The organism is Pseudoalteromonas ardens (genome assembly GCF_030125445.1).
Classification (GTDB): domain Bacteria; phylum Pseudomonadota; class Gammaproteobacteria; order Enterobacterales; family Alteromonadaceae; genus Pseudoalteromonas; species Pseudoalteromonas ardens.
Map to the genome: position 1 here is coordinate 1 of NZ_JASJUV010000009.1, position 57,671 is coordinate 57,671.

The following is a 57,671-nucleotide window of genomic DNA, read 5'->3' on the forward strand; positions in this document are numbered from 1 at the left end:
TTTCTTTGATACCTACGATTTCAACTTCGTCGTTCACGTTGATGATACCAGCTTCAACACGGCCAGTTACAACAGTACCACGACCCTGGATTGAGAATACGTCTTCGATAGGCATGATGAACGGCTTATCGATGTCACGCTCTGGCTCTGGGATGTAAGAATCTAGTGCTTCTGCAAGCTCAACGATCTTGTCTTCCCACTCTTTCTCGCCTTCTAGCGCTTTAAGAGCTGAACCCTGGATTAGAGGCAGGTCATCACCTGGGAAGTCGTACTCAGAAAGAAGTTCACGAACTTCCATCTCTACTAGCTCTAGTAGCTCTTCGTCGTCAACCATGTCACATTTGTTCATGAATACGATGATGTAAGGTACACCAACCTGACGAGAAAGTAGGATGTGCTCACGTGTTTGAGGCATAGGACCGTCAGTTGCAGCAACTACCAGGATCGCGCCGTCCATCTGAGCAGCACCAGTGATCATGTTTTTAACGTAGTCAGCGTGTCCAGGACAGTCAACGTGCGCGTAGTGGCGAGTTGGAGTGTCATACTCAACGTGTGAAGTTGAGATTGTGATACCACGCTCACGCTCTTCTGGAGCGTTATCGATTGATGCGAAGTCTTTCGCTTCACCACCGTATACTTTTGCAAGTACGTTAGTGATTGCTGCAGTTAGGGTAGTTTTACCGTGGTCAACGTGGCCGATAGTACCAACGTTAACGTGCGGTTTCGAACGTTCAAACTTTTCTTTTGCCATGACGGAACCTATAAGTTTTGTGTATCTAGATTACATATAAAAATAATCCACACGCCACAGCGGCGGCAGATTAGAATTATTCAGTACAATTATAAATGTTTTTATGACAAATCAAAGGAAGTATTTAGGAAGATCCGAAGACTGGTGCTGATAGGCAGATTTGAACTGCCGACCTCACCCTTACCAAGGGTGCGCTCTACCAACTGAGCTATATCAGCACACCAGAAAACTGGAGCGGGCAGCGGGAATCGAACCCGCATCATCAGCTTGGAAGGCTGAGGTAATAGCCATTATACGATGCCCGCTTTAGGAACCTGTTCTTAACTACCTCTAACCGTCAAGAATAAAGTGGTGGAGGGGGCTGGATTCGAACCAGCGAAGGCAGTGCCGTCAGATTTACAGTCTGATCCCTTTGGCCGCTCGGGAACCCCTCCACGTCAAAAAATTCTTGTCTAAAGCGTTGCTATTTAAAAACTGGTGCCGACTATCCGAGTCGAACGGATGACCTACTGATTACAAGTCAGTTGCTCTACCAACTGAGCTAAGTCGGCACTGCTTTAGTACGGGGCGAGATATTAGAGGAATGGCCGGGACTATGCAACACCCAAATCAAAAAAAATCACAGATAATTGTTTAAATGGTCACATTTACAGCAAAAACCTGTATTGCAGGCAAATTATTATGCAAACTGCTGATATTTACGCCAGTACATCAGACCTTGCAGGACCAAAATATCGTTATATGTACTGGGACGGGTCAAGTGTTGTTGCATTAATTCGCCGTATCCACCGGCGCATACAATCACAAAATCCTCATTCGCCTTGCTCAGGTAAAACTCCAAAGCGCCGAGCGTTGCAACCAAGGCCCCATTTTTTACCGCATTCGGTGTATTAGTGCCAAGCTCCGGCAAAAATAAACTGGTATCATCACTGAATACTTTCTGAGTGTTTGCAACCAAACTACTGAGCATCATATCCAGGCCCGGTAAAATCCAACCACCGAGGTGTTGTCCTTCACTATTTAGCACATCAATTTTACTGGCGGTCCCGCAATCCAGTATCACGCAGCTTTGTTGTGGATAAAGGTGATAGCAAGCCACCACGGTCAGCCATCTATCTATACCCAGATTTTCAAATTGCGGATAGGCGCATTGCAGTTTACCCAATGTCGCGCTCACAGCTGCATGGTAATACGGGATCGCCCGTTGCTGCGCACGTGCAATCAACGGCGCCACCAGCTCGCCTTTACCAACCTGAGCGATCAGCACTTCTTCTATTTCTGACCAGGGAATATCCGCCTCATTTACCACGGCAATCGTCTCACCTGTCAGGGTCGCAGTTTTCAGTGCCGTGTTACCCACATCAACTAACAGCTTCATGACGGCTCCTTACGCACTGAAATTTCTCCTCCATAATAGGTCTTCAGCTCGCCATCCTGACGCAACACCAGCCCACCTTGCTGATCGATGCCCTCACAAATACCCCGCCATTGTTTCTGTCCGGTGGTCAACGTCACTGCCTGCTGGCGATATACGTTCAACCCATTCCACTGCTCGCTCATTACACTCAGCCCATGACGCTGATAAACCTCCAGGCGCTTTTGCAAACACAATGTCAGCACAGCCACCAACTGGTTCTTATTCACCGCACTGACGTGCTGGCTCAGATCGGTCCAGGCCTGATCTATCGCCCCGGCAGCACTCTCTGGCATCGCCACATTGAGACCAATACCAATCACCAGATGACAGGGGCCTTCAACCTGACCGTCTAGCTCGACCAAAATGCCCGCCAATTTCTGTTCATTCAGATAGACATCATTCGGCCACTTCAATTGTACATCCAGATCGAATAACGCTTTGAGCGCATCATGTACCGCCAGACCGACGGCTATCGACAACCCCATAGCGGCCTGCATGCCCTCTTCCAGCTGCCAATAGCAACTATAATAGAGGTTCGCACCAAATGGAGACTGCCATTGACGCCCTCGTCTGCCGCGCCCTGCCTGCTGCATTTCCGCAACCAGCACTTGGCCACGTGGAATTGGCTGATTGGCCTGGATACGGCGCATCAGCTCGCTATTGGTTGAGTCAATAATTGAATGCACTTCTATCTGGCATGGGGTGTCGCTGAGCTGTTCCCAGCTCTGACGGATCTCGGCTTCCTCTAATAAAGGCAGGCTGTTATTGAGCCGATAGCCTTTACCCGTCACCTTGAAGATATCAATGCCCATTTGCTGCAGAGACTTAATATGCTTAGACACCGCCGCGCGGCTGATCCCCAGCTGCTCACCCAGTGCCTGTCCGGAGACAAACTCACCGCACTTCAGGGCATGTAAAATGGCCAGTTTGTTGCCATCTGGTGCTTTAACCATAGTGCGCTTCCTGTATTGTAATTTCACCCTGTGGGCCTATCAGCCTGACTTCATGCTCCAACACAATGCCAAACTTGTTGAATATCGTCTGTTGAATATGGCCGATCACCGCTCTGAGATCCTCACCTTCGCTATGCCCATCATTAACCAGTACCAATGCCTGGCGCTCAAAGACCCGAACGCCGCCCTGTTGATAGCCTTTTAACCCGGCGTGTTCAATCAGCCAGCCAGCGGCCAGTTTGCATTGCTTTGCATCTACCGGATAAAGTGGTAAGTCAGGGTAGCTCTGCGCCAGGGTCTGAGCTTGCGTTTTGTCGACCACCGGGTTTTTAAAAAAGCTCCCGGCGTTTGCCAGCGCCTGCGGGTCGGGCAATTTACTGCGCCGAATTGCCATCACTTGCTTTGCCACTATCTCAGGCGTCACCGTCTCATTGCGTAATGCTTGTAACGGCCCATAGTGCAACACAGGTTGCCATGGCTTGGGTAAATGCAAAGTCACTTCGGTGACTATAAAACGATCTTTCAGGGCGTGTTTAAAGACAGAGTCACGATAGCCAAGCTGACATGCTGCTTTATCCAGTGTTTTTAAAGTCCGACTGGCAATATCAAATCCGCGTACCTGATATAATATATCAGCCAGTTCCACCCCATAAGCACCAATATTCTGGATCGGTGCTGCTCCCACGGTACCCGGGATCAGCGCTAAGTTCTCCAGTCCACCAATATTGCGTGCCAGTAAATGCATCACCAGTGCATGCCAGGATTCGCCAGCGGCCGCACGCACAACATAGTGTTCAGCCTGCTCGACAATCTCCACACCCAAATTTGCCATCTGGATCACGGTGCCTTCATAATCAGCAAGAAACACGCTGTTGCTGCCCTCACCCAAAATATAAAACGGTGCACTAAAATCATGGTCGTAAAGCTGCGCCGGATTGGTGATACGCAGCAATGTGCGGCAAGATGCCGGTAATGAAAATGTGTGTAATGACTGCAAAGACGGCACGCCCGACCTCAGTAACAAATGCAAAATTGCCGCTAGTGTAGCCTATCCGAAGCTCCGACGCATCAAGGTGTCATTTTGGCACTTAAGTGGTATAACAACGGCTCTACTCACATCATGAGCAAGGATAATAATGAAACTTTCTGCCCTAACCTTTGGCCTTGCCTTAGCAGGCCTGTCACATACAGCACTGAGCGCTCAGACGGTTGATCAGCATACTTATGCCAACCTCAACGACGTAGTCAGTACACACCTTCACCTCGATCTGGATGTCGATTTTACTGACAAACAACTGGAAGGTTTTGTTGAACACACACTGGCATGGCAAAACAAGCAAGCCAGAACCCTGGTGCTGGACACGCGTGACCTTGAAATTGATAAAGTGATGTATCAGGGCAGCAACGGCAAATGGTACCCAGCCTCTTTCACGCTTGCGAAGCGCGATGATGTGAAAGGATCTAAGCTGACCATTCGCTTCAAACAGCAAGCAAAAAAAGCCCGTATTTACTATAACAGCCTACCGCAGGCATCCGGTTTACAGTGGCTGACACCAGAGCAAACCGCCAGCAAGTCCCACCCTTTTATGTACAGCCAGTCTCAGGCTATTCATGCACGTAGCTGGATCCCCGTCCAGGATACACCGGCGATGCGCGTTACCTATTCTGCCCGTGTTAACACCCCTGAAGACGTTCGTGCGGTTATGAGTGCCGACAACAGCGGTGCGTTAATTAAAGACGGTGACTATTGGTTTGATATGCCACAAGCCATTCCACCTTATCTGATAGCGATTGGCGCTGGTAACCTTGAATACAAAGAGATGTCGCACCAAACCGCTATCTTCGCCGAGCCGCAGATCCTCTATGCATCCGTCGCTGAATTTAACGATACCCAGGCCATGATCGACAAAACCAACGTCATGTATGGGGAATATGCCTGGGGGCGCTATGACTTATTGATGCTTCCACCCAGTTTTCCGTTTGGTGGCATGGAAAACCCACGTTTATCCTTTATTACCCCGACCGTCGTCGCTGGTGATAAAAGCCTGGTTAATCTCATCGCCCATGAATTGGCGCACTCCTGGTCAGGCAACCTGGTTACTAACGCCACCTGGGAAGATTTATGGCTGAATGAGGGTTTTACCTCTTATGTCGAAAACCGCATTATGGAAGAAGTCTTTGGTCGCGAGCGTGCCGTCATGGAGCAGGCATTGGATTCCGCCCGGTTGCGCGCTGTCGTTAAAGAATTATCGGCACCTGACACTCGCCTAAATCTGCGCCTCAATGGTCGCGATCCGGACGACGCATTCAGCTCTATTCCGTACACCAAAGGGCAGCTCTTCCTTATCTATTTAGAAGAAAAGTTTGGCCGTAAAGTGTTCGATGCCTTTGTGAAAGGGTATTTTGATGCGTATGCGTTCAAATCGCTGACCACAGCCGAGTTTGTTCAATATATAGAGAAACACCTCATCAACAAACACCCAGGCATTGTCAGCATGGATAAGGTCAATGAGTGGATCCACGCGCCAGGCCTACCCGCAGATGCACCTAACCCCACTTCTGATGCGTTTGACAAAGTCGATGCTGCTACTGCTGCCTGGTTGGCGGGCAACCGTACATTAGACAGCATACCCACCGCGAGCTGGACAGTGCATGAGTGGCTGCACTTTATCAATAATCTGCCACGCGATCTGGCCGAGGATAAAATGGTCGCGCTGGACCAGGCGTTTGGGTTAACAGACTCAACCAACGCAGAATTGGCATTTGCCTGGTTCATGCTGGCTGTTGGCAACGGCTATGAGGCCATCTACCCGGCGCTCGACAAGCACCTCAGCGGTATTGGCCGTCGCAAGCTGATTGTTCGTCTATACAAGTCACTCGTTGCCAATGGTAAGCGTGACTGGGCCTATCAGGTGTATCAGAAAGCCCGCCCGGGTTACCACCCATTAGCCCAGGGCACCATCGATGCTATCTTTGCGAACTAATTCATACCAAGATTGGTATCGCAACCAGTAAAAGTGCAGCCTCATCGGGGCTGTACTTTTTCTAAAAACGCCGCACGCTGCGCCGGGCTGGCCTGTTGCCACCAAAAGTCCAGCATTGCTGCAGCATCAGGCTTTCCAGCCTGAGGGGCCACGGGCGGCTCTACCGGCAAGGAGTCTGAGAATTGCGGTTTCACTGGTGGCGCCTCTGGCATAGGTTCAGTGGGTGGTACGGCCCGCACCCGAAGTTGATGTGCAAGCGCCTTTATCGGTGTACGGGTACCATCAGGGGCCTTCAACCAGAGTCTGGGCTGCTTTGCAAACTGCTTAGCTGCTTTTAGTGTGTCGGCCCGATCAAACCCAACCTGATAGCCGCCCTGAGCCGCGACCTCAACACTCACCCAAAATGGCTTTGATTCAATCACTTCATGATCGTCATACCCAATCTCGTACAAGTCCGTATACTTGACCTTCACCTGGTGCGTGCCCGCGGCGAGCGTCAGATCCCGCACTTTATTAAAGAAGGAATGCTCAATTTCCTGTTGCCCCACCTGAAGTGGTAATAGCTCTTCCGGAAAAGATAATTGCGCTGCCACTGCTCGACCACTCAGCAGGCTGAGTAGCAGAAAGTAAAAAATGCGTTTTTTCTTCATAATTCCTCTTTATTTTGTTGTTAATGTGGCTGACACTTAGCTTTGAACCCAAAATAGCCACAAAGAATTCAAGCGCTCAGTTGAGGCCAACATACCCGTTCCACTGGTATGGGTATTCGGTTTTCAGGTGACCAAACTCTGAACAACATTTTTCGCTTGTATCTTACTCTTTGCACGCTATGCTGATCAGCTAAACTATCGTCTACAAGGAAAAATAATGAGCCAAGAAACAATTTTTACCAAGATAATTAATCGGGAAATTCCCGCCGATATCCTGTTTGAAGATGATCTGGCCCTGGCATTTAAGGACATTAACCCACAAGCGCCCTTTCATGTACTGGTGATCCCAAAAACCCCCATCGCCACCATGAATGACATTAATGAAGAAAATGCACACCTGGTTGGGCACTTATATCTGGTAGCAGCTAAACTTGCTAAAGAGCATGGTTTTGCAGAAAACGGATATCGCGCAGTCATGAATTGCAACAACGATGGCGGTCAGACCGTTTACCACATTCATTTACACGTGCTTGCCGGGAAAGAAATGGGCTGGCCCCCATACCAGGATAAGAAAAAAGTACTAGGCTAAATTATTCTTTGTTAATGAATGTAATTTACTAACATATTAGCAATTAAAAAATTAAAATTATAAATTTCATAGCCTTAGTTATTTCACTAAGGCTTTAATTCGACAACAAGATCAGAAATGCCACAATATATAGCAGAACAATCTATTTATTGATGAGATTTCTAATACAAAAGGCCTGAATCACGTGATAGCATTGCGTAATCAGACAGAATGAGAGTGTTTTCCACATGAGCAGTACTGCATTTTTATTGCTAGACAAAGAGCCTATTAACACCATAGGCGTCAATGTATTACAACCATTGCTGAAAACTCAGGGGTTGGACGTAATCACTGGGACCGATATTTCAGATGTACCAGAGAACACTCGTTTGCTCTTCATCGAAACAGCCGTCAACGACGCCTGGGGTCAATTGAAAGAACAGCTGGTCAACCTGAAAGTCAGTTGTGACATTGTCCTTTTTAACCTGGATGAGAACCCTGAGCTGGCCAATCGCGCATTGCTCAGCGGTATCCGTGGTGTCTTCTACACCACAGATAATGCGGATGTCCTGATGAAAGGTATTCGCCTGCTGATGGAAGATCAGCTCTGGTATCGTCGCGAAATTATGTGTAATGCATTAAACCGTATGTTGCAGTTTAATAAAGATGCGCTACACAAACTGACTGAAGGGGATATTGAGCCGGTTAAACTCACAAAACGTGAAAAAGCCATTATTACCCTGATGAGTAAAGGGTCAAAGAACAAAGAGATTGCCGAAGATCTGAACATCAGCCCACATACGGTGAAGACGCATTTGTATAGTGCATTCAGAAAAACGAAATGCCGGAATCGAATTGAATTATTGTCCTGGGCGCAACAAAATATCCCGGACGAGATCCGCTAACCGCCTTCTCTACTGTAACAGTGTCGGGTTAACCCCGGCACTGTCTACCGCTTTACTGACATCACACTTCCTTTTATGCTAGCACAGTCGATTGATTGCTAGGGCACACCATGCTGGATCCCAAAACTCTGTATGTCACCAGCGTCGTCATGACGGCGATGATGACCCTTCTAAATTATCTAACATGGCGGGCCAATAAAGACACCCCCGGCACTGTGTTATACATTTTTTACCCTATGGTACTGTTTGCCGGCATTATCGGCTTTGCGCTGCACAGCCACTTCCAGCAGTGGCAGACCATAGGCATTGCAAACGGCTTGTTATTTGCAGCATCCGTGCTGCATTGCTGGGCGATCAGCCAGTTTCTCGGGGTCCGCGACAAAGCCTTTCAGTTCTATCTGATAGTCACAGGGGTTTTATTCTGTGCCCTGGTCTATTTCAGTGCAGTAGCACCGGGCCTCAGACAGCGTATTCTCATCTCCGATCTTCAGCATATCGCCGAAGCCCTGTTGTTGCTGTACTATTTTATCCGCCATGCCCATCCTCTGTATCCCAACGGCAGTATTGTTTACCTCATCGTGCTGAGCTTTATTTTGTGTGTGTTTACCGGGCGCACCTTACTCATGGGGGAAATCCACCATGGCAACCTGCTGGACAGTCCCTGGTTCACCATTACACTCTTTTTCAACGGTGTATTGGCACCCATTTTCTATGCCACAGGCATGGCCATTTTATGTAATGAGCGACGCGAGCATAACCTCAACCGGTTGACCGAAAAAGCACAGCAGGACCTTGAGATCCGGGGTCTGTTTTTGTCCACCGTTAGCCATGAGATCCGTACCCCACTCAACGGCATACTGGGCAGTGCGCAACTGGTACTGAACCGCATTGGGGATCAGGCCAGCAAAGCCTATTGCGAAGCCATTATTAACTCCGCAGAATCACTCAACCTGCTGATCGATAAAGTGCTCGACTATGCCAGTCTGGAACAAAGTGACGAAGTGCTGGCCGCCGAGGACATTGAATTCAAGAGCTGGCTGAACAACCTATGCCTGCTGATGACACCCATGGCTGAGCAACGCGGGCTGACCTTTACCCTGGTGTACGACATGCCCGAGCAGGTTTGCTACTACTGTGACCAGCAAAAGCTGCGTCAGATCCTGCTGAACCTGGTTGGCAACGCCATTAAATTTACCGATCAAGGCGAGGTAAAGATCTGTGTCGAGCTGATCAAAGAGGGCAATATGGAACACCGGGTACGTTTCAGCGTGATAGACACCGGTCCAGGCATTGAAGAAGAGGACATCGAAAAACTGACCGAGCCCTATGTCCAGAGCAGCGCCGGTAAAACCAAAGGCGGCACCGGACTTGGATTAGCTATCACAGCACGCCTGCTGGATAAAATGGGCAGTCAGCTCGAGATCATCAGTGAACTGGATAAGGGCAGTTCTTTCAGCTTTGATCTCACCTTAACCGTCGGCGAGCTCAGTCTGGTTGAAAAGCGTCATCACAATGTCGACTATGCGACCGGCCTGGATGTTCTCTTGGTGGAAGATCTCGACCTGAACCGCAAAATAGCCATCGAATTTATGGCCATTGATGAGCACCGAATTAAGCTGGCCAACGATGGCCAAAGTGCCATAGAACAACTTACGGAGCATGCCTTTGATGTTGTTCTGCTGGATATGAACTTGCCAGACTTAACGGGTCAGGAGGTGCTCAAACGGCTTAAGAACATTGAGCATAAAAATCGCCGCACCCCATTTTTAGCCTTTACCGCCAGCCTGAGCCCCGAGGAGGTTAAAGAGTACCTGGCACTGGGGATCCGTGACGTTGTGGGCAAACCGATTAAACAAGATAAACTGCGTCAGGCCATTAGCAACTCGCAAAAGGCGCAAACCCCTGACATCAGCGTCGAGCTCAGCGACACCCTGTACGACGAAAGTGCGGTGGGCTCCCTGAGCGGCTTCAGTGAAGACGAAGTGTCTTCCATTTACAATGAATTTGTTTTGTCCGCCCGCACGAAACTGCGCCACATTCAGCAATTACTGGATGAGGACGATCAACAATGCATTAAACTCCTGCACCGTCAGGCCAGCACAGCACTGCAACTGGGTTTTAATCGCTATGGGCTGACACTCAAGAAAATTGAACGCAGGCTGCTGGATAAAAAGCGCTGTGACGAGGAACTGGCCGATGCCATGGTCTTATGGCAACAGAGCCTGGAAGCCTATTTACAGTACGTTCGGCATCAAACGCTCAGCTGAGGTGAAGCGCCGAAAGCCAAACGCACAAAGCGGTACTTTTATCGCCGCAATGTCGACTTTATTGGAAAATTTAGTCATCCTAACTGACACAGGGCAGCTAACTGCCCAGATAACAAGAAATCTGAAGGAAATTTTTAAATGACACTACATAAATCATCGCTGGCCATTGCCATCGGTGCGGCCATGATTGGCCTTAGTACGCCCAGCGTGGCGGCCACCACAGATCAGGCACAAGCGGCGAGCAGTAAAGAGTGGAATGTGCTTAATCCACCGGGTGACAAGCAAACCATTACCATAGACACCAATGAAACCACCTGGAGTAACCTGGACGTCAGCCCCGATGGTAAATCCATTATCTTTGATATGCTAGGTGACATTTATGTCATGCCTATTAATGGCGGTAAAGCAACGGCCATTACCAGCGACAGAGCCTGGAACTTCCAGCCTAAGTTCTCTCCGGACGGCAGCAAAATCGCCTTTATTTCGGACCGCGAGGGCGCTGAAAACCTGTGGGTGATGGACGTCAACGGCGACAACATGCGTAAAGTCTCTGATGAGTCTCATAATTTGCTGCATAACCCAGCCTGGTCGCCTGACGGTCAGTACATTGCTGTCAAACAAGGCCAGGTGACCGGTCGTACGATCCCGGGCGGTTCGATCCGCATGTACCACATTTCAGGCGGTAAAGGCGTTATCGTACGAGATCGTTTGCATGGCGCAAAATCACAAAAGAATATCGCCGAGCCCGCTTTCTCAACCGATGGCAAGAAGCTCTATTACTCCCTTGATGCCACACCTGGCGTAACCTGGCAATATAACAAAAATGCTCTGGGCTCCGTGTTCGAGATCCGCTCCTGGGATCTGGCCACCGGTGAAGAAGAAACCGTGATCCGTGGCTCCGGCGGTGCAATTCGTCCAACACCAAGCCCAGATGGTAAATCTCTGGCGTTCGTGAAACGTATTGAGAATGGCGAGGTGATGCAAAGCGCCTTGTATATCAAAGACCTGAAATCAGGTATCGAAACAGAGATCTTCTCAGGACTGGATCGTGACCTGCAAGAAGCCAATGGTGCTCAGGGTAACACCCCGGCATTCGCTTACACGCCAGATGGCAAAGCACTGGTTTTCTGGGCCGCTGGCGTCTTCCATAAAGTGGATATTGCAAGCAAACAAGCCAATGTGATCCCGACCCGAGTGGTTGCTGAAAAAGAGATTACCCCGGCACTGAAATTTGCCGTTGATGTGGCACCGGATGCATTCAAGGTCAAGCTGGCACGTTGGTCACAAATTTCACCAGACGGTAAAACCGCGCTGTTCCAGGCGCTGGGCCACCTGTACACCAAAGACATCGCTTCAGGTAAGGTACGTCGCGTTACCAAACAGAACGATCATTTTGAATTCTATCCAAGCTTCTCACGCGATGGTAAGTACATCGTATACACCAGCTGGGACGATCAGGACTTAGGCGCCGTACGTATTGTGTCAGCCAGTGGCGGTAAAGGCCGGGTGATCACTCAGGATCCAGGTCACTACATTAACCCAAGTTTCTCGCCAGACGGTAAACACGTACTGTATCGCAAAGTGACCGGGGGCTACCTGCTCAGCGGAGATTGGTCAATGGAACCGGGTATTTACCTGACCAGCACCAAAGGTGGTGAAGCCAAGCGCATCATTAAGCGTGGTGACAACCCACACTTCGGTGCAGAAAAAGACCGCATCTATTTCAGTGTGATGAGTGATGAAACCCATCGCGAACTGAAATCAGTCGACCTCAGCGGTGAAAAAGAGCGTTCACACTTCAAAGGCGACTACATTTTTGATTATCGCGTCTCTCCGGACGGCAACTATGTTGCTTTCATCGAGAACTTCAACACCTTCGTTGCGCCCTTTACCAGCACAGGTAAAACCCTGTCTATCAACAAGGGCACTAAATCATTCCCGGTACAACAGGTCTCTAAATACTCTGGCGACTTCCTGAACTGGAAAGCAGACAGCAGCGCACTGACCTGGGCCTTTGGTCCAACCCTGTACCAGCGTAAACTGACCGACACCTTTGCGTTTTTGAAAGGGGCCGTAGCCGAGGCTGCACCTTTAACTGCCGAAGGCATCGACCTGAGCTTTGAGAAAAAGGCCGACAAGCCTGAAGGTATCCTGGCCCTCGTTGGCGGTAAAGTCGTCACGATGCGCAACGCGGATGAACAGCAAGAGATCATCGAAGACGGGGTGGTACTGATTGAAGAAAATCGCATTATCGCAGTGGGTACCCGTGCTGACATCGAGATCCCAAGCAAAGCCAAAGTGATGGACATCACGGGCAAAACGGTGATCCCGGGTCTGGTCGATGCGCACGCTCACGGCAGCTATGGCAGCTACAATCTGCAACCGGAACAAAACTGGAACCAGCTGTCTAATGTCAGCTTTGGTGTTACGACCATTCACGATCCATCGAATGACTCCAACGAAGTCTTCTCTATGGCTGAATTACAACGTGCCGGCCTGACTGTTGCACCGCGTATTTACTCGGTCGGCCGGATCCTCTATGCCGGTAATGCGCCAGGCTATAAAACCCCTATCAGCAATCTCGAAGACGCTCAGTTCCACGTTAAACGTCTGAAAGACGCTGGTGCGATCACGGTCAAGAGCTACAACCACCCGCGTCGTGATACCCGCCAGCAAGTACTGGAAGCTGCAAAGCAGATGGAGATCATGGTGGTGCCAGAAGGCGGTTCTAAATTCCAGCAGAACATGAATATGATCATTGATGGACACACTGGCCTGGAACACGCCCTGCCAATCCCGAACATTTATTCAGACGTCACTCAAATGTGGAGTCAGACTGAAGCAGGCTTTACACCTACCTTTAACGTCGCCTACGGCGGTATCAAAGGGGAAGACTATTTCTATGACACCACAGATGTGTGGAAGAATGAACGTTTGGCAAGCTTTGTTCCGGACTACATCCTGAATCCACGCTCTGTACGTCGTGAAAAAGCGCCTGAGCACCACTACAACCACATCAATGCCGCAAAATCTGCCAAGCAATTGCGCGACAAAGGCGTAACCGTGCACATTGGCGCACACGGCCAGCGTGAAGGTCTGGGTGCACACTGGGAGCTGTGGTCAATGGCACAGGGTGGCTTTACACCTTGGGAAGCGCTACGCAGTGGTACCATCGACGGTGCGAAATACCTGGCAATGGACCATGATATCGGCACCATTGAAAAAGGTAAGCTTGCCGACTTAGTGATCATCGACGGTGACGTCCTGAATGACATTCGTGAATCAGAAAAAGTTGCCTATACAGTACTGAATGGTCGTATCTATGATGCCGCGACCATGAATGAAACCGGCAACTATAATGTGCAGCGCCAGCCGCTGTTCTTCGAAAATGGCACCAAGACGCCAATGCATCCGGCGACGGAAGCCTATATGGAAGAGAAAGCACATAAATATCACTGGAAACACTAATACCTGGTCATTTCATTCATAAAGCAGCCGAAAGGCTGCTTTTTTTTCATTAAATGCCTAATTTGAGCATTTATCTTCTGGCAACAAGGCCTTACATACGCCCATTTGTCCCGAACCGCTTGCTGGATATTGTCGAGAACTGTTCTAAACTGTGTCACTGAATAGGATACTCTGTCGTCAGGCTCATGCTATGATGACTGCTTAACGAGGCCGTCATCCTAAGTTTTTTCGATCAGCCTCACGGGTATATCAGCGAATACAAGGAGCAGGGAGCATGTCTGATCTCAGCCACTTTTTTAAGTCACTTAACCTGACGCAAAAATTGATCTCGGCCTTTCTACTGGTCGCCCTGATCCCCACCGCCATCATTATCGCCATGGCGCTGATACAATCATCCGATGCAATGAGCCGGCAAGTCTATGCCCAACTGGGCGCGGTAGGCGAAATTAAAGAAAGCGCCATTGAGCGCCATTTCAATGGCGTCCAGGACAAGCTGGTATCGCTGGCTGTCAATCCCTATGTCCAACAGGCGGCTACAGATTTTATGGGCGCCTATGGCGAAGTTGAGGATGCAGTTGCCACCCCCACCAGCCTGACACGCTTCTACCGTGAGCAGTTTGCGGCCCAATTTAAATCACTCAACGAGCAGGCTGCGCCCCCCGCAATATTGCTCTCGGAATTATCACCTCAGGGGATCACTTTACAGACTCGCTACCTGGCCGAGAACCCTCACCCTCTGGGCGAAAAAGTCAACCTGACCAGCAGCGGTGTTGATGATGCGTATGATGAAATACATAGCCAGTACCACGCATTTTTCACAAAAATTGCCGATGTTTACGAGTTCTACGATATTTTTATCGTCGATAACCTGAATGGCAATGTGATCTATTCGGTTTACAAAGAGAGCGATTTTGCCACTTCGTTACTGTACGGCCCCTATGCACAAAGTAACCTTGCCAAGGCATTTCTGGCAGCCCGCGCGCTCACCAAAGAAGGAGAAATGGCCTTTGTTGATTACGAGCAATACCTGCCTTCTTACAATGCCCCGGCCAGTTTTGTTGCCGCGCCTTTGGTCATCGATGGTCAGGTATCAGCCACACTAATCTTTCAACTCTCCATTGACGCCCTGAATACCATCATGACTGAACGTCAGGGGTTGGGTGAGAGCGGCGAGACCTACCTGGTTGGCCCGGAAGGCCTGATGCGCTCAGATTCTTATCTGGACCCGGTTCATCACTCTGTGACCGCCTCATTCCGTCACCCTGAAAAAGGCACAGTGAATACCGAAGCATTTAAGCTGGCCATGCAGGGGCAACAAGGGCAAAAAGTGGTGCTGGACTACAATGGCAATCCTGTGTTGTCAGCATACACATCTGTAGACGTATTTAATGTACGCTGGGCCTTGCTGGCTGAAATTGATGAGGCCGAGGCCTTCGCCCCCATTAATACTTTGCGTACTCAGCTGCTTATCGTGCTGGCGGCCTGTGTGCTGATGATCATTCTGGCCGCATTCTGGTTTGCCCGAACCTTGACCCGTCCGGTTCATGCGCTGGTCAATACCATGCGTCAGGTAGAAAAAGAAGGCGACTTTGCACTACGCACCAAGATTGACACCAAAGATGAAATTGGCCGCTGTGGACAAGCATTCAACTCACTACTGGACGCACTGCAATTGTCTATTTCGGAAACAAACCGAGTTATGGACCGCATGGCGGCCGGTCGCTTTGATGACCGGATCAGTGCTCCCTGTAAAGGCGAGCTGGATACCCTTAAACGCGCCACCAATGATTGTGCCCAGAGCCTGCAAAGTGCACTGAGCGACATCGGCCAGGTGATCCACGCCATGTCGGAAGGTCAGTTTGATAAACAGTTGCAGTCAGACATGTGTGGCGACCTGGCAACCCTGAAGCAGCACATCAACAGCTCAATGCATTCAATCAATACTACCATGACGGAAATTGTTTCCGTGATGTCGGACATGGAGCAAGGCCACTTTAGGGGACAAGTACAGGTAGAAGCACAAGGTAGCCTGCAGCAACTCAAAGTCAGCGTCAACAATTCCGTGAGCAGCGTCGCCAGCGCCATAGATGGACTGGCAGCGATGATGAGCGCACTGCGCCAGGGCGATTTTAGTAAGCGTCTCGAATTGCCGCTGCGTGGTCAACTGGAAGAGCTCAAAGAAGACACGAATTCCAGTGTCGAAAACCTTGCCGCCATTATCGAAGACATTGGCCATACCATGGCTGCGGTCAGCGAAGGGGACTTTAAACAGGAAGTATCAACACCAGCTCAGGGGCAGCTTGGTGATTTGAAAGAGCACATAAACGTGTCGGTCAGCAGTGTTGATGAAGCCATCAGTGAGATTTCATCTGTGATGATGGCAATCAGCCGTGGCCGCTTTGATCGCACCATCAACTCACCCATGCGGGGCCAGCTGGACACCCTCAAAGGCGATATCAACCACTCGGTCAATAACCTCAGCCGTGTTATTGAAGAACTGGCCAGCGTGATGTCAGCCATGAGCCAGGGTGATTTTACCATCCAGATAGAATCCGACTTGCAGGGTCAGTTACTGCAACTTAAAGAAGACGTGAATACCTCAACAACCACAGTCTCTGATGCCATCAATGAAGTCACCCGGGTACTCGGGGCACTGGCTAAAGGACAGTTAAACGAGCAGATCAACGGTCACTATGAAGGTGTGTTTGAAACCCTGCAGCGTGACGTGAATGCCACTATTGCCAAGTTGACTGAAGTGATTGAAGGGATCCAGTATGCGGCCGGCCAGGTCACGCAGAGTGCTGGCGAGATAGCCGCCAGTAACACCGAGATCAGCCAGCGCACTGAGGAACAAGCTGCCAACCTGGAAGAGGCCAGCGCAAGCACAGGTCATATGCTGGAAGAACTGACTCAGGTTGCACAACAATCCGGTACGGCTGTGGAGTTGGCCAGTAATGCAGAGACCATCGCCAAAGAAGGTGGCTCTTTATCGCAGGACACAGTTGATGCCATAGGAGAAGTGAATCGGGCCAGCAAAGACATCAATGAAATCGTATCGGTGATCGACGCGCTGGCATTCCAGACCAACTTGCTGGCCCTTAATGCTGCGGTGGAGGCAGCCCGCGCTGGCGAAAATGGCCGGGGTTTTGCAGTGGTTGCCAATGAAGTGCGTGAATTGGCGGGCCGCAGTGCCGCGTCTGCAAAGCAAATTAAAGAGATCATCGCTAACAGCAACGAAAAAGTGGAACAAGGCACTCAACTGGCGAATAACTCGGGCGATAAGCTGCACCAGATAGTGCAGGCCGTTGCCGATGTCAGTCAGAATATAGTGAAAATCAATCAGTCGACGACCACGCAGCAACAGTCCATCAAAGAGGTAGACATTGTGGTGCAGCGACTGACTGATTTAATTCAGGAAAACTCAGCCATTACAGAAGAGACCATGGCTGCGGCCAGGCAAATGGCGGATCAGGCGAATGCCATGCGTGAGTTGCTTGGCTATTTTTCGATTGCCTCGCAACAGCAAGCAACACTGGCTCCCCCTGAGCAGGAGCTGCTCATCCACAGCTACAACGCATCTTAGGTCGTATCGGCAGGTATGCCAGATTTAACTTAGCGCGACGAACTCATTCGTCGCGCGGTCCTTTTTCCAATGCGGGTAACACGAAGTCATCGGCATCAAGGTGGGCAGGAAACCCTTGTTTAAAGGTGTCCAATGGCGCCTTTTCCAGACTAACTACGAGTACATCGGCAGCGTCATCCGGGGCACCGGCCAATAATGCGCCTGTAAAGTCATAAGCGGCGGTGCCACCGCTGTGCGCCGTTCCATAGCCATCGTCACCAATACGATTGCAGCCCAGCACATAACACTGATTTTCAATTGCTCTGGCTTGCAATAAGGTATCCCAGATCCGACGTCGCGCAGCAGGCCAGTTAGCCACATTGATCATCACATCATAATCATTGCGGTTACGCTGGAACACCGGAAAACGCAGGTCATAGCACACCTGAGGTAAGATCCGAAATCCCTTTACCTCAACAACGACTCGCTCCTGTCCGGCATGCACATAATCCCCTTCTTTACCCAGACAGAATAAATGTCGCTTGTCATAATAGCGCACGGTGCCATCCGGCCAGCACCAGTAAAAACGGTTGGCTTTCTTTTCGCCCAGATCCACCAACACGCTGCCCGCCACGACGGCCTGCCAGCGCTGTGCCAGCTGGTGTAAAAAAGCCAGCGCTTCTCCCTGTTCAGGCGACTCTGCACACGCTTCAGCCAATGCAAAACCGGTTGCAAAGGTTTCCGGCAAAATGATCAGATCGCAACCACTGAGTTGCGCCTGCTGTGCGCCCAACTGCCTTTCCAGCTGAGCAAAATTGTTCTGCGGTGCCAGCCACTCGATGGCCTGCTGAACCAGAGCTACTGTTAAAGCTGACATAAACGCTTCGCCGCCTCCACTAAGGTGTTGTCTTCTTTGGCAAAACACAGACGGATCACTTTATCTGTACTGCCATCGGCATAAAATACGCTAAGCGGAATTGCGGCCACCCCGACTTCTTCCACCAGATAATCACAAAAGCGCACATCATCCAGAGACGAGATAGCACTGTAATCCAGTAGCAAGAAGTAGCTCCCCTCACTGGGCAAAATAGTAAATCGTCCGGGTTTAAGTGCCTCAATGAGCAGATCACGTTTGTGCTGATAAAAATCGGCCAACGCATCCACGTGTTCCGGCTCTTCGTTAAGCATATCTGCCAGTGCCAGCTGCGCCGGCGTAAAACAGGAGAAGGTCACATACTGATGGATCTTTCGAAACTCCTTGCTCAGTGCCTCCGGTGCGATGCAATACCCCAGCTTCCAGCCAGTGCAATGGAAGGTTTTCCCAAAGCTGGCCACCACCATAGCACGCGCTGCCAGCGCCGGGTCGCGCAATGCACTCAAATGTGGCTGCGCATCAAAGGTAATGTGCTCGTAAACTTCGTCGCTGATCACATACAGGTCATGTTCAATCACCAGTGCCTTAAGCGCTGCCATATCTGCTGCTTTGAGTGTTTTCGCACTCGGGTTATGTGGCGTATTAACAATAATAGCGCGAGTTTGAGGTGTGATGGCTGCCGCAACCTGCTGCCAGTCAACCTGGTAATCAGGTGCCTGCAAGGCAATGTGCACACTGGTGCCGCCTGCCAGCTCTATCGCCGGATGGTAAGAATCATAAGCCGGGTCAAACACGATCACTTCATCACCCGGGCGCACCAGAGTCTGAATGGCAACAAACAAGGCTTCTGTGGCGCCGGCAGTGACGGTGACCTGCGCCTCGGCGTGGATCTGCGCACCATATTTGCGCTCTGCCAGGGCCGCTATCTGCTGCTGTAGCACCGGTACCCCGGGTGATGGCGCGTACTGGTTCATCCCCGCTTGTACATGCTGAGTCAACCGCAGTTTAAGGCGCTCTGGCGCATCAAATTCAGGAAAACCCTGAGACAAGTTCAGTGCACCGTGCTGATTGGCCAGCGCGGTCATCTTTGAAAAAATACTAGTGCCTACATGAGGTAATTTACTTTCCACTGCCAAGTCCTCGTTTGTGTGTGGTGTAACGGCCCGAGCGATGCTATCATTGCTGCAAATAGAAGTATAGCCGTCTAAAATTATCCACGATGTTATTCGTGAGAGGTGAGCGTATGCAATCAGCACAAGCAAAACATGCCCTGATAGACGCCGGACGTTGGCTCAGTGAGCAAGGCTGGGTACCGGCAACCGGGGGCAACTTTTCCATTAAAACAGAGCAAGGCTTTGTTGTCACGGCCAGTGGTCATGACAAAGGGGCGTTGCAACCCGAGCATTTTCTTGAGTTCAATATCGAAGGCACACATACCGGCGGAACCGGTAAACCGTCAGCCGAAACCGAGCTGCACCTTGCCCTGTATGCACTCAGCGCGCGCACACACTGCATCTTGCATACCCACTCCGTTGCGGCAACAGTGCTGTCTCGGCTAACAACAGAGCACAGCCTGAACATTCAGGGGTACGAAATGCAAAAAGCCCTGCATGGTTTCACCAGTCACCTGGAAACCCTGGCCATTCCGGTCTTTGACAACGATCAAGATATTCCAGCCCTGGCACGTCGGGTGGCTGAATACCATGCCCATACGCCAGTGCGGCACGGGGTGCTGATCCGCGGCCATGGACTTTACGCAATGGGGGCAGACATCAGTGAAACGCGTCGTCATATCGAGGCACTGGAGTTTTTGTTTAACTGCGAACTGACGCGCAGACAACTGGAAAAAAACGCATGATCAAAGCAATTCTGACCGACATCGAAGGCACCATTACCCGTATCTCTTTCGTCAAAGAGATCCTGTTCCCCTATGCCGCAGACAAGCTGCCCGATTTCGTGCGTCAACATGCACACACCACGGAAGTGGCAGCACAACTGGATGCGGTACGTGCTGAACTGAACGCACCACAAGCCTCACTGGATCAGGTTATCCAGGCACTGCTCAGCTGGATCGCTGAAGATAAGAAAGTCACGCCTCTGAAACAATTACAGGGCATGATCTGGCAACACGGCTATCAAAATGGCGATTTTACGGGTCATATTTACCCAGATGCACATCAGTTTTTGTCTGCCGAGCATGCTGCGGGCACTGCACTCTACGTCTATTCGTCTGGTTCAGTACAGGCCCAGCAACTGCTGTTTGCGCATTCGGACTATGGAGATATGCGCCCACTGTTCAGTGGTTATTTTGATACCCGGGTGGGTGCCAAACAGCAACCCGAGGCCTATCAGGCCATCGCCAGTCAACTATCCTTTGCGGCGCATGAGGTGCTCTTTCTGAGCGATGTGGTGGCCGAGCTGGATGCAGCAAAAACAGCGGGCATGCAAACCCTGCAATTGTGGCGTGACGGACAGCCGCGGACGCAGGCACATCCCTTTATTGAAGATTTCAGCCAATATGATGCACAGGAGTCACGATGAGCCAATTGACCATTTACCATGATCAGCACCCGGATAACATTGAATTCCATAGTGAAACACACGACCAGATAGCCGCTCAGCTTGCTCAGGTAGGTGTCCGCTTCGAGCAATGGCAGGCTGCATATGAGATTAACCAGACGACATCACACGATGACATTCTTGAAGCATATGAGCAGGACATTGCTCGCCTGAAAGCACAGGATGGCTATCAGACTGTGGACGTGATCTCTTTGCCAAAAGGACATCCCGACGCGCCCGTTATGCGCCAGAAGTTTCTGTTTGAGCACACCCATAGCGAAGATGAAGTACGCTTTTTTGTTCAGGGCCAGGGGCTATTTTGCCTGCATATCGGAGAGCGGGTTTATCAGGTTCTGTGCCAGCAGGGCGATTTGATTTCAGTACCCGCAACGACACCTCACTGGTTTGATATGGGCAGCGATCCCCAATTTACCGCAATCCGGCTGTTCAACAATGAGCAGGGCTGGGTGGCACAAAGTACTGACAGCCCCATCGCCGGGCGCTTTCCGTTACTGGATTAAAGCGCTCGCCCGGCACGGTGTCGTCATACCGTGCCTAAAACACCCGCCGCCACGTCCTGCGGATAATACACGCCCGTATCCAGTACCCAGGCCGTGATCAGCTCAGCCGGTGTGACATCAAAAGCCGGGTTATACACCTGTGCCTGTGCGGGTGCCCACTGACAGTGACCAAAACTGCCACTCACCCCGGTAACCTCGCTCTCAGCGCGCTGTTCAATTGGGATCTCTGCGCCTGAAGCACAGCCAATGTCCAGGGTTGTAACCGGTGCAACCACATAGAAAGGGATCTGATGATAGTGGGCCAGCACAGCCAGATTATAAGTGCCCACTTTATTCGCAAAGTCACCGTTCGCAGCAATGCGATCAGCGCCGACAAAAATCTTATCAACCTTGCCCGCAGCCATCAGGCTGGCCGCCATATTATCGCAAATCAAAGTGTAAGGGATCTGCCACTGTGCCAGCTCATACGCAGTCAGCCTGCCCCCTTGCAATAATGGCCGAGTCTCATCAACCCAGATATGAATGTCCGCATGCTGCCGGGCTGCATGATGGATCACACCCAATGCGGTGCCCACCCCGGCAGTGGCCAGCGCGCCAGTATTACAATGTGTCAGAATGTTGTCTGAGGGTTCGACCAGTTGTGCCCCCAGTGTCGCCATTCTGTCGCACAGTGCACAATCTTCTTCAAACAGGCGCTCAGCTTCTGCCACCACAGCCTGCGCATAGTTTTGTTGTTGCAAGGCAGTGCGCAGTCTCGCCATGCAGTGCATCAGATTCACCGCCGTCGGGCGGGTGGCTTCCAGCTCGTCAATTGCCGTATTTAGCTGAGCTTTACTGTGGCCTTGCTCTGCCAGATAAGCGACCAGCAGGCTTGCCGCTAAACCAATTAAAGGGGCACCACGTACTTTCAGCGTCAGGATCAGCGACGTCATTTGCGCCACACTGGTGCAATGATGCCATGTTTCCTCATGTGGCAGTAAATACTGATCCAGCACCTGAACCGTCCCAGCCTGATACTTCAAACTCCGCGCAACTAACTCTTTCACCGTTGTTTACTCCGATTTGCTCCTGGCGAATACCCATTCACATCAACGAACAGGCTGCATTTTGGCACTGACCATGCCGATATGACCCTCAGTGTCATCTGTCGCCAACGAAATGACTTCATCTGAACAGTGCCTGATTGAAAAAAGACAACTCCATTCTACATCAAGATCTAAAGATGTATAGACTTCTAAACGTTTGCAGGTATAGAATGCTGATCTAATTTTATGCTATCTGGATGATCCGAATGAGTGCTTATCAGGCGTTTGACAATGACAAGGCCATTGAATACATCAATAATCTGGGGGGAATGTTCCCACCAGACGCACAGCTGAACTGTTATGAGTTTGGCGATGGCAACCTGAACCTGGTTTTTCGGGTCACTGATCAACATAACCACAGCGTGATCCTTAAGCAGGCCTTACCCTACGCGCGCTGCGTAGGAGAAAGCTGGCCCCTGACACTCGATCGGGCTCGCATCGAAGCCAGCGCCTTACGTCGTCATGGCGAGGTTTGTCCGGCCCATACCGTCAGGGTACTGCATCACAACAGTGAGCAGGCTGTGACGATACTCGAAGACCTGGGTCATCTGAATATCTTACGCAGTGAACTCAACGCCGGGCGTACTTTTGCCAACCTGGGCCGGGATGTGGCTCACTACCTGGCCACAACCAGCTTTTATCACAGCGATTTCTATCTTACGCCTGCAAACAAAAAAGCGCTGATCCAGTCTTTTACCAACCCGGAGCTGTGTGCCATCACTGAAGAGTTGTTCTTTGACGACCCCTACCAGGATAACGAGCGTAACCACTATCCGGATGCGCTGCGCAAAGAGGTTGACAAGCTGCGCCACAATACAGGGTTAAAACTGGCCATTGCCCAGCTGAAGCAGCGCTTTTTGTCTGCTCCACAAGCGTTACTCCACGGTGATGCACACAGTGGTAGCCTGTTTGTCGATGACACAACGACCAAGTTTATCGATCCAGAATTTGCCTTTTTTGGTCCCATTGGTTTCGATCTGGGCTCTTTTATTGGCAATTTGCTACTCAACTTCTGTGCTCAGCATGGCCGTATCTGTGAAGCATCAAAACGTCGTGATATACATACTTACTTGTTGCGCACCATAGATATCTGCCTGAGTGAATTTGACTATCAATGGCAGACGTTGTGCGAACAACATGGCACAGACAATACATTGCAGGCGCCAGGCTACGCCGCATTGTTTCTGCGTGACGTATTGCAAGACGCCATTGGGTATTGTGGCAGTGAGATGATCCGCCGCACCATCGGGCTTGCCCATGTCAGCGATTTGGATGAAATTGAAGATGAGCAGGCACGCCTGCGTGCGCAGCGCCTGGCACTGGAGGTCGGTGAACAACTGATCCTGAACGCCCGCAGTTGTCACAACAAAGACGCCTGCTATCAGTTGATCATCAGCGTGTTACAGTAAACGCTCCGATACGTGGATCAACTCAGGCTAAGCTCAGAGTTGATCCATTCGCTCATTACAGTGTCTGGCTGGTGTTTTGCACAGACGCAATATACTTGTCGATCTGCGTTTCCAGCACATTTAACGGTACGGAGCCATGACGTAGGATCTGATGGTGGAACTCACGAATATCAAAGGCATCCCCTAACGCCGCCTCGGTTTTCGCACGCAAACGTTTAATTGTCAACTCACCCACCTTGTATGACAGTGCCTGACCTGGCCAGGATATGTAGCGGTCGGTTTCTGTCTTCACATTGTGCAGCGACAAAGCCGTATTATCACGCATAAAGTTCATCGCCCGCTCCCGGCTCCAGCCAAACATATGCATTCCGGTGTCCACAACCAGTCTTGCTGCCCGCCACATTTCGTAAGTCAGGCGGCCAAAATTACTGTACGGATCCTGATAAAAGCCCGCTTCCAGACCCAGGTATTCAGCATATAAGCCCCAGCCCTCACCAAACGCAGAAATATAAGAATCACGACGATAATCTGGCAAGTAGTCTAACTCCTGATTCAATGAGATTTGCAGGTGGTGTCCCGGCACGGCTTCGTGCAGGGTCAGGGCCTCAAGCACATATAAAGGGCGCTTGTCTAAGGCATAGGTATTGACCCAGTAGTAACCCGCTTCTGTGTCCTTGTTTGCGCCCGCATACCGCCCAGTGGTGTATTTAGGTGCAATGGCATCCGGTACCGGCGCAACCCCATAAGGGCGGCGCGGCAGTGTATGGAACAGCTTAGGAAGCTGTGCGTCCATTTTTTTCGCAATATAAGCGGCTTCTTTCAATAACTCTTCTGCACTACTGGCATAAAATTGCGGATCAGTTCTCAAAAATTGTACAAACTCAGCAAAGCTACCTTCAAATTCAGTTTGCTTAATGATCTCCATCATCTCGCCCTTGATCCTGGCAACCTCTTTCAGGCCCAGCTCATGGATCTCTTTCGGAGTCATTTCGGTGGTGGTGAAATGCGCCGTACGGTTGCGGTAAAACTCAACGCCATTAGGTGTGCTGGAAATACCAATGTCATTACGGGCACCGGGGCGATACTGCTCGACGAAAAACGTCAGATAGTCACGATACGCCGGGATCACCTGCTCTGCCAGCACCGCTTTTGCCCGTGTCTGGATAGCTGCAAACTCAGACGCAGGCAAATTATGCTGATTCTTTGCAAAAGGCCTGAAAAACTGCGACTGCGTCACATCATCGACAATAAATGCCGTGATAGACTCTTCATAGCCTGCCAGCACTGCCTTTGGCTGGGTTAGCCCAATGGCCAAGCCTTCACGCATCCAGGCCATATTTTGCGCAAAATAACGCGGTACCTGAGCGAGTTTTTGCAGATACAGGTCATAACCCGCAGGCGTGCTCAGGTCCACACCACTGAATAGCCAGGGAAGACTGCTATGAAAACCGCTTTCCGACTTAAGCGGCATATAATGGGCTTTGAAGCGGTAGCGGTCGACCTGATCCTGGATCTGGGCACGCAAAATAGTCAGGTTAATACGATTCTCTTCACTCAATTTTGCTTTATCCAGCGCGTCTAAACGTTGTAAAAACGCTACGCGCTCTGCATTTTTCGCGGCCAAATTTTCTGCACTTAGGTCCGGTAAATGGGCTTGCATGCGCGTCTCATTGTCGCCGCGAAAGGTCATCACCTGCTGTACCACAGTAGTAAATTGTTGATCAGCACTGACTTGAGTCAGTTCGCATCCTGCCAGACCCAGGGCCAGCGTCACTGCGCACAAAGAGCGGGATAAAGTCGTTTTAAGTGAAGTGCTCACGAGGGAGTTCCTTTAACAATATTGTGAAATTTGCGCAACACATAAACACGCTCGAGATGGGCTTGCAACTTAATACGACCAGTGGCTGCTCTAGGCCATCAACGTCTCTGCAAAGCTCCTTTAAGAAGGCAAGAAAAAAGTGATTACTAATTCAACAACCCCCATAAAAAGCAATAAATTTGTCTCATTACGCGGATTTTTGCTTTTCAAAACTCAACTGAGCGATTAATGTAGCCGCAGCGAAGCCAGATATCTCATAGGGACCGTTTCGAGTATTTCTGCCAGGTATTTAACAGCAACTGATTATTGTGGTAAGTAAAATGATGTTCCATGATCCCATGGCAATAGCACAAGAAAAAATGACCAAAGTTTGTCAGTTTCTGGAGCAGAATCAGCTGCCGCCTACGCCCCTCAATTACCACATTGGCTATGTCTATATCAGCCAGACCCATCGCGAGCTCAATGAACAGCTGGATCGTGATATCCGCAACCGCACCAACATCGACAGTATTTACATTGAGCAGCTCTACTACGAACACCTGCAAAAAGAGCATCAGACCGAGGCAACGCTGATCCAACAAGTTGGCGGCATGATCGATCACCTCAGTGACTCAGCGCACCAATCTCAGCAAAGCCTGATTGGTTTTGCCAAACAGATCAGCCACTGTATCCACAACCTCGATGAACACAATGTCGTCAAAACGCGGGCGGCCTTAAGTGACTTTAGTGTCCACACAGAGCAACTGCTCAAACAGCATCAGCAGTTTAAAAACGCCCTGCGCAAAGCCCGAGAGCTACACGAAAAACAGCAACAACAGCTACTTACGCTGCGCAAACAGCGCATTTTAGACCCACAAACGGGCTTGTATAAACGCCACTACCTGGGTCATAAAACCCAACTATGGCTGACCCAGGATAAGCCCGTGTTTGCCATTTCTGTGTTAATCGAAAACCTCGATGACTTCAGCCAGGGGTTTGGCGAGCTGATCGGCGAAACCGTATTACAGCGGGTCGCAAAAAGGATCAAAAAATACGTGCTTCACAGCGGCCTGCCAGGACGTACAGGCAGACAAGAGTTTACCATTGTGCTGGCAGACTGTGACGCCGATACGGCCCAGGTCGTCGCGCAAAAAATTCGTCGTGGCGTGAGTCGCCTGAAATTTGTCAGTGCCAAAGGCGATGTCTCGTTTCCCGATATCGATTTGGCCATTGGCATTGCACAGCATCAACCTGAGCACGATTTCAACACCCTCGCCCAGCGTGCCGCCTATGCTGCCAAAAAAGCTCAGTCGCTCGGCCAGCACTACTATGTGTCTGCCGCCACTTAACCTTACCCAAGCTCAGCCGACATTCCGTATCCGTGCTGCGGCCTGTTGATTAATCGGCTTAAATTGCTGACACCGATTGCGCTCACTGAGTGCTATCAAGTACACTATTGACACCCAGATCCGGCACAAATAACACACATGAAAGAAGCAAACCGCGACACCACACACTTTGGCTATCAAACAGTAGCAACACAGGAAAAGGCCTCAATGGTGGCCGACGTTTTCCACTCCGTGGCTGCAAAATATGATGTGATGAATGACCTGATGTCATTCGGGATCCATCGCCTATGGAAACGCCAGACCATTGCGTGCTCTGGTGTCCGACAGGGCCACAAAGTTCTGGATCTGGCCGGTGGTACCGGTGATCTGACTGCCAAATTCAGTGAATTAGTCGGTGAAACAGGTCAGGTGATCCTGGGCGACATCAACGACTCAATGCTACGCGTTGGTCGCGATAAACTGCGCGACTTGGGCCGGGTCGGGAATATCGAATATGTGCAAATGAATGCCGAAGCACTACCCTTCCCGGACAATAGCCTGGATGTGATCACCATCGCCTTTGGACTGCGCAACGTCACGGACAAAGACAAGGCACTGCGTTCCATGTACCGAGTATTAAAGCCAGGTGGTCGTCTGTTGGTACTGGAGTTCTCAAAAACAGACAACGAAGCACTGTCGAAGCTATACGATTTCTACTCATTCAATATCCTGCCAACCATGGGGAAATTGGTTGCCAATGACAGCGAGTCCTATCGCTACCTGGCAGAGTCTATCCGTATGCACCCGGACCAGGAAACACTGAAGACAATGATGGAAGAAGCAGGCTTTGAACAAGCGAGCTACCAGAACCTGACGGGCGGTATTGTGGCGCTTCATCGAGGCTTTAAATTTTAATTTCGAAGAAGCAAGGAACCTGTATGTGGATCACGCTGCTCACCGCAGTTGCCGAAAGCGCATTGGATCAGCTGCTGGATAAAGAACCTGCCGTAGCAATGCGGCTGGCTCCCACACAGCACAAAACGCTGGCGATCACCTTAACGGATCTCGGCCTGTGCTGTGCCCTGCACTATGTGGGTGAACAGCAAGGTAAACCGCACTGTTTTGTCTATGGTCACTACCAGGACAAGGCCGACTGCCACATTACAACCACCTTATCGACTTTGGGTGAAATCTCAGACCCCAGCCAGCTGACGCGCCTCATCCGTGAGGAAAAACTGGATCTCGAAGGCGACTTACAATTGGCACAAAGTTACAGTAAAGCGTTTTCCGGCCTCAGGATCGACTGGGCAGAGCACCTTTCGCGTCACCTTGGCGATGCCCCGGCGCAACTGTTGGTCGAACGCTGCAAGACAGCCACACAACGCGGCGGTAGTCACCTCAAAACCCTACAACGGACCTTTACACAGTTGTGTCAGGACGAACTGAAAGTTGCCGTTCACCCACTGGAAGTCCGCCAATTTAAATCCCATACGCGACAGCTAGCTCAACAACTGGCGGCACTGGAACAACGTATCAACGCGTTAAGCGAATTATAAGGAGCTGGGTTTGTCCATCGCTCGTCTGTATCAAATCGGTAAAACTTTTCTTAATTATGGCCTGGACGACCTGCTTCCGAGGCACAAGCAACCCTGGTATGCCCGGGCGATTAGACGTAGTTTATTCTGGCTACCCAATCAACACAGCGACAAACCCGTCGGTGCGCGTCTCAGGCTGGCATTACAAACTTTGGGGCCGGTATGGGTTAAATTTGGCCAGATGCTGTCCACACGCCGCGACTTGCTGCCACCGGACATTGCCGAAGAACTCGCCCTGCTGCAGGACAAAGTTGCCCCCTTTCCTGGCGATCAGGCACAGGCACTGATCGAAAGTGCCCTGGGTCTCGACAGTATCCACGATGGTTTTGTCGAATTTGAACAAACCCCGCTGGCCTCGGCTTCCATCGCGCAGGTGCATTGCGCCAAACTGGTGGTTGGGGAAGAATTAAAAGAAGTGGTGGTCAAAGTTATCCGCCCGAATATTGAAAAACAAATCCTCGCTGACCTGTCTTTGATGGAGCGTTTTGCTCACCTGCTGGCCAGCCTTATCAGTGCCGGTCGCCGCCTGCGTCCGGTCGAAGTGGTCAGGGAATACCGAAAAACCCTACTTGATGAGCTCGACCTGATGCGTGAAGCCGCTAATGCCATTCAGCTCAGACGTAACTTTGAAGGCTCGGCTTCGCTTTATATTCCAGAAGTGTACAGCGATTATTCAAGACGCAATGTACTGGTGATGGAACGCATTTACGGTATCCCCGTCTCGGATACCGAAGCACTGCTGGCCCAGGGCACCAATATGAAAGTGCTGGCTGAGCGCGGTGTCGAAGTGTTTTTTACCCAGGTTTTCCGCGACAGCTTTTTCCATGCCGACATGCACCCGGGTAACATCTTTGTGTCACGCGAAGATCCGCATAACCCGAAATATATCGGCATTGATTGCGGTATTGTGGGCACATTAAATCGTGAAGATAAACGCTATCTGGCAGAGAACTTCATTGCCTTTTTCAACCGCGATTATCGTCAGGTTGCACAGTTGCACGTCGACTCAGGATGGGTACCGCCCGACACCTGTGTGGAGGAATTCGAGTTTGCCATTCGCACTGTGTGCGAGCCGATCTTTAACAAGCCTCTGGCCGAGATTTCGTTCGGACATGTACTGGTTAATCTGTTCAACACCGCTCGGCGATTTAATATGGAAGTGCAGCCCCAACTCGTACTGCTGCAAAAAACCCTCTTGTACGTTGAGGGTCTGGGCCGCCAGCTCTATCCACAACTGGATTTATGGAAAACAGCTAAACCCTTTTTAGAAAAGTGGGTGCAGGATCAGGTGGGGCCGCTGGCAGTGGCCAAAAAGCTCTACACCAATTTGCCTTTTTGGGCTGAAAAAATGCCTGAGTTGCCCGATCTTATCTATCAGAACCTAAAGCGTAGCCAGCGCCAAAGTGCACCCATTGTGCAACAGAGACACACAGACACTCGTGCATTGCTACTCGGCATTGCCGCGGCAGCGCTCACCATTGTGGCTGGTTTGTGCTTTGTTGACGAGCGTCAGCTCGCAAGCGGTCTTTGTGCCACACTGGCAATTGCAATATTTATTAAAGCATGGCGCAAAACAGGGTGATATTTTACACACTCGGCGTATAATCTTTCTTAATTCAATAACACATTAAATGGAGTAGACATGGGTTTTGGTGGTATCAGTATTTGGCAGTTGCTTATCATTCTGGCCATTATCGTGCTTTTGTTTGGGACGAAAAAACTACGTGGCATTGGTAGTGACTTAGGCAATGCGGTAAAAGGCTTTAAAAATGCAGTGTCTGAAGACGAAGAAGAAAAAAAGTCAGAAAAAGCGGATAGCAAAGAACAGCTGACCGATCAGGCTGCACAGGCTAAAACGACCAGCGAAAAAGAAAAAGACAAGGTGTGATCTGACATGGGGATGTGGGAACTCGTCGTGGTGCTGATCGTTGGCCTGGTTGTGCTCGGGCCAGAACGCCTGCCTGTTGCGATCAGAACGGTCAGCCGCTGGATCAACACGGTCAAATCTGTTGCCAATTCCGTCAAGGCGGAAGTAAGCGAAGAGCTGAGAGTACACGAGTTGCATAGCAACCTGAAAAAAGCCGAAGAGCAGGGCCTGGACAATATTTCCCCAGGTCTCAAACAATCGGTTGAGGAGTTGCAGCGAGCGGCAGAATCAGTGCGCCACAGCTACAGCAAGTCTCCAGATCCGTCGAAAAACGACAAAGATCCGTCCTCTCAAAACTAACCGTTTACGAGTTTTTGCATGTCAGATATGACAAACAGTGGCTTTATTGGCCACCTTATTGAGCTTAGAAACCGTCTAATTAAGGCGTTACTGAGCATCCTGATTATCTTTATTTCTTTGGTTTATTTTGCCAACGATATATATGCGTTTGTGGCAGCCCCATTGGTTGAGAGCCTGCCCGCAAACAGCACTATGATAGCCACGGATGTCACGGCCCCTTTCTTTGCGCCCTTTAAACTAACCCTGTTTGTATCGCTGTTTCTGGCAGTACCTATGATACTGCATCAAATCTGGGGGTTTCTGGCACCTGGCCTGTATCAGCATGAAAAACGCATGCTGATGCCCATTCTGCTGTCCAGTATCCTGCTGTTTTACGCCGGTATTGCATTTTGTTATTATGTCGTGATGCCCATTATTCTCGGCTTCTTTACCGCCGTGGGTCCCGACATGATGACACTCTCTCCGGATATCAGCAGCTATCTTGGCTTCATTTTAAAGCTGTTCTTTGCATTCGGCGTCGCATTTGAAATACCCGTGGCCATTATGCTGTTGTGCTGGAGTGGCGTCACAACCACGCAAAGCCTGGCACAAAAACGACCCTATATCATAGTCGGTGTATTTGTCGTCGCAATGTTTTTAACGCCCCCAGATGTGTTATCGCAAACACTACTCGCCGTACCTATGGCACTGCTGTTTGAATTAGGATTGCTGTTAGCCAGACTGTACAGCAAGAAGCCCATCGCTGAGGAAGAAAGCCATGAATAACATCACCTTGTTGCTGATTGGTGCAGTGGTATTTACCAGTGTGCTTGGCATGCAGCCAGCTCATGCTAAAGGTAAACTGCCGCATAAATTACAAAAATGCAGCCAGCTGCAATCCGACGACAAGCGCTTAGCCTGTTACGATCGACTGGCCGCAGACTATGCCAATAAGTCACATCCGGTTCGTTCTCAGCCACCCGCAACGGATACCAAGTCGTTTGGCCTGGAACACAAACAGGACAGCGAGCAGGTCATCAGCGCAACCATATTAGAACTAAGCAAATCCGCCAATGGATTACGCCGCTTTACGCTCGATAACCAGCAACGCTGGCAACAGATTGGCACACAAGCCTTCTTTGCGAAAGAAGGGGACACAGTGACCATTCGTCGTGGCTCTTTCAATTCTTTCATCATGCAAAAAGAAGGCTCTAACCGCTCAGTAAAAGTGAGAAGGGTAGATTAGATGGCGACCTTTATTGACGCTGGCGTCAACCTGACCAGTACGCAATTTGATACCGATCGCGCAGCCATCCTGACCCGTGCGGCCGACCAGGGCGTGGCGTCTATGTTGCTGATTGGATGTGACTTACTCACCAGTGAACAAAGTCTCGCACTGGCGCAAGAATACAATCAGTATGCAACTGCAGGTGTGCACCCTCATGACGCCAAAGATGTGCCGGACGATTTCATCGCCCAATTGCGCCACCTGGCTGCACAAGATCACGTGGTTGCGATTGGCGAGTGCGGACTCGACTTCAATCGTGACTACTCACCGCGTCCGGTGCAGCAACTGATCTGCGGTGTGCAACTAGAGCTGGCCCAGACACTCGACATGCCGGTGTATCTGCATGAGCGCGAGGCATTTGATACGCTCAGTGGCATGCTGGACGAATTTTCCCTACGCGGTGTACTACATTGCTTTACTGGTGATAAGCACGCTTTGCGCCATTACCTGGATTATGGCCTGATGATTGGCCTGACTGGCTGGCTGTGCGATGAGCGCCGGGGTGAAACCTTACGGGAGTTAGTGCGTTATATTCCCCAAGATCGGATCCTGCTGGAAACAGATGCGCCCTTCTTACTTCCCAGAACACTCAAACCGAAACCTAAATCCCGTCGTAATGAGCCAGCTTACCTGCCAGAGATTGCACATCATGTTGCTGCGCTCAAAGACATCCCCCTGGCACAACTGGCCCGGCAAACCACGGAAAATTTCAACACCTTGTTCCAGATATCAGGGAATAATGCCTGATGTTGTGGCGCTGGCTGCTACTTTGGCTGTGCTTATCCGGTGCTGTTCAGGCACTGGAAGTGTCTGCTGAGTTTAAGCAACACCAGGCACTGTCCTATCAGTATACTTTCAGCCAGGCCGACACCATTCAGACATTACTGGCCAGTGATCCAAACTGGCAATCAGGCCAGCGCCAGCCGTTAAAGCCGCCCGCAAATACCCAAGCCTGGATCCGCGTGTCTTTACACAACCCGGGGCCCATTGAGGTGCCGCTACTATTGAGCATAGATAACAACTTACTGGATAAAATCACCGCCTACATCCGCCACGACGATGCCTCTTTTCTGACTCTGGCATTGGGTGACGCGCTGCCACTGATGCAGCGCCCCATTAAGCATGAAGCTCAGCTCATTCCACTCGAACTGCCGGCACAGAGCCACAGTCAGGTCTATTTACAACTCAGCCATCATGGTACGTTGAATATCCCGCTGAGCCTCTGGCATCCAATAGAATACCTCAAGTACAAGAGCAAGTTTAATCTGGTCTATGGGATTCTGGCCGGGTTTATACTGGCCATGATCGCAATTAACTTTACCCTGTATAGTTTTACTCGTCGGCGTTATTTTTTACATGGCACACTTATTATCGGCCTCTTCTGGTTGCTCATAGTGCACTTATACGGGTTTGGTTACCGTTACCTGTATGGTTCAAGCGTCTGGTTGCAGCAATATGGCCAAAGCCTACTGGTAATGTTCTCCACTCTGGCCCTGATCCCCATTCAGCGCAGCAAAGCCCTGCCTAACCTGCTGCCAATAAAACATGACCGCAAACTCACGCACCTGCTGGTACTGGGCCTGATCTTAACCTTATTGAGCCAGCTCCTGCCGCTGACGCAAGCGACCTTTGCAGCCTATGGCATGGCACTCACCCTGGTTTTGGGGTACATCGTCTGCACCTTGCGTAGCCGTTACCGTCGCACGACCAAAATCACCGCCCTCCTGATCTACCTCATTTTGTTGCTCACCCTCAGCTACCAGTTTGGCTTTGAGTTGGGTCTATTTGGTGGCGCTCAGCTCGACCGCCCGGTGACTTATATCTGCTACTTGATCCTGAGCCTCTATATCAGCTTTGTACTGACCCGGCAGTTCATACTTGAACGGGAAAAGCACATCAAAACACAGCAGCACAAGCTTGCCCGCACTCAGGCGGAAGACGCCCTGCTCAAAGAAAAACTCAAACTGCAGGAGCAGGCACAAGAGGAGCTGGAAAACAGCATTGATGAACGTACCTTTGAACTTCAGGTGACGCTCAGGGAGCTGGAAGAGAAAAACCATGAGCTGGAAAAGCTCAACATGGAAGACCCCATGACCAAAGTGAAGAACCGTCGTTACTTTGATAAGCGTTTAATGATGGAAGTGCGCCGTTCACGCAGGGAACAAACAACACTGAGTCTGATCATTTTGGATATCGACTTCTTCAAGAAAGTAAACGATAACTACGGGCACCTCGCCGGGGATCACACCATTTGTGCCTTCGCACGGCTGATAGAAAAACACCTGAAAAGACCCCATGATGAAGTATTTCGCTATGGCGGCGAAGAGTTTGTGATCCTGCTGCCTAACACCTCACAGGAAGGCGCACTGGAGCTGGCCGAGCAGATCCGCCAGGCCACTGAAGCCCATGAGCTGAAAGTTGCCGGTCATCATATTAAATTTACCACCAGTGCCGGGGTTTACAGCGCCATCGCACAGAACACCAACAACCCCACACTATTTACCGATTTGGCTGATAAAGGCCTGTACATGGCCAAACAACAAGGCCGCAATCGGATCTGTATTTACCAACCCAAGCAGGAGACTTAACGTGGCTCAGTCAGGACTGGATCTTTTTCCCTATACGCGTATGCGCCGTATGCGCAAAGACGACTTTTCCCGCCGTATGATGTGTGAGAACACGCTCACGGTAAACGATCTGATCTATCCAGTGTTCGTCCTGGAAGGCAAGAACCGCAAAGAAGCTATTCCGTCTATGCCGGGCATTGAACGCCTGTCAATCGACCTCTTAGTAGAAGAAGCCAAAGAACTGGTGGCACTGGGCGTACCTGCTGTTGCCATTTTTCCGGTTACCCCTGGCGACAAAAAATCCTTGCATGCGGAAGAAGCTTACAGCCCGGAAGGACTGGCACAACGCACTGTCCGCGCACTTAAGAGCGAGTGTCCGGAGCTGGGTGTGATCACCGATGTGGCGCTGGACCCATTCACTACACATGGTCAGGACGGCATCATAGACGAAGCAGGTTACGTGATAAACGATATCACCACAGAGGTACTCGTCAAACAAGCACTGTCTCATGCAGAGGCTGGCGCTGATATTGTCGCCCCCTCAGATATGATGGATGGTCGTATTGGTGCTATCCGTGATGCTCTTGAGGAAGCCGGGCACATTCATACCCGCATTATGGCCTATTCTGCCAAGTATGCATCCAGCTATTACGGCCCGTTCCGTGATGCAGTCGGCTCAGCAGGCAACCTTAAAGGGGCTGATAAGAAGACCTATCAGATGGATCCGGCTAACTCAGATGAAGCGTTACGTGAAGTCGCATTAGACCTTCAGGAAGGCGCGGATATGGTGATGGTTAAACCAGGCATGCCATACCTGGATGTGGTACGCAGAGTGAAAGATGAATTCGGTGTGCCCACCTTTGCTTATCAGGTGAGCGGCGAATATGCGATGCACAAAGCGGCGATAGACAATGGCTGGCTGGCAGAAAAACCAACCGTTATGGAGTCATTGCTCGCTTTTAAACGTGCCGGTGCCGATGGCATATTGACCTATTTTGCAAAGCAAGCCGCTATCTGGTTGAATGATAAATAAATAATAGGTAATTATTAAAAAAGGAGCAATAAATTGCTCCTTTTTTGCATTTTTACGATTAACATTGTGTCATTTTTGTGTAACATACCCCCCGTAAGCTTATGTACCCATTTGGGTTTAAACTACACACGGGAAAAAACATGATAAAAACAAAATTCACTCCACTGGCACTCCTTGTGGCCGCAGCAACTGCCCCTGTGCAGGCTCAGGTCATCATGTCAGAGTACATTGAAGGTAGCTCATACAACAAAGCCATTGAGCTATTTAATACTTCAGACAGCCCCATTTCACTGAGCGGCTACACGCTCAGCTTCTATAACAATGGTGGTACCGATGCGTCTAACACTATTGAGTTAAATGGTGAGATCGCAGCAGGTAAAACCTACGTAATCGCATACAATCGAGCGAGTGAAACGGTCCTTGATGCAGCTCAGTTAATCGACAGCGGCAGCTGGCACAATGGCGACGACGCGATTGTATTACGCAATGGCGAGACAGTGCTGGACAGCTTTGGCCAGGTCGGTGTTGATCCGGGCAGCAACTGGGAAGGCAATGGAGTTGTCACTAAAGACAAAACACTGCGTCGCAACATCGACATTACAACCGGTCGTACAACATTTGATGCTACCTTTGATCCAAGTGCCGAGTGGACACAATTCGATAAAGATGATTTCTCAGGTCTGGGAAGCCACGGTAGTGACACCGGTGGGGATGATGGCGATGACGGTGGCGATGACACACCAGCACCGCTAGTGTGCGGAGATGCCGCCACAGCCATCAATGCGATTCAGGGTAATGCAGACGAAAGCCCGCTAAAAGATCAGGTTGTGACTATTGAAGCCGTTGTAACTGCTGACCTTCAGGAAGACAACCAACTTAAAGGTTTCTTTGTTCAGTCACTGGCCAATGACATGGACGACGACAGCATGACCTCAGAAGGTCTGTTTGTCTATTACAAAGACGTCGACGTTAACGTTGGCGATCAGGTACGTGTTCAGGGTACCGTTCAAGAATTTTACAATGCCACCCAGCTAGGCAATGTCACTCAACTGGAAATCTGTGGTAGCGCAGAGGTTCAGGCGCAGATGCTGACACTGCCCGTCTCTGAAGTCAGCGATCTGGAAGCCGTAGAAGGCATGTTGGTTAGCCTGTCACATGACATGGTTGTAGCTGACACCTATAACCTGGGCCGTTATGGTGAGGTTGGCCTGGCAACAGAACGCCTTTATCAGGGTACACAATTGGCCATGCCTGGTGATGACGCCAATGCACTGGAAGCAGAGAACAAGAAAAAATTCCTGCTGATGGATGATGGTTCAACGGTTCAGAACCCAGAAGTCATCCCTTACCCAAGTACTGGCCTGGATGCATACAAAACCATCCGTCTGGGTGACACAGTGTCTAATCTGGAAGGCGTTATTGCTTACAGCTTTGGTCAGTACCGTCTAAACCCGACGACAGCCCCGACTTTCAATAACACCAATGAGCGTGCAGAAGCACCAGAGCTTGCAGGTGAAGGTGACCTGCGTATCGCAAGCTTTAACGTTCTGAATTACTTCAATGGCGACGGCCAGGGCGCAGGATTCCCGACACCTCGTGGCGCAGACACAGCAGAAGAGCTGGTCCGTCAGGAAGCAAAACTGGTATCCGCTATCACCGCACTGGATGCCGATGTTATTGGCCTGATGGAGATAGAAAATGACGGCTTTGGTGAGCACAGTGCTATCGCTGATTTGGTGAAAGCAATCAATGCCGAGTCTGAGTACACGTATGCATACGTCGACTTCAACACCGACATGATTGGTGGCGACGATATCACAACCGGTATTATCTACCGCACCGACACAGTAGAAGAAGCCGGTACTGCCAGCTTCACAACCGCAGTGCCGTTTGATTACAGTAACCGCCCACCAACAGCACAGAGCTTCCGCAAGCTAGACAATAACGAAGAGTTTACCGTTGCCGTTGCGCACCTCAAGTCGAAAGGCTGTGGCAGCGCAGACGGTGATAATGCCGATCAGGGCGATGGTCAGGGCTGTTGGAATGTCATCCGTACTGAAGGCGCAAACGCGTTTGCAGACTGGCTGGCAACCAACCCGACCGGTAATGACGACGAAGACGTTATCCTGGTGGGTGATATGAACGCCTATGCAATGGAAGACCCAATGCGTGCCTTCGCAGATAAAGGTCTGAGCAATGTTATGACACATGTGGACGGCGACACACAGAGCTACTCATATACCTTCTCTGGACGCCTGGGCAGCCTTGACCATGCTGTGGCATCGCCTTCACTGTTAGCGAAGATCACAGATGCGACAGACTGGCACATCAATGCTGATGAGCCGCGTATGCTGGACTACAACACTGAATATAGAACGGATGCACAAATTGCAGAGCTATACGCGCCGCATGCCTACCGTGCATCTGACCACGATCCTGTGATTGTGGAGATTAAAACAGAAGCCGCGGAGCCGCCAGTTGATCCACGTCCGGTGATTGAAGCAGGTCAAAGCTTTGATGTCGCAGAAAACACAGCGATAAACACTGCGATTGGCATGCTTAAATTCTCCGATGCCGATGCAGACGAGACGCCGGTCGAACGTTTTATTGTGACTGGTACAAGCGCTATTTCAGTCAATGAAGTTGGCCAGATTGTTGTAGCCGGCGAACTGGACTATGAATTCGACAACCGTATCGAGTTCATGGTACAGGCACAAGACAGCGCAGGTAACCTGTCAGAGCAAGTACAGGTTGTTGTTAACGTTATCGATGTCAAACAAGGTGATGACAATGACGACGACGATGACTCAGGCAGCCTGGGCTGGTTAGCTCTGTTTGCTGCACCACTGGCATTGCTGCGTCGCCGTACAAAGTAAGATGCTGATGTGATGGCCTGAGCATACAAACTTGCTTAGGCTACACACGCTAAAAAGAAGATAAAAAAATGCGCCTTGCGGCGCATTTTTGTTTGCTCTCAGTTTTTAATCAATTCACTTGGTGAAGCAAAGTGAATTAATAGGTCATCAAGTTCTTACTTGATATTTTTACCTAATATCGGCACAGACAATACCTGAGCTGCTTTTTGCAATTCATCATCATCTATGGACCAATAAGGAAAAGACACTCTTCGGTTGTTATGTAGGACAACCTTTAAGCATTGCAATGGACCCAGCTTTTGTAGCTCCAGTGACGCTATTTCGTCTGCGTGCACATATCGTGTTTTCACCCATGTGCGATAACAAATTCCTGCTTTGTCGATATGTACAAAGCGCTTGTCGGTCAGTGTCATCAGCACAATTAAAGCGACACCCGACAATGATACAACCACCAGTGACGATGCTACGCCGTGAAGCGCTACCAAATTCATCATCACATAACACAGCGAAATACCACACACTGTGGCTAAAATTGCAAACCAGCTGATATCCAAATCTATGGTTCTCATGAGTACCTCCCAATTTTACTCAATCACATACAGAATCGACTGACTCTGGACCCTAATGATAAAGTTGCAAAGTCCCTAAATCAAGTCCGTTTATGTGATTTTTAGCAATAGTTAGGCGACGCTGACTGGTGAAAAAAACTGGTATGATTTTATTTATATTTTTGTTCAGCAAGATGAATGAACTACCGAATTGTGCAACACAGCAGAAAACTCAGACATTAAAAAAGGCCGCGAATGCGGCCTTTTTCAGAAATCAGTCAACTAATTACTTAGCTGCTTTTTTCTCTTTCTCAGCTGCGATTACTGCGTCAGCAACGTTTGCCGGGCAAGGTGCATAGTGAGAGAACTCCATTGAGAACTGACCACGACCAGACGTGATAGTACGCAGGTGACCAATGTATCCGAACATTTCAGATAGTGGTACTTCACCCTTGATACGTACGCCAGTTGCGCCAGCTTCTTGGTCTTTGATCATACCACGACGACGGTTAAGGTCACCGATTACGTCACCTACGTTGTCTTCTGGTGTGAACACGTCAACCTTCATCACAGGCTCAAGAAGTTGAGGACCCGCTTTAGGGATTGACTGACGGAATGCGCCTTTCGCTGCGATTTCGAAAGCGATAGCTGATGAGTCAACTGCGTGGAAACCACCGTCGAACAGTTCAACTTCAACGTCTAGTACTGGGAAGCCAGCTAGAACACCTTCGTCCATCATCATCTTGAAGCCTTTCTCAACGGCTGGCCAGAATTCCTTAGGAACGTTACCACCAACAACTGAAGATGAGAAAGTGTAGCCAGAGTTAGGCTCACCAGGCTTGATGCGGTAGTCGATCTTACCGAACTGACCAGAACCACCAGACTGTTTCTTGTGCGTGTAGCTATCTTCAACTTCTTGCGTGATAGTTTCACGGTAAGCAACCTGAGGCTGACCAACAACAAGTTCAACACCGTAAGTACGCTTAAGGATATCAACTTTGATGTCAAGGTGAAGTTCACCCATACCTTTAAGGATGGTTTCACCTGAATCTTCGTCAGTTTCAACCTGGAATGAAGGATCTTCTGCAACCATCTTACCGATCGCGATACCCATCTTCTCGTTACCACCTTTATCTTTAGGTGCTACCGCGATAGAGATTACCGGCTCAGGGAAGATCATCGCTTCAAGTGTACATTCGTGCTTAGGATCACATAGTGTGTGACCAGTCTGAACGTTCTTCATACCAACAACCGCGATGATGTCACCCGCTTGTGCTTCAGTCAGTTCGTTACGCTCGTCTGCTTGCATCTCAACCATGCGGCCGATACGCTCTGTTTTACCAGTTGCAGAGTTAAGTACTGTGTCACCTTTCTTCATGCGACCAGAGTAGATACGGATAAAGGTCAGGGCACCGAAACGGTCGTCCATGATCTTAAACGCAAGCGCTTTAAGCGGCTGCTCAGCGTCTACAGTTGCAACTTCACCAGTAGGCTCACCAGTGTCTTTGTCTGTAAGCGGCTGAGGATCAACTTCTGTTGGTGCAGGTAGGTAATCTACAACTGCATCTAGTACTAGTTGCATACCTTTGTTTTTGAATGCAGAACCACAGTAAGTTGGGAAGAACGCCAGATCACGTGTACCTTTACGGATACATGCTTTGATTTGCTCAAGAGAAGGCATTTCACCTTCCATGTACGCTTCCATCAGGTCGTCGTCTTGCTCAACCGCAGTTTCGATCAGCATTTCATGGTATTCTTCAACTTTGTCAACCATGTCTGCAGGAACGTCTTGGATCTCGTAGTTTTCAGGAAGACCTGTCTCATCCCAAACGTACGCTTTCTTCTCAAGTACGTCTACAACACCACAGAACTCGTCTTCGATACCGATAGGCAGTGTCATAACAAGTGGGTTAGCAGCAAGTACGTTTTGAACCTGATCTACTACGCGGTAGAAATCAGCACCCATACGGTCAAGCTTGTTTACGAAGATACAACGTGCAACTTCTGATTCGTTCGCGTAACGCCAGTTAGTTTCTGACTGAGGCTCAACACCGCCAGATCCACAGAATACACCGATACCACCGTCAAGTACTTTCAGTGAACGATATACTTCAACTGTGAAGTCAACGTGTCCAGGAGTGTCGATAACGTTTAAGCGGTGGCCTTTCCACTCACAAGTTACCGCAGCTGACTGGATTGTAATACCACGCTCAGCTTCCTGCTCCATGAAGTCAGTTGTAGACTCACCGTCGTGTACTTCACCGGTTTTATGAATTTTACCAGTAAGCTTTAGTATACGCTCAGTGGTGGTAGTTTTACCCGCATCAACGTGCGCGAAAATACCAATGTTTCTGTACTTTGATAAATCTGCCATTGTTTTGCTCTATTTAAAGTAGAAAAATTATTCGGCGGGAGTATATCACCTCTTTAGGCGAACATCATCCTTCAAGTCGTCTAAAATGCAATCAATTTGAGAAAAAAGTGGTTTCTACTGGAATGTATTTTGCTTAGATGGCTTTTATGCGTTCGAAAACGCCGTCAGATAAAGGCTGTCCCCATTTTATCTAGTAGCCAAAGTGTGATGAACGAGCCTAATCAGCGACCATTTTAATCGCCTAAATAACCGCTGATTGCTGCCCGGGCTTACCTAAAATAGGGGCTTTGACGATGATCTCGCCCCTGAGCATAGCGTCTGCTTTGAGGGCGCTAAAACCAGATAAACAAGCCCAGGATCAGCCCAACCCCCAACAAAGGCACCAAGACAGTCAACACCGCCAATGGCCAGTACGCATCCTGATGCTTCTCGCCACAGATCGCCCGCACTGTGGTCACGACATAGCCATTGTGCGGCAAAGTGTCGAGTGCACCTGAGCTGATCGCCACCACCCGGTGAAGCTGACTGGCATCCACGCCTAAGTCGAGATAATGAGGCGCAACCAAGGGCAAAGCAATGGCCTGTCCACCCGATGCCGACCCTGTCAGTGCGGCGATCACGCTGACCGCAATCGCGGCACCGAGCAGTTCGTTGCCGGGAATACTGGTCATCAGGGCAACGGCCTCATTGAAGGCCGGCGTGCCTTTGGCAACCGCACCGAACCCGACCACCGCAGCCGTGTTGCCGATCGCCACCAAAGCCCCTGTGGTGCCTAAGTTCACCGCCTGAGATAAATTATGAAAATGCCTGAAGTTAATCGCTAATATCGTCAGCACTCCCCCCAGTAATGCGACGATCAGCGCGTTTTGCTGGAGTGTGCTATGCAGAGTAAATGACAAAATCAACACGACCAGCAAGGGCAATAAACCCGTGATCGGGTGCGGTAAGTTGCGCTGGATCTGTTCAGGGTCATTATCCCGGGCCACAAAACATTCGCCATTGGCCACCGCCCGGCGGATCATCCAGCTCAATAACACATACCCTAATCCCGCCATAAAAATAGCCACCACCAGACTTTCCTGCCAGGCAGCATAGGGCGAAGTCCCCAGGTATTTGATTGGGATCCAGTTCTGAATTTCGGGCGACCCCGCAGAGGTCATGGTAAAGGTCACGGAACCAAATGCCAGCACCGCCGGGATAAAGCGCCGGGGCAAGTTAGCATCTTTGAACAGACTGAGCGCCATCGGGTAGACAGAAAAGGCAACAATGAACACGCTGACGCCGCCATAGGTCAGCAAAGCACAGGCCAGCACCACAGCTAACACCGCGTATTTCATGCCGATTTTGCCAATCACATAATGGGCAATGGCATCCGCGGCCCCGCTGTCTTCCATAAACTTGCCAAACAGGGAGCCCAGCAAGAACATTAAAAACCAGGCTTGCAAAAACCCGGCAAATCCGGCCATATAGAGAGACACAAAGGGTTGACCAGCGGTGGCATTAAAAATAGCAATGTCACTGGTCAGCGCCACGATTAATGCGCACAGAGGCGCAGCGATAAACAAGTTGACCCCTCGCAGGGTCAGGCCAATCAGTAACGCCAGTGCGCCGATTAAGCCAAGTAAACTCAGCATACATGTCCTGTTGATTTTTTGTTATTTAAGGTTAGTTATACGGCAATTTGGCACCGGGATCGAGCACCCAAGCAGATCCTTACTGAGGGGGTTCACCGACTATCGAACAACTATAAAGGGAACAAAACATGGCTATAAGCAACACTTCTCTGGGAACACTCTTGGCACTGGCGCTGACCACCAGTGCCTGTGCACAAGCGACAGAACGCGCAACCTGGCTGTGGAAAAAAGGCGGAGATCCGCTGGGGGCATCCGCTATGATCACCAGCCAGTCGACGCAGCAGACACTGATCGATTTGCTGCAACAACAACATATCACTGCTGTTTACGGCTCCTACGGACAATATACACAAACACAGTCTCAGGCCGTTGCACAGTGGAATCAAACACTGGCTGCGCATGGTATTCAGTCACATTACCTGATGGCGCAAAATACCTGGGTTTTCGCGCAAAATCACAGCAAAATGCTCAACAAATTACAAACCCGCCTTATTGATTATCAGCGCAATGCAGCGCCTGATGCTGAATTTACTGCACTGCATCTGGATATTGAGCCTCATGCACTGGCTGAATGGAAGCAAGGCACACCCCAGTCTCGTCAGGCGTTGTTGTGGCAGCTCATAGATACATTCAAAGCCATCAGGGCTTTGCTGGATGATCAGGGTATGGCGCAGTTAAGGTTGTACGCCGATATTCCCACCTGGTATGACAGCTCGGCAAAAATTGGCTGGGCCGATCAGGGGAAGGCCTTTTTAGCCGCACTTGAAGAAGTGCTGGATGGGATTTCAATTATGGCTTACGAGCGGGATAACAGCGCCTCCATTTTGAATGCCACCGCTGATGAACGGGCATTGGCTTCCCCCACCTTTTCGGTGAGGCTGAGCGTAGATGTCAGCAATACCTGGCAAAGCCCTGCCCATTTACACCAGGTCATTGGTGAGCTGGAAGCGGCGCAACAGCGCGTCGATATTCACGATGCCACCGACTACTATTACTGGCTGCAAGCACACTAAGCCCGCGCCTTTACTCACCCTGATGCTCGCATGTCAGTGTTACCCGCACATGCGACGCCAGGGTGTGTGCCTGCTCTTTGCAATGATAACCTTGTCTTTGAGTAAAGCGGTGGAGCTCCTGCTCATCATCGCGCTGATCCGCATCATTCCAGTTCGCCTCATAGGTTACCGAAAATGACGTTGGGCTGAGCGTGGTAAACTGAAAGTTATCGTTCACCATACAAAGACCCGGTCGCGCCTCACGAGTGCAGGCCTGTGTAGGGATCACCGAGCCGGATTCTGGGGTCATAGAAATGATTAACAAATCAAAAATGTTCAGGTCAAATGAAGTCAACTCCTGAGATGTCACATCCGTTTCCAGCAGCATACGAGTTGAATTCAAACTCGGCCAGCACCCCTCAAGCACATTTTGACAGGGCAGAACATCCGCTTTGTCTGACACGCCGATCGCCTCTCGTGGCATCGCCCATTCCAGATCACGGACCATCTGTCGTACAAAGCGCGGGTCATCGCATTGCTGACCCTTGCATTGCGCCCAAAAGCGCAGACGTATCAGTTGCCCTGAATGTGGTACAGGCGATGTCTCCAGATAAATTGTATGGCCTTGAGAGGCAAAAGAAAGTAACTGGGTGTTGATATCAAAAGAGTCCAGGGCATATGCAGGCAGGCTGAATGCGGCTACGGCTGCAACTGGCAAAAAACAAGTGGCCATTATAAATTCCTTTTAGCTATTCAAGCAAAGCCAGACTAACAGCTTACTTGTTTACAGTATAGATACACGTCATGCATAAATTCATAAAATAGATCCACAATACCACACACAGCTCACCTCAAAATATAAATGAGAATTACTTTCAAAAAGCAATTGACAGGCACAAAGATCTAATTGATAATCAATCTCAACAAAGTGACTTGACGGTTCATTTTGTTACTCTAATTGTTTCTCGACCCTGAAACGCGTGTCGCGCACGATAACAGCACTGGTTGTTAATGAGTTACATTGACGCCCCTTGGTGTAACTCAACAACCATTTTATATTTTACTTGCTACATTGCTCATATCGGTGACGGTAGATATGATCCCAAAAAGCCCTCCTCAGGGCTTTTTTCATTTCTAAATGAAGACAGGCTCCCTTTCGTATTCTCCCTGACAACTCAGTTCCAGCCACATTATCAACAACGCCTGTGTAATGCCCTGCACAACATCAACGGATACAACTGCAAGCAGGAAGAAACAAACTAAATGAGAATTATTTTCAAAAATTATTGACAGGCACAAAGATCTAATTGATAATCAATCTCAACAAAGCGAGATTGACGGCTCACTTTGTCGAAGTACGTAATTTGTTTCTCGACCCTGAAACACGTGATGCGCACGTAAACAGCGCAGGTTGCAGGTGTTAAGTATTAACGCCCCTTAATGCAGGATGCTTGCAACCAACTTACTATTTTACTTGCTACATTGCTCATATCGGTGACGGTAGATATGAACATAAAAAGCCCTGCTCAGGGCTTTTTTTATGCCTGAAATTTACTGCCTGATGATCTAATTACAAAAACGCAAATGAGAATTAATTTCAAATAGGTGTTGACATTCGCACAAATCTAATTGATAATCATTATCAACAAGGCGAGGCTGACGGCTCAATTTGTTGATGTTTTAACTTGTTTTCGACCCAGAATAAGTACGTGTTGCTCACGCAAAAAAGCTTAGGTTGCAGGTGTAAAGCACTGACGCCCCTCGGTGCAGCTCACAGGCAACCCACTATATTACTTGCTACATTGCTCATATCGGTGACGGTAGATATGAAATCGAAAAGCCCTGCTCAGGGCTTTTTTTATGCCTGAAATTTACGGCCTGATGATCAAACCACAAAACGTAAATGAGAATTAATTTCAAATAGGTGTTGACACCCGCAAAGATCTAACTGATAATCATTATCAACAAAGCGAGATTGACGGCTCACTTTGTTGTAGTACTCAGTTTGTTTCTCGACTCAGAAGTACGTGTTGCTTACGCAAAAAGCTCTGGTTGCAGGTGAAAAACATTAACGCCCCTTGATGTGGCTCACAGGCAACCAACTCACATTTTACTTGCTACATTGCTCATATCGGTGACGGTAGATATGAAATAAAAAAGCCCTGCCCCGGGCTTTTTTTATGCCTGATTTTTACTCCAACCCCACAGATTAACGGCGGTTTTTACGCGCGCGCGCGCGGCGCTGACGCTTTTCTTCTTCTTTGGCTGCTTTCTTGGCCTCTGCCGCCAGACGCAACTGAGCCACCATCTCTTCTTCCTCATCCCGCATTTGTGGTGTTTCCATGGTGATACGGCCAATGACGGCATCGCGCAGTTCGTTGATCAGGATCTCCGACATTTTGTGCGTATCGACCTGATTGCCACCGCGAATACAACCACGCTTACGTCCGGCCATTTCAATAAAGGTCCAGTCGCACTCGGGCAGCTCGTCAATTTTATAGCGTGCCTGCAACAGCTGAGGATAAGCCTGTAACAGGTACTCTGCGGTATAACTGGCCACTTCCTCATAATTGATCGCAGTATCACGAATGGCACCGGTGGCAGCCAAACGATAACCCGAGTTTTCGTTTTCTACTTTTGGCCATAACATGCCCGGCGTGTCATACAGCATAATGCCGTCTTCCAGCTTGATACGCTGTTGAGCCTTAGTGACCGCGGGTTCGTTGCCCGTTTTAGCAACAATTCGTCCGGCCAAGATGTTGATCAAGGTAGATTTACCGACGTTGGGGATCCCCATGATCATGGCCTTAAGCTGCTTATCCTGACCCACTTTTTGCGGTGCCAGCTTTTTACACAGCGCATTGATCCGCTGTACCTCGTTGCCCTTGTCATGGCCAAATGCGAGGGTTTTGACGCCATCTTCGCGCTCAAAGTAGTCCATCCAGGCCTGAGTCTGCTCAGGGTCGGCCAGGTCAGCCTTGTTCATAATTTTGATGACCGGTTTGTCGCCGCGCAACTGCGCCACCATGGGGTTTTCGCTGCTGTAGGGTATGCGGGCATCCAGCACTTCAATAATCACATCCATCTGCGGCATGATCTCTTTGATCTCATTGCGCGCCTTGTTCATATGTCCCGGAAACCACTGGATACCTGTTCTGCTCATCGTTTTCTACCTTATTAAATCTGGCTGTGTCAGACTGTAGACGCACAGAAAACATACTTTCTGCAACCCGGCCACGCGACACATGAATAACGCATAGTGTACTATAAACGTGGATATTGGGGGATCAAAGATGCAGCAACAGGTTACACAGAACAGGGAGCATGTGTTTTGAAAGGAAACTGGGACAGTGCCGCAGTAAAAAGTGTCTTTTACACCGGCCTGCTGCTATTGCTGGGTATTACGGCCTTGATGTTTGATGACTTCCCCGGTCCAATGGAAACGGTGCGCCTGTTTACCACCATCGCGCTCCTCTCAGCATTTTACCTCGCTTTCTCTGTGATAGGCTGGCTCGCCATTGGCTTGCCGGTTCACTGGCTGTGCGGTCGCTATACCAATGGCCATCTTGTTTTCTACGCAACCCTGCCCGCCATACTGCTGATACTCACACTGACTTTTAACGGGCTCTGGTTGCTGCCTGGTTGCGCACTTTTGCAGGCGTGTCTGTTCCGCTACTACCTGCATTTTGACTAACGTAGAACAGCCTGATTTTCCCCGCACAAAATGTGTATTTACCGATATAATGGCGTTTTTGCTAAATTGGACAGGCAATGGCACTCAAATCAACTATTTTAAAGGCCAACCTCTCGCTCAGCGATATGGACCGTCATGTGTATCAGGACATCAGTGTCACGCTGGCACAACATCCATCAGAGAACGCCCAACGCGTGATGGTCAGGCTACTGGCATTTGCTCTGGAATATCAGGATGGACTCAGTTTCAGTAAAGGCTTATGCGTCGAAGATGAGCCGGATATCTGGCTAAAAAACTACAGTGACGAAATCGAGCTGTGGCTCAGTGTTGGCTTACCGGAAGAAAAATGGCTGAAAAAAGCCAGCAATCGAGCCAAAAAAGTGGTACTTTATACGTATGGTGAGAACAATCAGGGCCCATGGTGGCAAAAGAACCAAAACACCCTGCGCCAGTATAGCAACCTAAAAATCATCAGCCTGCCTTATAGCGCCACCAGCGTGATGGCTGAAATGCTAACGCGTACAATGGCGTTAACCGTCACAGTGCAGGATGGCGAGATTTGGTTCAGTGATGAGCAACACAGCGTGCACCTGATCCCCGAAACACTACAAGGATAAGCTCACCCGGGTGCAAAAGAGGTAAAAACAATGGCAGTAACCAAAGTGGTCGTCTTACATGGATTGTATATGTCTGGATTTGTCATGCGCCCGCTATGCGAACGCCTGGAAAAGCTTGGCTTTGACATCCTCAATCTCAGCTATAACACGCTGACACCCGACAGACACGCTATCTTTGAACAGATCGATGCTTTTGTTGCGGGCCATGATGCCGCATTGGTCTGCCACTCAATGGGTGGCCTGGTGGCCCGGGATTACCTCACTCACAATTCAGCCGCCAGTGCGGCCATCAGCAAAGTGATCACCCTGGGGACACCACACAAAGGCAGCTATATCGCCAAACACATGCATGATCATGGCTTCGATATGCTGCTCAAAAACAGTGTGGAATACCTGCTCAGCCAACAGCAAAACTGGCCGTTTAAAGCCAAGCTCTATAGTATCGCCGGAGACTTGCCCATTGGTCTGATGCCGTTGCTGAAAAAAGGCAGCCGTTCCGATGGCACCGTGCTGCTGGACGAAACCAAATTGCAGGGCATGGCCGAGCACAAGATCTTTCGTCTCAGCCACACCACCTTAATTTATTCCCGGACGGTACTCGATTACATCGTCGACGTACTCGAACGTAATTAATGATCGCCGTTGGCTGCAATTTTGTACGCCACCAATGCGATAATCCCCACAATCAGTGGAATGGGCGCGGCGATATAACCGAACGCATCTGAGTTTGCATAGCTGGCACCTGCCAGGTGGCCAACCAGGCCCACAACAAAGGTCAACAGTGCTATCACCACGACAGCGATTTCGGATTTATGTTGAGAAGGGGTTTTACCTTGCATGATACGCTCCTTGGGTGCTGCACAGTATTTGTGCTCTGGCACACCGAAATAACAACCTAACGGGATGGCTCAGATGCGCACTTACACTACCCTGAAAAAGTTCACGCTCTGTGCCTGTTAAGTTCATTATGCGCCTCTGAATCGTGGAAATTTTGACCTAAATCAAAGCGCTGTTGTGGCGAAAAGACAACCCATTTTACGTTTGAGATAGATCAACTTAGCAGTCGTTGTTGGGGCGCAACGTGTCAAACTGGCAAACTTTAAGCATTCTTAACACCCGAGCTAAGCTGCTGCTATATCTTATTTTTTCCAACCGAGAGTTCCCTGCGTAGCCGCACTGTCTTCAATAATCTCGATACCTGCAATCGACTTTTCCCATTTGGCATCTGCCGCCTTTTTAGTCACACTAAGCATCAATCAGACGCACCATGTCGCGTCTTCTTTTTTAACCACAGTACAGGAGTAAACAATGAGCAACAGTATTGGATTAGACAGTCAGAAAAGTCAGGCACTGGTAGGCAGCCTCAATACCCTGTTAAGTAGTTACCAGATCCAGTATATGAATGCCCGCAGTGTTCACTGGAACATCAAAGGCCGTAACTTCTTCGAGTTACACGTTAAGTTTGAAGAAATTTATAACCAGTTACTGCTTCAGGTCGATGAAATCGCAGAGCGTATCCTGACCATTGAAGGCACTCCTTTGCACGCCTTCAGCGATTACCTGGAGCACAGTCAAATCAGTGAAGCGAAAGGGATCAGTGATGGTCAGGAAGCAGTAAAACGCTTACTGGATGGCTTTACTACTTTGATTAAAATGCAGCGCGATATTCTGGAGCAGGCGGGTGATGCCAGCGATGAAGGCACCGCAGCAATGATGAGTGATTACATCAAAGAGCAGGAAAAACTGGTGTGGATGCTTAAAGCGTACCTTGCATAACACTCGATGATAAGTGGAGGGCACGCCCTCCACCTCAAACCAGGCGGCTCAGCTCAGCCAGGACGTCGCATCACGATAATGCGGGTGCTGGACCAGGTAAGCATCCGCATCCAGGTAAAATAACACTTTCACCGGGTGTGTCTGCCACAGTTGTGTCAGCAACTGACGCGACAACGCGTTCACCCCGATAAAATCAATTTCCTGATAACCACGCTGGGCCACATCGGCAAAATACACCTGTAATGCAGCCAGACTGTCTGCGGTTGCCAGTTCACACTGGGTCAGGTTAATCACCACACGCTTTAGCGCACCTGCTGTATAAGGCGCGATCTCAGTCAGCGCATGCTGCTCAAACGCCCGCACTCCTTCACGATTAAATGCGCCAATCAGATTTACAAATATCACTGGCGGCACAATGTCGATTTGCCATTTTCCATGTGCTGCAAACATACCTTGCTCTCCAAACGTTTGTATCACCTGTGTCACGTTTCCCGGCAAACCGGCTGACAGATGCCAACCGGCGGTTGCACCGGTTAGTGCTCCAGCAAGCCGATAAAGAAAGCCATTTCCAGGGCTTTTTCATGCAGGCTCTTAAAGCGACCTGAAGCGCCTCCGTGTCCGGCATCCATATCGGTTTTAAACAACAGTTGATTGTTATCGGTTTTTAACTCTCGTAGCTTAGCCACCCACTTCATTGGCTCCCAATACTGCACCTGAGAATCATGCAGGCCGGTTGTTACCAGAATATTAGGATAGTCCCCTGCGCGCAGGTTGTCATAGGGTGAGTAGGCCAAAATGGTGCGATAATACGCCTCATCATTGGGGTTCCCCCACTCGTCATATTCATTGGTGGTCAGCGGGATGCTTTCATCCAGCATGGTTGTGAGCACATCCAAAAACGGCACATGACAACCGATACCACGATATAGCCCAGGCGCCTGATTCACCACGGCCCCCATCAGCAGACCACCGGCACTGCCACCAGAAGCAAACACTTTATCCGCAGCACCATAGCCTTGCTCAACCAACGCCCGGGTTACATCTTCAAAATCGTTAAAACTGTTTTGCTTATGCGCTTTTTTACCTTGCTCATACCAGTGACGACCCAGCATTTCTGAACCACGAATATGCGCAATGGCATACACAAATCCACGGTCCAGCAGGCTCAGCGTGTTACTGGAGAAGTTCGGATCTATGGTGATCCCGTAAGCACCATAGCCATATTGCAGCAAGGGATTAGTGCCATCTTTATTGAATTTGTCTTTACGGTAAACCAGTGACACCGGCACTTCGACACCATCGCGTACAGGGATATGTAATCGCTCAGACGCATAGTGCTCCGGGTTAAACTCACCCAGGACTTTCTGTTGCTTCTTCAGGGTCTTTTTGCCCCCATCCAATGCAAAGTCATAAATACTGCTTGGCGTAGTCAGGCTTGAATAATAGATCCGAACCATCTGAGCGTCGGGTTCAGGGTTATAGCCCAGGCCTGCGTAGAAACAGGCATCATCAAATTTCAGCTGATAACTGTGTCCGGCATAGTCATGCACCACAAAGCGGATCTGGCCGCGCTCACGCTCTGTGACCACATAGTGGCTATGGAACAATTCCATGCCTTCAAGCAGCACGTGTTCACGGTGTGCAATTAACTCTTCCCACTGTTCTGGTTCTGCCAGCGTATCTTTGGTGGCACGCAACAGGCGGAAGTTTTTCGCAGCCCGGTTCGACACCAGATAGTAATACTCGCCCAGCTTATCCAACCCATATTCATGACCTGGCGTGCGTGCCAGCAAAGGCTCAAACTCACCCAGCGGCTCATCAGCCGACAACGCCAGGATATCTGTGGTTTCTGTCGCCGCCAGATGAATATAGATTTCACTTTCATCACGGCTCTTACCCAGACCCATATAGAACTGACGATCCTGCTCTTCATACACCAGCTGGTCGTCACTTTGCGGCGTCCCCAAAACGTGGCGATAGACCTGATATCCCAGCAGGGTTTGCAAGTCTTTACGGACATAAAACACGGTTTTGCTGTCGTTAGCCCAGACCACTTCACCTTCGGTTTCAGTCAGTACGTCACTCAGCATCTCGCCGCTTTGCAGGTCTTTAAAGCGCACAGTATAAATACGCCGGCCGTCCGTATCTTCACTGTAGGCCAGCAAATTGTCATTAGGGCTGACGGCAATATCACCCAGTTCAAAAAACTCGTAAGCCTGCGCCAGCTGATTAACATCCAGCAGTAATTGCTTATCCGTCATGGCTTCATCGCTGCCACGATAGTGACGCGAATATTCATCGTCGCCACTGACTTCGCTCATATACCAAAAACGCCCGTCCTTAACCGGCACCGTGCTGTCATCTTTGACAATGCGACCTTTCATTTCTTCAAATAACTGGTCCTGTAGCCCTTTATGCGCCGTCATCATCGCCTCACAATAGGCATTCTCAGCATGTAAATGGTCTAATATTTCGGCGTCCTGACGTTTATCGTCACGCATCCAGTAGTAGTTGTCTGTCCTTTGGTGTTGGTGATGTGTCATGGTGTGTGGCACTTTTTTAGCCACTGGCGGGGTCAGGGTTTTGGTCACTCACTTGTTCCTAATTTGTTAAAAACCGTTGTGATCCTAACATAGCAAATAAACGCCTGAGATGTCATTTAATTCACTGTGAGCCGCAGAGATTCTATCTGCAAAAGAAAAAGGCCAGCGAATGCTGGCCTTTAAAAGTATCTTTATGACAGTCAGTTAACCTTGCTGCTGACTCACCTTGTTGCGGTTAAACAGCTGCCCGGCTTTACCAAACACACCAAACACTTTGCCAAATATCTTGCTGACATCAATTAATATGATGTACAGACACGGTACCAGCACTAAGGTGATTAAGGTCGCAAACAGCACTGCAAAGCCCAGTGATACCGCCATGGGGATCACAAACTTAGCCTGCAAGCTGGTCTCAAAGATGATGGGCATAACACCGGCAAAGGTGGTGATAGACGTCAGGGTAATTGCCCTGAAACGCGCACACCCGGCTTCAACTACGGCATCTTTCAGCTTCACGCCTTGTTTTCTGACCTGGTTCACATAATCGGTCATGACCAGCGAGTCGTTGATCACAACCCCCGCCGCCGCAATCAGACCATAAGTCGACATCATGCTCATATCCAGACCAAAGAACCAGTGGCCCCAGATGGCACCGACCAGGCTGAACGGGATCACCGACATAATGATTAACGGCTGACCATAACTCTTCAGCGGCACCGCCAGTAAGATATAGACAATAAACATACCTGCAATGAAGAACATCATTTGCTCATTGGCCTGTGCCTGATCTTCTTCGATATCACCGCCCAGTTCGGTCTTCACCTCAGGGAACTGTTCAAACAGCTTAGGCAACAGGTTATCTTTGATGTTCTCAACCACCTGATTGGGTTCAATGACTTGCTCATCAATGTTGCCGTAGATATACACAGTGCGGTAGCCATTTTCACGGCGAATATAGCTCACACCCGGGCGCTCCACGAACTCAACCACATCGCCCAGCATCACATCTTTGCCCTCAGGCGTTGTGATGACCGTATGCTTCAGTGATGAGAAGGCTTCCCTGTCCAGGCGCGGATAACGCACCATCACCTTGATTTCTTCACCATCGCGGATCACACGTTGCGCTTCCCCACCATAGAAGCTCATGCCTACCTGGTTAGCAATGTCTGACAGACTCAGGTTCAGGTCATACGCCACCTGCTTGAGCACCAACTGCACTTCTTTGCTCTCCGGGTCGATACTTGAACTCACATCAAACAGACCTTTTTCCTGTTGCAGCATAGAAATAAACTGGCGACCCGCAGCATTGAGCATATCAATATCCGGACCATACAGCAGATAGCCAAACTCGCCCTGCCCCTGGCCTTCATCGTTAACGTCATCAATTACGAGCAAAGACTTCACACCGGCAATGTCCGGCATGTTTTCACGCCAGCGACGCGACAGCTCAAAGGCATCAAACGGACGGTCATCTTCTTCTACCAATACCGCCAGCACGTTGCCTTCTGTACGACCCTCATTCCAGACCATGATGTCTTTGATCATGCGCTGTCCATATTCCTGCTCAATCTCGTCTTCCACCTTCAACATCATGTTTTCGATGGTGGTCAGCGCTTCCAGCGTTTGCGAGTCCGAGGCATTGTCGTTCAGGGTCAGTTTCACCATAGGGTAATCGTGCGGTACTTTGGGCATTGCCACAAACCTGACCTGATTCGAGGTGATCAGTGATACGCTCAGTATGAGCATACCAACAAAGCCACACAGCACCGTCCAGCGCCACTGTACACAGGTTTCAATGAGGTTGCGGTAAGGCCCATTCACAAAGGCGAAGAAACGCGTGTTGAACTTCGCACGCCAGCTGCCCTCACGCATCGGTGAAAACTTGGTATGGCCAATGTGTGCTGGCAGGATCCACTTAGACTCAATCAGACTGAAGGCCAGACACAGCATCACCACAACCGCTATCGATTTGAAGAATGCCGCTTCCGGGCCACTCGACAACACCATAGGGGCAAACACCGCCATAGTCGTCAACACCCCGAATGTGGCCGGTGTGGCGACCCGTTTCGCGCCAACCACCACGTTATTCACGCCAGGTCCTTTACGCTCAATTTCGGTATAGGCGGCTTCACCGATGACAATGGCGTCATCCACCACGATCCCCAGCACCATGATAAAGGCAAACAGAGACACAATGTTCATGCTGATGCCAAATACTGGCATCATCATAATGGCGCCCAGGAAGCACACAGGCAGACCCACCATGACCCAGAACGCGAGCTTAAAGCGTAAGAAAATGCTCAGCATAATGGCGACCAGAATCGCCCCCTGGAACATATTCTTTTTCATCATGGCCAGACGGGCTTCAAGGTAGTAAGTCATGTCCACAAAGGCCGTTAACTCAACCCCTTCCGGCAGCGTTTTATTCTTCGCTTCAATATAAGAGTGGATCGTATTGGCGATTGGTACCATGTTTTGATCATTGGTCGCTTTCACCGACAGGTAAGCTGCATTCACGCCGTTAAGTTGAAAGTAGAATTCACCTTCAATGAAAGCGTCTTTGATTTCTGCAACATCCTGCAACAGCACTTTAGCGCCGTTTTCGCCCACTTTAACCGGGATACGGCGGAACTCGTTACCACGGTATTTCTGATTTTCGACCCGTACTGAGATTAAGCCCGAATTGGTCCGGATCTGACCGGCTGAGACATTGGTTGAGTAGCGGCTGATCGCCATAGCCACTTCTTCCATCGACATGTTGTAACGGCGCAGCGCATCCGGGTCAACTTCAATGGCAATTTCATATTCCGGCATATTACGATCGACCAAAGAAATATTAGACAGCTGCAACAGCTCGTCTTCGACTTCTTTCGCTAGCGGCTTCAGTTGTGTCAGAGGCAGATCAGCCACCAGGGCCATCTGTACAACATCCTGAGTAAACTCTATTTGTTGCACACGGATCGGCTCCATCGAAGCCGGGAAGGTTGCGATACCGTCGACCCGGGATCGTACTTTGTCGGCGACGTCGGCCAGCTCTGCACTGGTGTCAATCTCCAACTGCACGCTACCGCCGTTACGGTAGGCACGATAAACCGCCTTGTCTATTTCCGTCACATCTTTCAGTGCTTCTTCTACCTTTATCAGGATACTTTCTTCAATTTCCTGTGGCGAAGCGCCCGGATAGGTCGCATTAACCGAGATGAGATTGAGCTCAATACTCGGAAACATCTGGCGCTGGATCGTAAAGTAACTGATGATCCCCATGATCAGGATAAAAAACATCATCAGATTCGCAGCGACCGAGTTATGCGCAAAGTAGGCTATCAGCCCCGTTTGCTTTGGTGTTGGTTGTTCACTCATTATCCGTCCCTGCCGTTATAGCTTTTCCAGGCCAGAGCCCTGCGCATTGGTCTCATCTGCACCGGCAACTTTCACCGCCATACCACGCTGTGGATATTCAGGTAAGGTGACAACTACCTTGTCACTGTTGTTCAGTCCGGCACCCACCAGGAAGTATTCCCCTTCCTCGCGGACCACCTGCACCTCACGAGGCTCAAGCTCAGCATTGTCATTGATCAACCAAACCGTCTGGTTATTGACCAGCTCTTGTGGCAAACGATAGATTTGTTTGAGCGTTTTACCTAAAAAGCTCACCTGTACATAAGTACCAAACTTCACTTTTGGCTTGTCACTGTTCAGACCGTATGGATCTTCGATACGCACGACCAGGTTGCTCATACGTGTTTGGGTGTCAACGGTGCCCAGGTCACGATGGATCTGCGCTTCGCGGGTAAAGCTATTCACCCCTTTGTTAAATACAGTCGCTTTGGTACCACCCACGGTTTCAGGTAAAAACACCGAATCGAAACCTGCGATGGGGATCACCACTTCGGCTTGCTCAATGTTATTAAGCTGGGCAACCACACTGCCCGTTGACACAAACTGACCCAGGCCCACGTCACGAGACACTATCAAACCATTGAAAGGTGCAACCACATCACAATTATCCAGGTCACGCTGGGCACGCATTAATGCGGCCTTGGCAGATTTAACCGCCGCTTTGGCACTCATCACCTGAGGTTTGCGCAAAAACAGGTCGGTGTGTTTTTTGTTAGGGAAACGTTTGGCTTCATCTGCTGCCACGTCTGCCTGTGCCTGCTCTTCAATCAATGCCGCTTCAGCACTGGCCAGCTGAGCTTCCGCCTGTAACACCGCCGCTTCGTAATTGTCTTTCTCTATGCTGAGCAGAATATCGCCCTTCGCAACCACGCCGCCCGCCAAAAAGCTGGGATGCCAGTAAACGACTTCGCCTGCTACCTGAACAGACAACTGGGTTGTTTCAAGCGGTGTGACTTCACCATAGCTCTGGATAAGAACTTGATGATCCTGTGCCTGAACGGATTCGACCTGTACCACAGGACGTGTATCAACGACCTGTTTATCTTCCTCACCCTTTGCGACCGCGTTGATGGCTGAAAAGCCTGCCACCCCAAGGCCCAACGCCACAACGGGAAAGATCCATTTTAGTGCTTGTGCTTTCATGACTTTACCTATTGATATTTTCCTACCGCCTATCTTACCAATATAGAGACGTTCAATAACGTGACATTTGTAAGAATCTGTTACTAATTTAGCAAAAATCTCTCAGTTGGCTTTTAGTATGGTAATAGTCCAGCAATAAAACCATTAAAAACATGAAAGTAACAGCCATCAAAAAGCTAGTTATTAGACCCATCAAAGCCGCTTTAAATACCCAGCACAGCAGAGTAAGTAACAACAATGCCACAAAAGCAACTGGTAAGACCTGACAAAACCGCCCGATCAATTGC

General features: G+C 49.8%; 47 protein-coding genes and 4 tRNA genes (1 of these 51 running past the window's edge). 27 read left to right on the forward strand and 24 right to left on the reverse strand.

The features are described from left to right. From QNM19_RS20910 to murB, 8 genes are all read right to left on the reverse strand, one after another. Positions 1-751: elongation factor Tu (locus QNM19_RS20910; protein ID WP_284027170.1), on the reverse strand; the 751-nt coding region annotated here is incomplete at its 3' end. Between the two features lie 142 nt (positions 752-893). After that, a tRNA-Thr gene (locus tag QNM19_RS20915) sits at positions 894-969 on the reverse strand. A gap of 12 nt (positions 970-981) precedes the next feature. After that, positions 982-1,056: transfer RNA gene (locus QNM19_RS20920), tRNA-Gly, on the reverse strand. A 44-nt stretch (positions 1,057-1,100) separates the two neighbouring features. Further along, positions 1,101-1,185: transfer RNA gene (locus QNM19_RS20925), tRNA-Tyr, on the reverse strand. Positions 1,186-1,226: 41 nt separating this feature from the next. Then, a tRNA-Thr gene (locus QNM19_RS20930) sits at positions 1,227-1,302 on the reverse strand. 128 nt (positions 1,303-1,430) lie between these two features. Then, positions 1,431-2,129, reverse strand: a complete 699-nt coding sequence (locus QNM19_RS20935; protein WP_284027171.1) for a type III pantothenate kinase — start codon at positions 2,127-2,129, stop codon at positions 1,431-1,433. After that, a complete protein-coding gene (birA, locus tag QNM19_RS20940) occupies positions 2,126-3,121 on the reverse strand; it encodes a bifunctional biotin--[acetyl-CoA-carboxylase] ligase/biotin operon repressor BirA (protein ID WP_049864266.1) in 996 nt (331 codons plus the stop codon). The genes QNM19_RS20935 and birA overlap by 4 nt, the downstream gene beginning before the upstream one ends. After that, the gene (murB, locus tag QNM19_RS20945; RefSeq protein ID WP_049864265.1) at positions 3,114-4,127 is read right to left on the reverse strand and encodes a UDP-N-acetylmuramate dehydrogenase; all 1,014 of its coding nucleotides are present in this window, start codon (positions 4,125-4,127) and stop codon (positions 3,114-3,116) included. Before murB ends, birA begins: the two co-directional genes overlap by 8 nt. Before the next feature lie 130 nt (positions 4,128-4,257). Between murB and QNM19_RS20950 the strand changes: the two genes are divergently transcribed. Continuing rightward, positions 4,258-6,105, forward strand: coding sequence for a M1 family metallopeptidase (locus QNM19_RS20950; RefSeq protein WP_049864264.1), 1,848 nt, complete (start codon positions 4,258-4,260; stop codon positions 6,103-6,105). 41 nt (positions 6,106-6,146) lie between these two features. Here the strand turns inward: QNM19_RS20950 and QNM19_RS20955 are convergent, their stop codons facing one another. Then, complete coding sequence (locus QNM19_RS20955; RefSeq protein WP_049864263.1) at positions 6,147-6,755, reverse strand: DUF2057 domain-containing protein; 609 nt, start codon at positions 6,753-6,755, stop codon at positions 6,147-6,149. Positions 6,756-6,972: 217 nt separating this feature from the next. Here QNM19_RS20955 and QNM19_RS20960 point away from each other — a divergent pair, with 217 nt between their 5' ends. The 5 genes from QNM19_RS20960 (at position 6,973) to QNM19_RS20980 (ending at position 17,546) form a co-directional block, all read left to right on the forward strand. Next, the gene (locus tag QNM19_RS20960) at positions 6,973-7,344 is read left to right on the forward strand and encodes a histidine triad nucleotide-binding protein (RefSeq protein WP_010385032.1); all 372 of its coding nucleotides are present in this window, start codon (positions 6,973-6,975) and stop codon (positions 7,342-7,344) included. A 227-nt stretch (positions 7,345-7,571) separates the two neighbouring features. Next, positions 7,572-8,228 carry a helix-turn-helix transcriptional regulator gene (locus tag QNM19_RS20965; protein ID WP_010385031.1) on the forward strand — a complete coding sequence of 219 codons (657 nt, stop codon included), beginning with the start codon at positions 7,572-7,574 and terminating at the stop codon, positions 8,226-8,228. Positions 8,229-8,338: 110 nt separating this feature from the next. Next, positions 8,339-10,495 (forward strand): ATP-binding protein, encoded by a 2,157-nt coding sequence (locus tag QNM19_RS20970; protein WP_049864262.1) that lies wholly within the window; start codon positions 8,339-8,341, stop codon positions 10,493-10,495. Between the two features lie 138 nt (positions 10,496-10,633). Continuing rightward, positions 10,634-13,963, forward strand: coding sequence for an amidohydrolase family protein (locus tag QNM19_RS20975; RefSeq protein ID WP_049864261.1), 3,330 nt, complete (start codon positions 10,634-10,636; stop codon positions 13,961-13,963). Positions 13,964-14,237: 274 nt separating this feature from the next. Then, entirely contained in the window at positions 14,238-17,546 is a 3,309-nt protein-coding gene (locus QNM19_RS20980) for a methyl-accepting chemotaxis protein (RefSeq protein WP_049864260.1), read from the forward strand. Positions 17,547-17,589: 43 nt separating this feature from the next. Here QNM19_RS20980 and QNM19_RS20985 read toward each other — a convergent pair whose 3' ends face one another. Then, entirely contained in the window at positions 17,590-18,402 is an 813-nt protein-coding gene (locus QNM19_RS20985) for an amidohydrolase (protein WP_049864259.1), read from the reverse strand. Further along, positions 18,390-19,484 carry a methionine aminotransferase gene (locus QNM19_RS20990; protein WP_049864258.1) on the reverse strand — a complete coding sequence of 365 codons (1,095 nt, stop codon included), beginning with the start codon at positions 19,482-19,484 and terminating at the stop codon, positions 18,390-18,392. Before QNM19_RS20990 ends, QNM19_RS20985 begins: the two co-directional genes overlap by 13 nt. Positions 19,485-19,642: 158 nt before the next feature. Between QNM19_RS20990 and QNM19_RS20995 the strand changes: the two genes are divergently transcribed. Genes QNM19_RS20995 through QNM19_RS21005 form a run of 3 tightly spaced genes read left to right on the forward strand, consistent with a single transcriptional unit; the run spans position 19,643 to position 21,479 of the window. Further along, complete coding sequence (locus tag QNM19_RS20995) at positions 19,643-20,257, forward strand: methylthioribulose 1-phosphate dehydratase (RefSeq protein ID WP_049864257.1); 615 nt, start codon at positions 19,643-19,645, stop codon at positions 20,255-20,257. Further along, positions 20,254-20,940, forward strand: coding sequence for an acireductone synthase (mtnC, locus tag QNM19_RS21000; protein WP_049864256.1), 687 nt, complete (start codon positions 20,254-20,256; stop codon positions 20,938-20,940). The genes QNM19_RS20995 and mtnC overlap by 4 nt, the downstream gene beginning before the upstream one ends. Then, positions 20,937-21,479: a 1,2-dihydroxy-3-keto-5-methylthiopentene dioxygenase gene (locus QNM19_RS21005; protein WP_049864255.1), complete on the forward strand. Its 543-nt coding sequence runs from the start codon at positions 20,937-20,939 to the stop codon at positions 21,477-21,479. The genes mtnC and QNM19_RS21005 overlap by 4 nt, the downstream gene beginning before the upstream one ends. Before the next feature lie 23 nt (positions 21,480-21,502). Here the strand turns inward: QNM19_RS21005 and mtnA are convergent, their stop codons facing one another. Next, a complete protein-coding gene (gene mtnA, locus QNM19_RS21010) occupies positions 21,503-22,525 on the reverse strand; it encodes an S-methyl-5-thioribose-1-phosphate isomerase (protein WP_049864254.1) in 1,023 nt (340 codons plus the stop codon). Positions 22,526-22,770: 245 nt separating this feature from the next. Between mtnA and mtnK the strand changes: the two genes are divergently transcribed. Next, a complete protein-coding gene (gene mtnK / locus QNM19_RS21015) occupies positions 22,771-23,973 on the forward strand; it encodes an S-methyl-5-thioribose kinase (protein ID WP_049864253.1) in 1,203 nt (400 codons plus the stop codon). Positions 23,974-24,028: 55 nt separating this feature from the next. Here the strand turns inward: mtnK and QNM19_RS21020 are convergent, their stop codons facing one another. Then, complete coding sequence (locus QNM19_RS21020) at positions 24,029-25,792, reverse strand: DUF885 domain-containing protein (RefSeq protein ID WP_284027172.1); 1,764 nt, start codon at positions 25,790-25,792, stop codon at positions 24,029-24,031. Between the two features lie 320 nt (positions 25,793-26,112). On the opposite strand from QNM19_RS21020, the gene QNM19_RS21025 reads away from it, so the two are divergent. The 12 genes from QNM19_RS21025 to QNM19_RS21080 all read left to right on the forward strand — a co-directional run bounded on the left by QNM19_RS21025 (position 26,113) and on the right by QNM19_RS21080 (position 38,664). Then, positions 26,113-27,120, forward strand: a complete 1,008-nt coding sequence (locus QNM19_RS21025; RefSeq protein WP_049865659.1) for a GGDEF domain-containing protein — start codon at positions 26,113-26,115, stop codon at positions 27,118-27,120. Positions 27,121-27,258: 138 nt separating this feature from the next. Next, a complete protein-coding gene (gene ubiE / locus QNM19_RS21030; RefSeq protein WP_049865660.1) occupies positions 27,259-28,014 on the forward strand; it encodes a bifunctional demethylmenaquinone methyltransferase/2-methoxy-6-polyprenyl-1,4-benzoquinol methylase UbiE in 756 nt (251 codons plus the stop codon). A 23-nt stretch (positions 28,015-28,037) separates the two neighbouring features. Beyond that, on the forward strand, positions 28,038-28,655 hold the full coding sequence (locus QNM19_RS21035; protein ID WP_049865661.1) for a ubiquinone biosynthesis accessory factor UbiJ: 618 nt from the start codon (positions 28,038-28,040) through the stop codon (positions 28,653-28,655). Between the two features lie 10 nt (positions 28,656-28,665). Continuing rightward, on the forward strand, positions 28,666-30,276 hold the full coding sequence (ubiB, locus tag QNM19_RS21040) for a ubiquinone biosynthesis regulatory protein kinase UbiB (RefSeq protein ID WP_049865662.1): 1,611 nt from the start codon (positions 28,666-28,668) through the stop codon (positions 30,274-30,276). Between the two features lie 60 nt (positions 30,277-30,336). Further along, positions 30,337-30,582 (forward strand): Sec-independent protein translocase subunit TatA, encoded by a 246-nt coding sequence (gene tatA / locus QNM19_RS21045; RefSeq protein WP_010385012.1) that lies wholly within the window; start codon positions 30,337-30,339, stop codon positions 30,580-30,582. A 12-nt stretch (positions 30,583-30,594) separates the two neighbouring features. Then, complete coding sequence (tatB, locus tag QNM19_RS21050) at positions 30,595-30,921, forward strand: Sec-independent protein translocase protein TatB (protein WP_284027173.1); 327 nt, start codon at positions 30,595-30,597, stop codon at positions 30,919-30,921. Between the two features lie 18 nt (positions 30,922-30,939). After that, entirely contained in the window at positions 30,940-31,686 is a 747-nt protein-coding gene (gene tatC, locus QNM19_RS21055) for a twin-arginine translocase subunit TatC (RefSeq protein WP_049865664.1), read from the forward strand. After that, a complete protein-coding gene (locus QNM19_RS21060) occupies positions 31,679-32,146 on the forward strand; it encodes a hypothetical protein (protein ID WP_049865665.1) in 468 nt (155 codons plus the stop codon). The genes tatC and QNM19_RS21060 overlap by 8 nt, the downstream gene beginning before the upstream one ends. Beyond that, positions 32,147-32,935: a TatD family hydrolase gene (locus QNM19_RS21065; RefSeq protein ID WP_049865666.1), complete on the forward strand. Its 789-nt coding sequence runs from the start codon at positions 32,147-32,149 to the stop codon at positions 32,933-32,935. Further along, on the forward strand, positions 32,935-34,776 hold the full coding sequence (locus tag QNM19_RS21070) for a sensor domain-containing diguanylate cyclase (RefSeq protein ID WP_284027174.1): 1,842 nt from the start codon (positions 32,935-32,937) through the stop codon (positions 34,774-34,776). The genes QNM19_RS21065 and QNM19_RS21070 overlap by 1 nt, the downstream gene beginning before the upstream one ends. Position 34,777: 1 nt before the next feature. Then, positions 34,778-35,788 (forward strand): porphobilinogen synthase, encoded by a 1,011-nt coding sequence (gene hemB, locus QNM19_RS21075; RefSeq protein WP_284027175.1) that lies wholly within the window; start codon positions 34,778-34,780, stop codon positions 35,786-35,788. Between the two features lie 140 nt (positions 35,789-35,928). Continuing rightward, a complete protein-coding gene (locus tag QNM19_RS21080; protein WP_049863887.1) occupies positions 35,929-38,664 on the forward strand; it encodes an ExeM/NucH family extracellular endonuclease in 2,736 nt (911 codons plus the stop codon). Between the two features lie 155 nt (positions 38,665-38,819). On the opposite strand, the gene QNM19_RS21085 is transcribed toward QNM19_RS21080, so the two are convergent. The 3 genes from QNM19_RS21085 to QNM19_RS21095 form a co-directional block, all read right to left on the reverse strand. Then, positions 38,820-39,233 carry a hypothetical protein gene (locus tag QNM19_RS21085; protein ID WP_049863888.1) on the reverse strand — a complete coding sequence of 138 codons (414 nt, stop codon included), beginning with the start codon at positions 39,231-39,233 and terminating at the stop codon, positions 38,820-38,822. A 265-nt stretch (positions 39,234-39,498) separates the two neighbouring features. Continuing rightward, positions 39,499-41,586 carry an elongation factor G gene (gene fusA, locus QNM19_RS21090; RefSeq protein WP_049863889.1) on the reverse strand — a complete coding sequence of 696 codons (2,088 nt, stop codon included), beginning with the start codon at positions 41,584-41,586 and terminating at the stop codon, positions 39,499-39,501. 332 nt (positions 41,587-41,918) lie between these two features. After that, a complete protein-coding gene (locus tag QNM19_RS21095; protein WP_010385000.1) occupies positions 41,919-43,220 on the reverse strand; it encodes a GntP family permease in 1,302 nt (433 codons plus the stop codon). A gap of 128 nt (positions 43,221-43,348) precedes the next feature. Here QNM19_RS21095 and QNM19_RS21100 point away from each other — a divergent pair, with 128 nt between their 5' ends. After that, entirely contained in the window at positions 43,349-44,233 is an 885-nt protein-coding gene (locus tag QNM19_RS21100) for a hypothetical protein (RefSeq protein WP_049863890.1), read from the forward strand. Between the two features lie 10 nt (positions 44,234-44,243). On the opposite strand, the gene QNM19_RS21105 is transcribed toward QNM19_RS21100, so the two are convergent. Both QNM19_RS21105 and ylqF read right to left on the reverse strand, forming a co-directional pair. After that, positions 44,244-44,945 carry a hypothetical protein gene (locus tag QNM19_RS21105; protein WP_049863891.1) on the reverse strand — a complete coding sequence of 234 codons (702 nt, stop codon included), beginning with the start codon at positions 44,943-44,945 and terminating at the stop codon, positions 44,244-44,246. 1,476 nt (positions 44,946-46,421) lie between these two features. Further along, positions 46,422-47,375, reverse strand: coding sequence for a ribosome biogenesis GTPase YlqF (gene ylqF / locus QNM19_RS21110; RefSeq protein ID WP_049863892.1), 954 nt, complete (start codon positions 47,373-47,375; stop codon positions 46,422-46,424). A 168-nt stretch (positions 47,376-47,543) separates the two neighbouring features. Between ylqF and QNM19_RS21115 the strand changes: the two genes are divergently transcribed. The 3 genes from QNM19_RS21115 to QNM19_RS21125 all read left to right on the forward strand — a co-directional run bounded on the left by QNM19_RS21115 (position 47,544) and on the right by QNM19_RS21125 (position 49,156). Next, positions 47,544-47,906 carry a hypothetical protein gene (locus tag QNM19_RS21115; protein ID WP_157576750.1) on the forward strand — a complete coding sequence of 121 codons (363 nt, stop codon included), beginning with the start codon at positions 47,544-47,546 and terminating at the stop codon, positions 47,904-47,906. 77 nt (positions 47,907-47,983) lie between these two features. After that, positions 47,984-48,523, forward strand: a complete 540-nt coding sequence (locus tag QNM19_RS21120; RefSeq protein ID WP_049863894.1) for a YaeQ family protein — start codon at positions 47,984-47,986, stop codon at positions 48,521-48,523. A 30-nt stretch (positions 48,524-48,553) separates the two neighbouring features. Then, positions 48,554-49,156, forward strand: a complete 603-nt coding sequence (locus QNM19_RS21125; RefSeq protein ID WP_049863895.1) for a PGAP1-like alpha/beta domain-containing protein — start codon at positions 48,554-48,556, stop codon at positions 49,154-49,156. Here QNM19_RS21125 and QNM19_RS21130 read toward each other — a convergent pair. Beyond that, on the reverse strand, positions 49,153-49,362 hold the full coding sequence (locus QNM19_RS21130; protein WP_010384994.1) for a hypothetical protein: 210 nt from the start codon (positions 49,360-49,362) through the stop codon (positions 49,153-49,155). The genes QNM19_RS21125 and QNM19_RS21130 overlap by 4 nt on opposite strands. A gap of 469 nt (positions 49,363-49,831) precedes the next feature. Between QNM19_RS21130 and QNM19_RS21135 the strand changes: the two genes are divergently transcribed. Beyond that, positions 49,832-50,299, forward strand: a complete 468-nt coding sequence (locus QNM19_RS21135; protein WP_010384992.1) for a Dps family protein — start codon at positions 49,832-49,834, stop codon at positions 50,297-50,299. A gap of 48 nt (positions 50,300-50,347) precedes the next feature. On the opposite strand, the gene QNM19_RS21140 is transcribed toward QNM19_RS21135, so the two are convergent. The 5 genes from QNM19_RS21140 to QNM19_RS21160 all read right to left on the reverse strand — a co-directional run. Then, the gene (locus tag QNM19_RS21140; RefSeq protein ID WP_049863896.1) at positions 50,348-50,749 is read right to left on the reverse strand and encodes a hypothetical protein; all 402 of its coding nucleotides are present in this window, start codon (positions 50,747-50,749) and stop codon (positions 50,348-50,350) included. 83 nt (positions 50,750-50,832) lie between these two features. After that, positions 50,833-52,890 carry a S9 family peptidase gene (locus tag QNM19_RS21145; RefSeq protein ID WP_049863897.1) on the reverse strand — a complete coding sequence of 686 codons (2,058 nt, stop codon included), beginning with the start codon at positions 52,888-52,890 and terminating at the stop codon, positions 50,833-50,835. Between the two features lie 156 nt (positions 52,891-53,046). Next, complete coding sequence (locus QNM19_RS21150; protein WP_049863898.1) at positions 53,047-56,202, reverse strand: efflux RND transporter permease subunit; 3,156 nt, start codon at positions 56,200-56,202, stop codon at positions 53,047-53,049. A 15-nt stretch (positions 56,203-56,217) separates the two neighbouring features. Then, on the reverse strand, positions 56,218-57,384 hold the full coding sequence (locus QNM19_RS21155) for an efflux RND transporter periplasmic adaptor subunit (protein WP_284027176.1): 1,167 nt from the start codon (positions 57,382-57,384) through the stop codon (positions 56,218-56,220). 88 nt (positions 57,385-57,472) lie between these two features. Beyond that, positions 57,473-57,671, reverse strand: the 3' portion of a protein-coding gene (locus QNM19_RS21160) for an ABC transporter permease (protein ID WP_049863899.1). The gene runs 2,195 nt beyond the window's last position; 199 of the gene's 2,394 nt are visible here — the last part of the coding sequence; its start codon lies off the right edge, out of view; the stop codon is at positions 57,473-57,475.

What these genes read in the sequence shown, in the direction of transcription:
- QNM19_RS20935 (WP_284027171.1), bottom strand. Translation starts at nt 2,129, where the DNA reads ATGAAGCTGTTAGTTGATGTGGGTAACACGGCACTGAAAACTGCGACC.
- birA (WP_049864266.1), bottom strand. Translation starts at nt 3,121, where the DNA reads ATGGTTAAAGCACCAGATGGCAACAAACTGGCCATTTTACATGCCCTG.
- QNM19_RS20950 (WP_049864264.1), top strand. Translation starts at nt 4,258, where the DNA reads ATGAAACTTTCTGCCCTAACCTTTGGCCTTGCCTTAGCAGGCCTGTCA.
- QNM19_RS20955 (WP_049864263.1), bottom strand. Translation starts at nt 6,755, where the DNA reads ATGAAGAAAAAACGCATTTTTTACTTTCTGCTACTCAGCCTGCTGAGT.
- QNM19_RS20960 (WP_010385032.1), top strand. Translation starts at nt 6,973, where the DNA reads ATGAGCCAAGAAACAATTTTTACCAAGATAATTAATCGGGAAATTCCC.
- QNM19_RS20965 (WP_010385031.1), top strand. Translation starts at nt 7,572, where the DNA reads ATGAGCAGTACTGCATTTTTATTGCTAGACAAAGAGCCTATTAACACC.
- QNM19_RS20970 (WP_049864262.1), top strand. Translation starts at nt 8,339, where the DNA reads ATGCTGGATCCCAAAACTCTGTATGTCACCAGCGTCGTCATGACGGCG.
- QNM19_RS20975 (WP_049864261.1), top strand. Translation starts at nt 10,634, where the DNA reads ATGACACTACATAAATCATCGCTGGCCATTGCCATCGGTGCGGCCATG.
- QNM19_RS20980 (WP_049864260.1), top strand. Translation starts at nt 14,238, where the DNA reads ATGTCTGATCTCAGCCACTTTTTTAAGTCACTTAACCTGACGCAAAAA.
- QNM19_RS20985 (WP_049864259.1), bottom strand. Translation starts at nt 18,402, where the DNA reads ATGTCAGCTTTAACAGTAGCTCTGGTTCAGCAGGCCATCGAGTGGCTG.
- QNM19_RS20990 (WP_049864258.1), bottom strand. Translation starts at nt 19,484, where the DNA reads ATGACCGCGCTGGCCAATCAGCACGGTGCACTGAACTTGTCTCAGGGT.
- QNM19_RS20995 (WP_049864257.1), top strand. Translation starts at nt 19,643, where the DNA reads ATGCAATCAGCACAAGCAAAACATGCCCTGATAGACGCCGGACGTTGG.
- mtnC (WP_049864256.1), top strand. Translation starts at nt 20,254, where the DNA reads ATGATCAAAGCAATTCTGACCGACATCGAAGGCACCATTACCCGTATC.
- QNM19_RS21005 (WP_049864255.1), top strand. Translation starts at nt 20,937, where the DNA reads ATGAGCCAATTGACCATTTACCATGATCAGCACCCGGATAACATTGAA.
- mtnK (WP_049864253.1), top strand. Translation starts at nt 22,771, where the DNA reads ATGAGTGCTTATCAGGCGTTTGACAATGACAAGGCCATTGAATACATC.
- QNM19_RS21025 (WP_049865659.1), top strand. Translation starts at nt 26,113, where the DNA reads ATGATGTTCCATGATCCCATGGCAATAGCACAAGAAAAAATGACCAAA.
- ubiE (WP_049865660.1), top strand. Translation starts at nt 27,259, where the DNA reads ATGAAAGAAGCAAACCGCGACACCACACACTTTGGCTATCAAACAGTA.
- QNM19_RS21035 (WP_049865661.1), top strand. Translation starts at nt 28,038, where the DNA reads ATGTGGATCACGCTGCTCACCGCAGTTGCCGAAAGCGCATTGGATCAG.
- tatA (WP_010385012.1), top strand. Translation starts at nt 30,337, where the DNA reads ATGGGTTTTGGTGGTATCAGTATTTGGCAGTTGCTTATCATTCTGGCC.
- tatB (WP_284027173.1), top strand. Translation starts at nt 30,595, where the DNA reads ATGTGGGAACTCGTCGTGGTGCTGATCGTTGGCCTGGTTGTGCTCGGG.
- tatC (WP_049865664.1), top strand. Translation starts at nt 30,940, where the DNA reads ATGTCAGATATGACAAACAGTGGCTTTATTGGCCACCTTATTGAGCTT.
- QNM19_RS21060 (WP_049865665.1), top strand. Translation starts at nt 31,679, where the DNA reads ATGAATAACATCACCTTGTTGCTGATTGGTGCAGTGGTATTTACCAGT.
- QNM19_RS21065 (WP_049865666.1), top strand. Translation starts at nt 32,147, where the DNA reads ATGGCGACCTTTATTGACGCTGGCGTCAACCTGACCAGTACGCAATTT.
- QNM19_RS21070 (WP_284027174.1), top strand. Translation starts at nt 32,935, where the DNA reads ATGTTGTGGCGCTGGCTGCTACTTTGGCTGTGCTTATCCGGTGCTGTT.
- QNM19_RS21080 (WP_049863887.1), top strand. Translation starts at nt 35,929, where the DNA reads ATGATAAAAACAAAATTCACTCCACTGGCACTCCTTGTGGCCGCAGCA.
- QNM19_RS21085 (WP_049863888.1), bottom strand. Translation starts at nt 39,233, where the DNA reads ATGAGAACCATAGATTTGGATATCAGCTGGTTTGCAATTTTAGCCACA.
- fusA (WP_049863889.1), bottom strand. Translation starts at nt 41,586, where the DNA reads ATGGCAGATTTATCAAAGTACAGAAACATTGGTATTTTCGCGCACGTT.
- QNM19_RS21095 (WP_010385000.1), bottom strand. Translation starts at nt 43,220, where the DNA reads ATGCTGAGTTTACTTGGCTTAATCGGCGCACTGGCGTTACTGATTGGC.
- QNM19_RS21100 (WP_049863890.1), top strand. Translation starts at nt 43,349, where the DNA reads ATGGCTATAAGCAACACTTCTCTGGGAACACTCTTGGCACTGGCGCTG.
- QNM19_RS21105 (WP_049863891.1), bottom strand. Translation starts at nt 44,945, where the DNA reads ATGGCCACTTGTTTTTTGCCAGTTGCAGCCGTAGCCGCATTCAGCCTG.
- ylqF (WP_049863892.1), bottom strand. Translation starts at nt 47,375, where the DNA reads ATGAGCAGAACAGGTATCCAGTGGTTTCCGGGACATATGAACAAGGCG.
- QNM19_RS21120 (WP_049863894.1), top strand. Translation starts at nt 47,984, where the DNA reads ATGGCACTCAAATCAACTATTTTAAAGGCCAACCTCTCGCTCAGCGAT.
- QNM19_RS21125 (WP_049863895.1), top strand. Translation starts at nt 48,554, where the DNA reads ATGGCAGTAACCAAAGTGGTCGTCTTACATGGATTGTATATGTCTGGA.
- QNM19_RS21130 (WP_010384994.1), bottom strand. Translation starts at nt 49,362, where the DNA reads ATGCAAGGTAAAACCCCTTCTCAACATAAATCCGAAATCGCTGTCGTG.
- QNM19_RS21135 (WP_010384992.1), top strand. Translation starts at nt 49,832, where the DNA reads ATGAGCAACAGTATTGGATTAGACAGTCAGAAAAGTCAGGCACTGGTA.
- QNM19_RS21140 (WP_049863896.1), bottom strand. Translation starts at nt 50,749, where the DNA reads ATGTTTGCAGCACATGGAAAATGGCAAATCGACATTGTGCCGCCAGTG.
- QNM19_RS21150 (WP_049863898.1), bottom strand. Translation starts at nt 56,202, where the DNA reads ATGAGTGAACAACCAACACCAAAGCAAACGGGGCTGATAGCCTACTTT.
- QNM19_RS21155 (WP_284027176.1), bottom strand. Translation starts at nt 57,384, where the DNA reads ATGAAAGCACAAGCACTAAAATGGATCTTTCCCGTTGTGGCGTTGGGC.